This window comes from Brucella sp. NBRC 14130 (assembly GCF_040371715.1).
GTDB classification, from domain to species: Bacteria; Pseudomonadota; Alphaproteobacteria; order Rhizobiales; family Rhizobiaceae; genus Brucella; species Brucella intermedia.
In genome coordinates, this window is sequence record NZ_BAABTE010000006.1 from 391951 (window position 1) to 447751 (window position 55801).

The following is a 55801-nucleotide window of genomic DNA, read 5'->3' on the forward strand; positions in this document are numbered from 1 at the left end:
GGCTCGAAGTCACGATGGCGACCATCGTGGCGACGCCCGAAAAGGAGACCCCCTGAACCAGAGGCAACTGGCAGCCGAAGAAGGGGATGCCGATGGTTTGCAGGACGGTTGCAACGCCGCCGGCAAAAAGCGACGCAGTGATCAGCAGACCGATCTCGGCCGGGCTGAGGCCTGCCGCCTGTCCGATGATCAGCGGAACCGCCACGATGCCTCCATACATGGTCAGCACATGCTGGAAACCGTAAGCCAGATTGGCCGTGACAGATAGTTTTTCATCTTCGGGACGCGAAAGCGTATCCGCCCCGGACTGGTGCGTATTCAATGATACTCCCTCCCAGCAGGCGCGAACGCATCGCCAGCCTGCTCTCTCCGTTCTCCCTGCGCTGGATCGTCATGGCATCATGTCATTCGACGCCATACCGACGATGCAATGCGCGATGTCTCCTCCAAAGACATGTCGCAGGAGTATAACCGGAGCCGTTCGGATGACTGTGCTTCTTTTGGTTGAAATTGTTTTCGATGCGAGAGCGCTAATGCCGAGGGGGCTTTCAGCTGTCGGCTTTGCTGCGGGCGTCCCGCATTGCGTCGCGAAGCACCGCAAAGACGTATGGTTCCAGCGACTGCGCGACGTTGAAGCGCAGGAAGGCGCCTGCCGTGCGCGACGGACTGAAGACGTCGCCGGGTGCCAGAAGCACACCTTTTTCCAGAGCATGCCGGGCAACCTGCCCGGAGTCCAGCCCATGCGGCAATTTTGCCCAAAGGAACATGCCGCCCTGTGGTTCGGTCCAGAGCGTGAGGCCCTCGGCTTTCAGGCGGCTGGCCGTCAGCGTCATGGCGTCGGCCAGCTTGGCGCGCAGGCTGTCGACATGGCGGCGATAGGTGCCGTCGGTCAGGAGTGCATGCACGATCTGCGGTGACAGTGCATTGCCGCCGAAGCTTGTCGCGAGCTTCAGGTCGGTGAGACCGTCGATCCAGTCGCGACGCCCGGCGATATAGCCGACGCGGGCGGCAGCCGACAGTGTCTTGGAGAAGCTGCCGATATGCAGGACGCGATCGAACCCGTCGAGCTCGGCGAGCAGCGGCGCAGGCGAAGGATGAAAGTCGCCGAAGATATTGTCTTCAACCAGCGTGATGCCGTGCGCTTCGGCGAGCTTCAGCAGCCGGTGCGCCGTGGCCGGTGTCATTGAGCCGCCGGTTGGATTATGCAGCCCTGCATTGGATATATAGAGTTTTGGCGCATGTTCGTTCGCAGCGCTCGCAAAGGCTTCGAGGTCGGGACCGGTAGGGGTATAGGGGACGCCGACGATCTTGACGCGGTGCGTCAGAAGCGCGGCCTGGAAGTTGAAATAACAGGGATCATCGACCAGAACCGTATCTCCCGGCTGCAGAAGGTAGCGGCAGATGAGATCGAGCGCCTGCGTGCCGGAATCGGCCAGCAATATTTCTCCACTCGAAACGTCGATCCCCTGTTCGCCAAGCCGATGTGCCAGATGCTGGCGCATGGGCCGGAAGCCCAGCGGTTCGCCGTAGGTCGCGAGATTGCTAGTTTCATCCCGGGCGACCATGCGCATCGCGCGCCGGATCGCATCCTGCGGAAGCCACGCATCGGGCAGCCAGCCACATCCCGGCTTCAGGGTAGCTTCGTTTGCCTCCAGCGATTGGCGCATGACCCAGAACGGATCGATCTGGCGTTCCTTGTGCGGTGTATGGGCGGCGAGGGAAAACGGCTGGCGCGCGCGCTCCGAAACATAGAATCCGGCACCGCGCCGCGACTGGAGGATCCCTTCCGCCACCAGCCGGTCATAAGCTTCGACGACGGTGGATTTCGACACGTTCATGGTTTCGGCGAGGCGACGGATGGAAGGCAGCCGGGCGCCGGGTGCGAGGCTCATCGCGGTAATGCGTCCGCGAATAATGCCCATCACCCTTTCGACGAGCGGGATTTTGTCGACGGCGGCGTCTTCCTTGCCGCGCTCGATTTCGCCGCTCGCATAAGCGGCTTCTACAGCTTCGAGGCTGCGCAGCAGGCCCGTCGAAATCATCTGTACTATTCCTTGTACCAGTACAGTTTGTCAGAATTGTCCGGAAACTGTCCCTGATTAATCCGGCAGTTTCACGGCATTGTCTCGCGAATCCTTATACGATTTTAGAGAAAGCCGAAAAGACACAATGCGTAAAAATGTTGGGAGTAAAACTGCGGGATGGATCAACGGATTTCTGGGTGTATTGATTTTCTCCGGGTCGCTGCCGGCAACGCGATTGGCCGTTATCGATATTGATCCTACCTTCCTGACAATGGCGCGAGCATCCATTGCCGGTGCGCTGGGACTGGCGCTTCTGCTGGCCTTTCGGGAACCTTTTCCCCGCCGCAACGACGTGATTTCGCTGGTCGTGGTGGCGCTCGGCGTGGTTGTCGGCTTTCCGCTTCTCACGGGGTTGGCACTCCAGCACATGACCTCCGCCCATGCGATTGTCTTTATCGGATTGCTGCCGCTCGCTACCGCAATCTTCGCTGTCCTGCGCGGAGGGGAGCGTCCGCGTCCGATGTTCTGGCTGTTTTCCGTGGTCGGGAGCCTCATCGTCGCGTCCTATGCCTATGGGCAGGGGAGCCAGTCTACCCTTCTGGGTGACGTGCTGATGCTCGGTGCCGTTATCGTCTGCGGGCTGGGCTATGCGGAAGGCGCGCAGCTTTCGCGCAGGCTCGGCGGCTGGCAGGTGATCTGCTGGGCGCTGGTGTTCTCGCTGCCGGTCATGCTGCCGCTGAGCGTCATGACGCGTCCGGAGACATGGGTCGGCATCGGCACGCCAGCCTGGATAAGCCTCGGCTATGTCTCGCTGTTCTCGATGCTGATCGGCTTTTTCTTCTGGTATCGCGGTCTCGCGCAGGGCGGAGCCGCCAGTGTCGGCCAGTTGCAGCTTCTCCAGCCCTTCTTTGGGCTTATGCTGGCCGCCGGTATTGCTGGTGAACCCGTCAGCATGGGGATGGTGGCGACGGCTGCTGTGGTGGTGGTCTGCGTGGCGGGTGCGAAGCGTTTTGCTTAACAAAAGCTCCAGACGGTCGTGCGCTTGACCTCCGCATCTTCAAGGGCGCGGGTGACAGGCACGGTATAGACGGCAAGCTGTTGCAGCTTTTCCTTGGGCAGATAGGCGCGGCCCGGATCACCCACGATGATGCGGGCACCGCGTTGGCTAAGCTTCGAAAACCAGGGAATAAGCCGCTCGGCGAGCGGCTTTTCATAAAAGACATCGCCTGCCAGAACCACATCCCAGCCGCCATCCTGCCCGATGAGGTCATTCAGAGTGGGGGAAACCGTCACGCCATTGGCCGATGCATTGATCTCAATGGCGGGAAGCGCGAAGGGATCGATATCGGATGCCAGCACGCTTGCAGCGCCCGCCTGCATGGCAGCGATGGCGACAAGGCCGGAACCCGACGCGAAATCGAGGATGGTCTTGCCTTTGACTGTTTCGGGATGATCGAGGATATAGCGCGCCACACCCTGACCGCCCGCCCATGCGAAAGCCCAGAAGGGCGGCGGCAGGCCGATTGTGGCAAGCTCTTCCTCCGTCTTGTGCCAGAGGTCATGGGCTTCGTCGGCGAGATGCAGGCGAATTTCCGGCACATGCGGCGGCGGTTGCAGACTGGTATTGGCCAGAATGAAATCGCGCGCGGTTCTATGTGCCGGATCGAGCATCAGAACATGCTTTTCCAAAGCGGGTTCCGGTTGGAAGATGAGACGCTCATGCCAGAGCATCCTCTCGGTCCAGTCCGCCCATGCGGCAGACTTCAATCCATTCGTCTTCCGTCACCGGTTGCACCGAAAGGCGCATTGAGGTGACTAGCGCCATTTTCTCAAGCTTTGGATTGGCCTTCACATCTTTCAGCGTTACCGGCTTCGGCATGTCGCGGACAGCCCTGATATCCACGCATTCCCAGCGCGGATCGTCCGTTGTGCTGTCGTGATGCGCCAGCGCACAGACCTCAACGATGCCGACGACTTCCAGCCCTTCATTGGAATGATAGAAGAAGCCCTTGTCGCCCAGTTTCATGGCGCGCATGTTGTTGCGCGCCAGATAATTGCGCACACCATCCCATTGCTCGCCTTTTTCGCCACGGGCTTTCTGCATTTCCCATGACCATTTGAAGGGTTCGGATTTGAACAGCCAGTAAGCCATCAGTCATAAGCCTCAAGCGTTGGCCGGATTGTTGATCGCCCAGTTCCACGGGCGCACGGTCACGTTCTCGAACAGGCCTGCCAATGCATAGGGATCATTGGCGGCGATCTTTTCCGCTGCGTCCCTGTCGGCAGCTTCCACAACGACCAGACTGCCGTTCGGCTTGCCGTCTTCCCCAAGGAAGGGGCCTGCGAACTTCAGCCCGTCACCAAGAGCCTTGAGATAATCGAGATGCGCCGGGCGCGTATCGAGGCGCACTTGCAGATGGTCCGGTTTGTCGTTGCACAGAAGAGCAAAAAGCATTGTCAATCATCCTTTCCGTTCGAGCATGGTCTTGTCCGAAAACCGTTTCACACTTTTCGGGATGCGCCCTAGAGCATGTCTCCCCGAAAGTGGGAACCGGTTTCGGGTCAAAGACATGCGTTAAAACAAATAGATAGAGTATTTCCAGTGATTCAATCAAAACAGGAAATGCTCTAGTTGTTTAGTCCTCGGTCTTGAGTGGTCGGTTGAGCAGAGCCGTCACGGCTTCGTCAATGGTGATGGTCCCGTCCAGCAGTGCGCCCGTCGCATCGATGATGGGGGCGGAGATGGCGTGTTTGCGGCATAATTCGGCGGCAATCGGCGCGGTGGCCACGCCTTCGGCGAGCGGGCGATTGGTGAGGTCTTCTCCGCGGCCAAGTGCCAGTCCGTAGGAATAGTTGCGCGACTGCGACGAGGAACAGGTCAGCATCAGATCGCCAAGGCCGGAAAGGCCCATGATCGTTTCAGGCTTAGCCCCCATGGCCTGCCCGATGCGGCGCAGTTCCGCGAAACCCCGCGTGACGAGTGCGGCCTGCGCGCTTGCGCCAAACCCGCGCCCGACGGCGGCACCGGCGGCAATGGCAAGGACATTTTTCAAGGCACCGCCAATTTCGACGCCTTTAAGGTCGGTCGTCGAATAGCAACGGAAAGCCGGGCCGGATAGAAGCGCTGCAAGCTGATCGGCGGTTGCCGCATCCTCGCAGGCAACCGTCACGGCGGTTGGAAGCCCTCGGGCAACATCCGTCGCAAAGCTTGGACCGGAGAGTGCGGCAATCCGGTGGTTCGGCAGAACCTCGGCCACCACTTCCGACATCAGCCGCCCGGTGGCGCGTTCTATCCCCTTGGCGCAAAGCACGACGGGCGCGGTTTGCGGAATGAGGCTGCTCAACTGTGAAAGCCCGGTGCGCATGGCCTGGGCTGGAATGACCGCCAGAACGGCATCCGCACTATCTACGACCGCGGTAACATCCGTGCTTGCTTGAATAGCGACAGGAAGCGCGATTTCGCCCAGATAGCGCGGATTGCGCTGGGTCCGGTTGATAACCCCGACCGTCTCTTCGTCGCGGGCATAAAGCCATGTGTCGTGGCCGCTGCTGCTTGCCATGGCCGCAAGGGCCGTGCCCCAGGCGCCGCCGCCCAGAATGGCGATCTTGCTGGTTTTTCCGCTCATGCCCAGATCGCTCATGCCTTAGCTCCGCGTCGTCCGGTGCCGATCAGCGGAGCTGATTTCTCATCAAGCGGCCAGCGTGAGCGCGGCGCGAGATCAAGCCTATCGGGCGCTTCGGTTGCTGCCCGCTCGGCACCAGCCCAGGCGATCATCGCGGCATTGTCGGTGCACAGATCGAGCGGCGGCGCGACGAAGCTGAAACCATGCCGGGCACAAAGGCTTTCCAGCGCGGCTCGCAACGTCTTGTTGGCTGCAACCCCGCCAGCGACCACGAGCGCCGGTGTTTCACAATCGGGAAATTCATTTCTGAAACGTTCCAGCGATCGGCCCACCCGGTCGGACAGCGTGTCGGCAACCGCAGCCTGAAAAGAGGCGCAAATATCGGCCACGTCCTGATCCGACAACGGCACCAGCTCGGTCGCCGTCTGACGCACGGCAGTCTTGAGGCCGGAGAAGGAAAAATCGAGCCGTGCTTCGCCTTTCAACGGTCGTGGCAGTGCGAATCGCTTCGGATCGCCCTGAAGCGCCATGCGTTCAACTGCCGGGCCGCCGGGATAGGGTAGGCCCAGAAGCTTTGCCGTCTTGTCGAAAGCTTCGCCGAGTGCGTCATCAATCGTGGTGCCAAGGCGTTCATAATCGCCAATGCCGCGTACCAGAACCATCTGCGTGTGACCGCCGGAAACGAGCAGCAGCAGATAGGGGAAAGGCAGACCATCGGTGAGACGCGCCGTCAGGGCGTGGCCTTCCAGATGGTTGACGGCATAAAACGGCTTCTGCGCCGCCATGGCCAGCGCCTTGGCAGTCATCAGTCCGACGATCAGCCCGCCGATCAGTCCCGGTCCCGCCGTGGCTGCCACTACATCGACATCGGCAAGCTTCATGCCGGCATCGTCCAGCGCCCGGGAAACCAGCCGATCCAGCGCTTCGACATGGGCACGTGCAGCAATCTCCGGCACCACGCCGCCATAGGGCTCGTGCTCGGCGATCTGGCTCAAAACCACGTTGGACAGAATCCGTCCTTCGCCCCGGTCGTCGCGTTCAACGATCGCGGCGGCTGTTTCGTCGCAACTTGTTTCTATTCCAAGAATGCGCATTTGCGGTTAGACCCTGCCTGTCTCATAATTCATTGAAAAATCCGGTACCATGGACGACGCAATATGCAAACAGCATCCTTGAAGAATGGCACGTTGAAGATAGGCACGCGGGGCAGCAAGCTTGCTCTCGCCCAGGCTTACGAGACGCGTCGCCGCCTGATGGAGGCACATGGTCTTCCGGAAGAAGCCATAGAAATCGTTCCCATGTCGACGGCGGGCGACCGCATTCAGGATCGCGCGCTTTCCGAAATCGGCGGCAAGGGGCTTTTCACCGAAGAAATCGAGCAGGCGCTGACGGACGGGCGAATCGATCTCGCCGTCCATTCGACCAAGGATATGCCGACGGTCCTGCCGGATGGTCTTCATCTTTCCGTTTTCCTCGAGCGCGAAGATCCGCGCGATGCTTTTATCGGCCGCACGGCCTCTCGGCTTCTTGACCTGCCGCAAGGTGCGACGGTTGGATCGTCATCATTGCGTCGTCAGGCCCTGATCCGTCGCCTTCGGCCCGACATACAAGTGGTGATCTTTCGCGGCAATGTCGATACCCGTTTGCGCAAGCTGGAAACCGGCGAAGTCGACGGGACGTTTCTTGCCTGCGCTGGGTTACGGCGTCTGGGCCTTGGTGGCGTCATTACCGATCTGGTCGATCCGGAAAGCTTTCCGCCCGCACCGGGACAGGGTGCCATCGGAATCGAGACCCGTATCGGGGATACACGCATCGATGCGCTGCTGGCGCCTCTCGCACATCGCGAAACAGGCATAGCCCTTGCCTGTGAACGGGCGTTTCTGGCTGCCCTTGACGGGTCCTGCCGCACGCCGATAGCGGGTCTTGCAACCGTGGACGGCGATAGGGTTTCATTCCACGGCATGATCCTGAAGCCGGACGGGTCTGAGGCGCATGAGATAAGGGCTGAGGGTCCGGTATCGAATGCCGCCGCACTGGGTAGGGAAGCCGCGGAGCGGATACGCGCCAAGGCGGGTCCGCAATTCTTTGAAGGCTGGGAGTAGACTTGACGGGGCGGGCGCACGCCATTTCGCTGGGCCGTGTTCTGGTGACGCGGCCACAGCCAGCTGGCTCTGAGACCGCCGCAAGACTGGTGTCTGGGGGCTATGAACCGGTTCTGCTTCCGCTGAGCCGGACCATTGCGCTTTCCTTCGCTTTCCCCGAAGGCTCATTTGCGGCTTTGACAGTGACGAGCGCCAATGCCTTTCGCCATCTGGATATGGAACGGCTGAATCCGTTTCTTGGCTTGCCGCTCTTTGCTGTGGGACAGGGAACGGCACAGGCCGCACGGAAGGCCGGTTTCGGCCACGTTATCGACGGCGGCGGCGATGCGGTTCGGCTTGCGGCGACCATGCAGCGCGAACTTCCCGAACAAGCCCGTATCCTTTATCTCGCCGGAAGGGTGCGCCAGCCGGTTTTTGAAGACGAAATGAAGGCTGCGAAACTTGATATGCATGCCGTCGATGTCTACGACACCGAGGCGATCGCTTATACGAGCGCGGCACTTCGAAATGCGCTGGGCGACACGCCTTTTGCCGCAGTCATGCTCTATTCCGGTGTTGCAGCGACGAGCCTCGGGCCTGCGATGCGCGAAATCGAACCGCCTTTTGACGAGAAAACACGATTTCTATGCATTTCCGCCCGTGTAGCCGGCCGATTGCCGCCAGTCTGGCGGGCAAAGGCGCTTGTTGCGGACCATCCCGATGAAGAGGGACTTTTCCGGCTGTTTGCCAAACTTTGACTCATTTTGGCGCAACCTTCCTTCATCTGGCGATTTTATCTGCTAGAGTTTGAGTCAACCAATCGGCACTTTCGAGAGGATCCATGGCGAAACCCGGCACTCCGCGACATTCCAAATCGGCCCGTAATCCCGTGACGATCAATCTCGATCCCTCGGATGTGAAGCGGGTTGACGAACCAGCGAAGGCAACGCCAGACGCGGAGCCGGTGGGAAATTTTTCGAAATCCGAGAGCCCGAAGCCGGAAGCTGCAAAGCCCGTCCCACCCAAGGCGGAATCGTCAACCGCCGAAAAGACCGTGAAGACGGAAAAGCCTGAGAGTGTGGCATATGCGAAACCGCCCTTTACGTCGGGTGTGAAACCAGAACCCCAGCAGCCTGCACAAAAGAACGGCGCGGGGACCTCACACCTCCTTGCCGGTATTGCAGGCGGCGTGATCGGGCTTGGCGGTCTGCTGGCCCTGCAATGGGGCAATGTTATCCCCTCTCCGGGGGCGAAAGTGACGGCGGAACAGCTGGCGCATATGGAACAGCAGATCGCCGATCTGCGGAGCAATCCGGCACCGGCGCCACTTGACGATGCAAGCCGCGCGCAGCTTGCAGCTCTGGAAAAGAACGTGCAGGCAGCCGAAATCAAGGCGGAAGCGGTTGCAGGTTCCTTCGCCGATCTCCAGCAGCAGATAGCGGCCTTGCCGAAGGAAACTGGCCAGCAAGCCGCAGCCGATACGTCTGCTTTGACCGAGCGGCTCGATGCGCTGGAAACCAAGCTTTCAGCAGCGCAAAACAGGGCCGATGAGGCGACAGCCGGAGTTACGGGAAATACCGGCACGATTTCATCGCTCGAATCGAAACTGACCTCCTTGCAGGAAAAGGTCACTCAGGCTTCCCGGCAACCCGATGCGACGGTGCTGATAGCAGCCAACGCGTTGAAAATGGCGATCGATCGCGGCGGTTCGTTCAAGGCGGAACTCGACACTTATGCGTCGATTGCACTGGATGAAGCCTCCATCGAACAGTTGCGTGCCCACGCCGACAAGGGCGTCCCGACTGTTGCAGACCTGAATGCGTGGTTCGGTGCCGTCGCAAACCGGATTGTAGCAACAGAGAACAAGCTGCCTCCAGACGCCGGGATTTGGGACCAGCTTGTCGCCAGCGCCAGAGGATTGGTCAGCGTGCGCCCTGTTGCTGGCAATGTCAGCGGCACCGGCGTCGGCCCGATCACTGCCCGCATGGAGGCTGCCCTTCAGGCTGGGGATCTGGAGCGCGCGCTCACCGAGTGGGAACAGTTGCCTGCCGATGCCAAGGCGACTTCGCAGGAATTTGCCGATCAGATGCGGGCGCGGCGTGATGCCGATGCGCTTGTGCAGCGACTTGTTGCCGACAGCTTGAAACCCAAGGCGTCCGCAGATGAAACCGGCGGGGCTCCGGCCTCTTCCGGCCAATAGGAGACGAGCCGATGCTGCGGGTCCTGTTCTATCTCGTAATCGTTGCTGCCCTTGGCTTCGGCTTTGCCTGGCTTGCGGACCGTCCGGGCGAACTCGATGTCACTTTCGCGGGCAACCACTACAATGTGCCGCTGATTACCGCCGTTGCGGGGATCGTTGCCATCGTCGCGGTAATCCTCACCCTGTGGTGGCTGGTCAAGAGCATCCTACAGTCCCCTTACACGCTGCGCCGTCATTTTCGGGCGCGCAAGCGCGACCGGGGCTATCAAGCGCTTTCGACTGGACTGATCGCCGCCGGTGCAGGCGATGCGGAAGCCGCGCGCCGCATGACGAAGCAGGCAGGCCAGTTGTTGAGTTCCGATCAGGAGCCGCTGATAAAGCTTCTGGAAGCACAGACCGCCATGCTCGAAGGGCGCACGGAAGATGCCCGCAAGGGTTTCGAGGCGATGGTGGACGATCCCGAGACCCGGCTGCTCGGCTTGCGTGGACTTTATATCGAAGCCCAGCGCGTGGGCGCTCGCGATGCCGCCCGCCATTATGCCGCCGAAGCCGCCGCCCAGGCCCCGCAACTCGAATGGGCTTCGTCGGCCGTGATGGGCCAGCTTTGTGCCGAGGGCGACTGGGATGCCGCCCTGAAGCTTGTCGATGCACGCAAGCAGGCGCTCAGCCACGGCAAGGACGTGGTGAAGAAGGAGCGCGCCGCGCTTTTGACTGCCAAGGCAATGGCGGTCGTCGATGTCGACCATGCGCAGGCACGGACGCTTGCGCTGGAGGCGAACAAGCTCGCGCCCGATCTAGTGCCCGCCGCCGTGGTTGCTGCGCGTTCGCTATTTTCCGATGGTGATATCCGGAAAGGCTCGAAAATTCTGGAAGCGGCATGGAAACGCTTTCCGCATCCTGACATTGCCTCGACCTATGTCTATGCCCGATCCGGGGATACGGCTCAGGATCGCCTGAAGCGTGCCAAGCATCTCGTATCGTTGCGCTCCAACAATGCCGAGGGCAGTCTTGCTCTGGCGCGTGCGGCTTACGAGGCGGGCGATTATCGGTCTGCCCGGGACAATGCCGAGCAGGTTCTGCGTGCGTCGCCGCGCGAAAGCGCCTATCTGCTGCTTGCTGACATCGAAGAAGCTGAAACCGGTGATCAGGGCAAGGTTCGTGAATGGCTGGCGCGCGCCGTCAAGGCACCGCGCGATCCCGCCTGGACTGCCGATGGTTATGTTTCCGAACAATGGTCGCCGGTATCGCCTGTTACCGGACGGCTGAACAGTTTCGAGTGGAAGGTTCCTGTGGTCGAACTGGCCCCAGTCATCGAGGCGGAGAAACCCGAAATCAAGGGACCGGTGGAAAACAAACCGGTCAATCAGATCGTTCTGGCAGAGCCTGGGGAAAAGGCCGACGTGACGGCAGCCGCAGTGCGTGCCGGAAACAAGCCGATCGTTCGCGATGTCGAGGAGGTTGTGGTCATCGTGCCAGCAGCCGAGCCGGTCAAGGCGCCCTCCGTGCCTCCGGCGCCCAAGCTCGACGAGATGACGCCGCCTGTGCCTGTTGATGTTACCGGTGCAAGTGATTCAGAGGATGGGCAGCATCACGCGCATATCGTGGTGGATGATCCGGGCGTCGATGAAGGCCAAACTGCTCAAAAGGCGCAGAGCGGATTGCGGCTATTCTGATTCTGCCCCGCTGATCGTTGCCGAAAAACAACGCAGCGCAACTCTTGGACGCTAAACGGTTGTATAGGCCGTTTTAGCGCCTTGCGCGACGTATCCAGCCCGTTACCTTCAATCTTGGTGATGAAATATGCCAACGCCGCCGATACGGCCGGCAAGCTCTAATGTGGCAGCGAGGTTGAATGTTCGATCGTCTTCTGGATTTTCTAAAAGAACTTCCGGCCAGCGGTTTTCGTGACCGGAATGAAAAATTTTCCAATGACGACCCGCGACTGGCTGCCGCCGCCCTGCTTTATCACATCATGGATGCTGACGGTGAAACGCGTGAAAGCGAGCGCAAGAAGCTCTCTTCAATGTTGTCGCTGAAATATGGTCTGAAGGGCGACAGTCTGAAGCGGCTGATCCGTGCAGCCGAAAAAGCCGATCAGGAAGCAATCGATCTGTCGGATTTCACGTCTGTCCTCAAGCGGCAGCTCGACTATCAGGCTCGTCTCGACCTGATCGGCCTGATGTGGGAAATGGTTTATGCCGACGGCAAGGTGAGCGAAGTCGAGGCAGACGTGATGTGGCGGGTGGCCGAACTGGTCGGCATCCGGCAAGATGACCGGAATGCCATAGAGGATCGCATGGACAAGGCGAACCGGAGCACCTCCGCCTCCTGAAACTCCCGATATTCCAAATGATCAGGTCCGGCCTTGCAGGTGCCGGGCCTTACGCAGTTGCGGGAACATTGCAGCCCAGGCGATGGCAACGGCGATCGATCCCAGTCCGCCGATGACAACGGCGGGAACGGCGCCGATTGCCGCGGCCATCAGACCGGCGCGGAATTCACCCAGTTCGTTCGATGCGCCGACGAAGACCATATTGACCGCATTGACGCGACCGCGCACGTGATCGGGCGTCCACAACTGCATCAGCGTTTCCCGGATATAGACGCTGATCATGTCAGCGGCGCCCGCAAGCGCAAGGGCAACGACCGACAGCCATGTCAGTGTAGAAACGCCGAAAACAATATTGAAGAAGCCGAAGAGGCCGACAAAGACGAACATCACGCGGCCGGCATGATCGCGGATCGGGTGTCCGGCCAGCCAGATGGCGGTCAGAACAGCGCCAATACCGGGAGCGGAGCGCAGCAATCCAAGCCCCCATGGCCCCAGATCGAGGATATCGCGCGCATAAATCGGCAGCAGTGCCACTGTCCCGCCGAGGAGAACGGCGAAGAGATCAAGGGAAATCGCGCCGAGGACAATCTTTTCCTTCCAGATGTAGCGGAACCCGGCCAGCATGCTCGTCAGCGACCGTTGTTCGGCGAGCGTGTGCTGCGTCGGCTTCGGGATGGAGAAGATCAGGACCGAACCGATGAGCAGAAGGACAGTTGCGACCGAGTAGGCCGCCACCGGCGAAATGCCGTAAAGCAGGCCACCTGCGACCGGACCGACGATGGTAGCCACCTGCCATGCGGATGAGTTCCATGAAACGGCGTTGGCGAAATCCTCCGTCGGCACGAGGTTGACCACGAGCGAAGCTGAGGATGGTCCGAGAAACGCCCGCGCCACGCCAAAAAGTGTCAGTGCCGCAAAGACGGTAAGGGGTTCAAAGAGACCTGCGAGCGTCAGACCGAGCAGCAATGCCGTCACGATGCTTTCCAGGATGAGCGAAAGACCCATGATGAAGCGTCTGCCGAAACGGTCGGCGGCGGCGCCGGTCACCAGAACTAGCAGCAGCGACGGCAGAAACTGCACCAGCCCGACCATGCCCAGATTGAAGGCGTCGCGGGTCAGATCATAGATCTGCCAACCCACAGACACACTTACGATCTGGACCGCAAAAGCGCTCAGGAAACGGGCGCCCCAATATTTTTTGAAGGCAGAATGCCGGAACGCTGCGTAACGATCAGCAGAAGAAGCGTCGGTTGTGGGGGACATTGCTCATAACATCTGAAGCATTTCCAGCAAAAGTGCGAAGCGATCTTGTGTTGGACAATGCGGGACAACAAGAAGATAGACGTTACTTACAGCATCCTTCCCATGATCGGAACCACTTTTGTGAACTATTTTGTAAGGCAGGAACTGGAAAATTGCGGTGCGGCCTGAAAGCAGAAAAGGTCGGTTTGAACCGGCCTTTCCTTGTTGTTGAGGGTTGTCGTTTCGGATCAATCCTTGCCGAGCAGGCCCTTCCAGATGATCGCGCCAATGGCAGCGCCGATGAGCGGTGCAACCCAGAACAGCCAAAGCTGACCGAGTGCTGCCGTTTCGGCAAACAGAGCGACACCCGTCGAACGAGCCGGGTTGACGGATGTATTGGTGACCGGGATCGAAATCAGGTGAATCAGGGTCAAGCCCAGGCCGATGGCAATCGGAGCAAAGCCAGCCGGTGCCAGCGACGAGGTGGAACCCAGAATGATGATGAGGAAGAAGGCAGTCAGAACGATTTCAATAAGCAGTGCTGCCATCATGCTGTAGCCGCCGGGCGAAAGCTCGGCATAACCGTTCGAAGCAAATCCTCCGGCGGTGAAGCCGTCCTTGCCGGAAGCGATCAGGAAGAGTACGGCCGCAGCCGCGATGGCGCCCAGAACCTGCGCAACCCAGTAAGGGATAAGGTCTTTGGCCGGAAGACGGCCCGCCACCATGAGTCCCAACGAGACGGCGGGATTGAAATGGCCGCCGGAAATGCCGCCAACGGCATAGGCCATGGTAAGCACCGTCAGACCGAAGGCGAAGGCTACGCCAAGAAAGCCAATGCCCAGTTCAGGAAAGGCCGCAGCGAGGACTGCGCTGCCGCAGCCTCCGAAAACGAGCCAGAATGTGCCGAAAAATTCAGCCGATAATTTGTTCAGCATGGAAATCCCCAGGGTTGGTGTAGTGAAACTGCTGCATGCGAATCATTTAGCAAGAAGCATATAATCCCCTTTTTCTTTCAACAATAATGTTTAACTTGAACTTCGGCGTTTGTTTCCTGTGGATTTGTCCTGTCGTTCCAGTAAACAGGAGGGCTATTCTTCTTATATTCGAATTTGCTTTTATATCTGTTCTAAACCGGGTTTCCCCGGACATTCAACCGTGCTCGACCGGACTTTTTTAAAGCCGTCAAACCCGTCCGGCTATATTGCGGAAGGGGGGCGCGGCACGTTATAAGCATTGAGGTCGAACGGGCGACGCTCTCCAGCGCAGAAGCGATTGGAGGGTGGTTTCGCGGGGCAGATTGGAGTTGTCAGCCTTGAACACTCATCGTGGGACGAAAGCGCAAAGGCTCGTTTCAGGGGCGGCCAAAGTCGTTCCGATCGTTGCGGTCCTGTCCGGCTGCACGGCGACGGCATGGACGGAAAAAGTGAAAATCGACAGTACCCCCATGCCGACTGAATGTGCAGGCTGGCAGAAGATCGATCTCAAACAGCGCACGACATTGGTCCTCCTGCGTGAAGATCCGCGCCTTGTGGTCGAGATCGACTCGCACAATCTCAAGGGCCGCAATCTCGGCTGCTGGCAGTAGCAAACAAGTCAGATCGGGGTTGTATGGACCGCGCCTGCTAAGCCCGGTCCGCCAGCCGAACGTCGACTTTTTCGATGGTGCCACGCAGGGCTGGCAGCATCGTCTCGAAGTCGATAGATTCGGCGGGTTTCAGCATCGTTTCTCCCAAAGCCAGACGGCGTTCGCGTTTGCTGCCGTCGCTATAGGTAATCATGACGATCAGCGGGGGAGCAGGGCGTTCTTCCGATGTTGTGTTCTGGATGCGGCCCCCGACGCTGAGAATATCGCTGTTCTCACGCATATTGGTTTTGAGATCGGTCAGCTGAAGTGCCGAAACCAGCGGCAGCATCGGTTGCCCGCCGGAAGCGGGCTTGTCGGCAAGCAGCGTATATCCGCCTGCAATCCAGAAAGCGGTTGTCGCGCAGAGAGCGACGAGAACCCAATATCCCAACCCCGGCCATTCGCTGGCCGGACGGGTTTCCGACAGGAACTGCCGCGAAGCGGGCGGCTTTTGTGCGATGACGGGGAAGGGGAATTTTCGGCGAGGCGAAACCGGGACGATGGTTTCGAATTCGGCATCCTCGACGGGACCGCGACCGGCGGCAAACCACGCCGCGGGATGGCTTTCACGCGAAGGCGTACGCGACGTCTGCGCTGTTGATGGTCGTTTCGCCATCATGACGACATCTTCCTTTGCGTTTTCGCCCCTTCGACCGGTGTCATACACTGGCTCATAATGGTTAATGCTTCATGGCCGATGCAACGGTCACGCATTTTTTTAAGGCTCGTTCGGGCTGAATTAACGCAACATTAACCATAGAGGATAAAGGTCGATCCGATATCGATGTCATCCGTGCGTCCTTCAGCGCGCGGACAATTGAAGAGAAACAGCCCGGTGATACGTTTCGAGAATGTCGGCCTGCGATATGGAATGGGTCCTGAAATCCTGCGCGATGTCAGTTTCCATATTCCGCCGCGTTCATTCCAGTTCCTGACCGGCCCTTCCGGGGCGGGAAAAACATCGCTCATGCGCCTTCTCTTCATGGCGCTGAAGCCGACGCGCGGCCTTATCAATATTTTCGGCAAGGATGTTGCGCGGCTCAATCATGCGGAAGTTCCGCTTTTGCGCCGCCGCATCGGTATCGTGTTTCAGGATTTTCGCCTGCTCGACCACATGACGACCTATGAGAATGTGGCGCTTCCGCTGCGCGTGCGCGGGAAGGAAGAAGCGACCTACCGACATGAGGTGGAAGAGCTTCTGCACTGGGTTGGGCTGGGCGATCGCATGAATGTCCTTCCGCCGGTCCTTTCAGGCGGCGAGAAGCAACGCGCCGCAATTGCCCGGGCCCTGATCGACCAGCCGGAACTGCTTCTCGCGGACGAACCGACCGGCAATGTCGATCCGCCGCTTGCAAAGCGTCTTCTGCGCCTTTTTACCGAGCTGAACCGATCGGGTACCGCTGTCATTATAGCGACCCACGATCTTTCCCTGATGGATCAGGTTGATGCGCGGCGCATGATCCTCGAACATGGGCGGCTCGACATCTATGATTGATGCAAAGAACGCCTTGCAACGCAAGCTGGATGATGTCCGGGTCCGTCTGGAAGACCTCAAGGACATGCTGCTTGTGCGTATCGGCAAGCGCCGGAAGCGGCAGGGGCCAAGTCCCATCGTTCCAGATGGCAGCGTTACCGGCACCGCCCTCGTCATTGTGATCGCCATCATGACCTTTCTGGCATGTCTGACGATGGGGGGTGTGACGCTCGTTCGCGCTTCGGCTGCAGCCTGGCAGAGCCAGATCGCACGCGAAGCTACGATCCAGATCCGGCCTGTCGACGGACAGGACATGGAGAAGGCGCTGACCCAGGCGAGCGAGATCGCACGCGGTTTTGCTGGCGTCAAAGGCGCGAGCATTATCGATAAGGATGCGACTGCACGGCTGCTCGAACCATGGCTCGGCAGTGGTCTCAACATCGATGAACTGCCTGTGCCGCGCCTTGTCGTCGTTACCATCGATGAAAATGCACCGCCTGACTTTGAAACCATGCGCGCTGAAATCACGCGCGCCATTCCGGCTGCAACCTTCGACGACCATCGCACCTGGGTCGACAGGCTTGTCTCCATGGCGCATACGACGGTATTCGTCGGGACCGGTGTTCTCTCGCTCGTGATCGCGGCGACGGTACTGACCGTGATCTTCGCCACGCGCGGCGCAATGTCGGGCAACGGCCACATTATCGAAGTGCTGCATTTCATCGGTGCGGAATCGAAATTCGTGGCGCGCGAGTTCGAATGGCATTTCTTCCGCACTGCCTTGAAGGGTGCGCTGTGCGGCGGTGCAGCCGCGATGCTGGTTTTTCTGGTCTTTTCCTGGTGGGCGTCGAGCCATATGGCAACGCCTGAAGGTGATCAGGTGGCTGCCATGTTCGGCAATTTCGCTATCGGGCGCAGCGGCTATATCGGTGCTGCCGTCATCATCATTCTGGTCAGTTTCCTGACCATGCTGACCAGCCGCCTGACGGTGATCCGCCAGCTTGCAACCATGGACGGTCCGGGAGTGCGCTCCGAATGAAGACCTTTTCCGCCACGGGCGCTTTCAGGACGAGATTTTCGTCCGCTTCTCCGACTTCTCGCCGCAATGCTGGCTATGATGGAAGGAGAGATAGTACGCGAATCCCGCAAGCGCTATCGAGCGGGCACCGGTCGAGTGACGATGCAGTGGCACAGAGGCAGACAGCAAACAGGCTCTCTACAGGCAATGTGGTCTGGCGCCGCCGCCGGAACGACGTTTCCCTCCAATCCTTTGCACTTGCATCCGGCAATTTCCTATGGTCTGTCATGATGCGCATGTTCAGACGTTTTCAGCCGGTTTCCATCGTTCTGTTTGTCATTCTTCTGGCGTTTCTCGTCGGCTTCGTTGCGTTCGGTGAAAAGGTCACCAGCATGCAGCCTCCGGCCATTGATGAGCCTGCCGATGCGATCATCGTTTTGACCGGTGGCCAGTCCAGAATTCAGGCTGCGGTCAATCTTCTGAAAGACAAGCGCGGAAAGCGGCTTCTGATCAGCGGCGTTCATCCATCGACCAACGAAAAGGTGCTGCAGCGCGCGACACATGCCGACCAGAGCCTGTTCGACTGCTGCGTCGATCTCGACCGGTCGGCGCTCAACACCATCGGCAATGCAGCGGAAAGTGAACGCTGGATTCGTACAAACAATTATCGCCGGGTGATCCTGGTCACCAATAATTATCATATTCCGCGCAGCACGCTGGAGATGTCCTATCTCATGAAGGATGTGGAATTCATTCCCTATCCGGTGGTGAACGGGGAACGTCGCGAACACAGCTGGGTTGCCGAAGGCGACACGTTGCGCGTGCTGTTCATCGAATATGTGAAGTATCTGGGCGCCGTAGTGCGTGTGGGTGCAAGCGAGTTGTTTGGGACGCAGCCCCAGCAAAGCGCGACGGCGGCAAACTGATCTCGCCCACGGAATACGATTTCCTGATGGAAATGGCCGATCTTCCTGATATATCGGTGCCGTCACTTTCTGAAGAAAGTCCAGAATTCGCGCGTGATCGTTTGCCGGAACCCGGAAACGAAAATGCTTTAGCCAGGGTCTCCGCCGACTGATGCTTCTCTACCTGCGCTCAATCCTGTTCAATGCGGCGTTTTATATCTGCACACTTGTTCAGATGATCGTCTATACGCCCTTTTATTTCCTGTTGCCCCGCAAAAAGGCCTGGATCGTGCCGAAGCTGTGGGCACGGGTCAATCTCTGGCTTCAAAAGCATATCGTCGGTACGGACTGTGTCGTCGAGGGATTGGAGAACATTCCCGAAGGCGCCTATATCTGCGCGCCGAAGCATCAATCTGCCTGGGATACTTATGCTTTCCTGCCTTATCTCGATGATCCGGTGCTGATCCTGAAGCGGGAACTGATGCGGATTCCGCTTTTTGGCTGGTATATCGCCAAGATGCAGATGATTCCGGTTGATCGGGGCTCCCGCGTCAAGGCGCTGCACTCCATCACCAAGGGGGCGGAAAAGGCGATTGCGGACGGCCGCCAGATCCTCATTTATCCCGAGGGAACGCGCCGGGCGCCGGGCGCTCCGCCGCAATACAAATACGGCATCGTTCATCTTTATGAGGCGCTCAATATTCCGGTTGTTCCGATTGCGCATAATGCGGGCCTCTACTGGCCACGCCGCAAGTTCCTGCGTTATCCCGGAACCGTTCGGGCCCGTATCCTGCCGCCCATTCCGCCGGGTTTACCGAAAGAGGAATTCCTCAAGAGGTTGATCGAAACGACGGAAACCGCCTGCGACGAGTTTCTGCTCGCCGCCAGCCGCGATCCAAATCCTCCCCCGATGCCGCCTACCGCCGCTCAACGACTGAACGAACTCGGCGTTTAACTTCACACCATGTTAACGGCCTGATCACGTTCAATTGCGTTGCGAGAACGACAATTCGCCGCGTTTTCTAGAACTTTCGTTTTTCTTGCGTGCAACCTTGAAACCCGTTATCAGAGCCCGACACGAAAGGACACATCATGAATATTGATGCCATCTCCATCGGCTCCAATCCTCCTGAAGACGTCAACGTCATCATTGAAGTGCCTGTCGGCGGCCAGCCGATCAAGTACGAGATGGACAAGAAGGCCGGCGCCCTCATCGTCGACCGCTTCCTCTACACGCCAATGACCTATCCGGGCAATTACGGCTTCGTGCCGCATACGCTTTCGGAAGATGGCGATCCGATCGACGTTCTCGTCTGCAACACCCGCCCGCTGGTTCCCGGCTGCGTGATCAATGTTCGCCCGATTGGCGTTCTGGTCATGGAAGACAATTCCGGCAAGGACGAGAAGATCATTGCCGTGCCGTCGCCGCACCTGACGCGCCGCTATGAGAAGATTCACGACTATACCGATATGCCGGAGATCACTCTGAAGCAGATCGCGCACTTCTTCGAACACTACAAGGATCTGGAACCCGGCAAGTGGGTGAAGATCGGTGACTGGGGTGACGAAGATTACGCACGCAAGTTCATCGTCGAAGCTATCGAACGCGCCAAGAACAAGTAAGCGGTAGCTTCTCGATCCGTCTAAACAAAAGCGCCCGGCAATGTCCGGGCGCTTTTGTATTTGTACTGATCGTCCGTTCGTGCCAGCTTCCGGCTCCCACTTTTCGGGAGGCCTTTTTAAAGGAAAAGCGGCAGCAGCGTCGTCCACATGAACTGGCGGATGAAGAAGATGATCAGCAGCAGGATGATCGGTGAAATATCGATGCCGCCCAGATTGGGCAGAAGATTGCGGATCGGCCGCAAGACGGGTTCCGTTACTTTATAGAGAAACTCCCCGATCGACGCCACGAACCGGTTGCCGGAATTGACGACATTGAACGCATAGAGCCATGAGAAAATGGCGCTCGCAATAATGATATAGGTATAGATATCAAGCGCCAGATCAATGGTGCGGAACAATGCGATCATGGGGGCCTCCTTGGCAATTGGCGGAGATGTAGCGGTTGCGTGGGTCAAGAACAAGGGCTGAGAACCTGAGCGCGGGAATTTTTGAGGAGCGTTGTGCCGGCTCACAGCTGCTTAAATCGTCGAATTCTGGTTGATATTGCGGTGGATTAGATCGTTGACGTGTTCCAGCCAGTGGTCGCGCACGCGCATATTGCGCAGATGCTGGAGCGTATTGGCGACATAATCCACATTGGCACCTGAATCGCCCCGGGCGGACGCGACGATTGCCGCCGCGTTCTCGGCTGAAAGAGAACCGGCATATTGGACGTGACGGCGGTCCGCTACATAGGTGACCGCATCGACACTGCGACCGTCGGCGAGACGCAGACGGAGATGCTTCTCGTGATAAACGTGGTTCGACATTTCACGTTCACGCAGATAGGTCATCACTTCGCCTGTCATGTCGCCGGGCACGCGAAAGGCGATGCCGAGGCACGAGCCGCCGGCATCCAACCCCAGCACCAAGCCGGGATGGTCCGGTGTTCCGCGGTGGACATGCGAATAGATGCAAAGGCTGCGCCTGTAGCCATAAAGACGTGCACGGACCGTCTCCACATGCGCAAAGCCGGGTCGCCACATCAGCGATCCATAGCCGAAAACCCAGAAATCGTTCATTTGCCTGTCATCGAGAGCCGTGGCCATGGGGGTGCGAATAAGAGCCTGTACCAGAAGTCGCCAGGCCGGTCTGCAAATCGCCTGCCGCTTTTGATTCAACCTCTAATGATTAGAGCGCATCACGAAAAGTGTGAAATGATTTTCGGAAAAGATGCCCGTCAAAACAGATAGGAAGAGCGTGAACCTCATTCAGTCAGATTGAAACGCACTCTGACGCGTGTCGATTTCCACCAGTAATCATCGGATATCCCTCGATTTTTCTTCCTCTTCCCTTCACAAGGCACAATCCTGCCATAATATGGCCACCAGTCGAGAGGAGCACAATGTAGACGAGATTTCGGATCCGGTCCGAATCCGGCGCGGGCTCCTCGAAACAACTGACTGATAAATAAGGCTTTTGAAATGGCGCATACTGGAATGAACGCACCGAAAGCCAGAAAGCGTCCTATAACGCTCCTCGTCATTCTTGTTGTCCTGGTTGCTGGCTATACGGCGGGCTGGTTCTATATCGCAAACAAGCTTGAAGCACGAGCCAAGGCTGACATGGCCAGGCTTGCCGCTCAGGGTGTCGGCGTGAAATGCGAAGACCTGCGCATGGGCGGCTATCCGCTGCGCGTCAATGTCATCTGCGACAGTATTTCATGGCAGCGCCCCTCCGAAGGCATGTCGTTCCGCGCCGGGCGGTTTACTTCCGGCTCTCCTGTCTATGCACCGCGTTCCCTGTCGAATGACCTGACGGGCCCCGCCTTCATCGAATTTCCGGGGCTGGCGCCGCTGGAAGTGAACTGGAGCAAATTTACCTCCAACACCCGGCTGGCGCGTCCTTTCCCGACCGAAATCGAACTGGCCGCGCGCGAAGTCGCGGTTGGTCTCCGCACGGAAACCACGACGACAGAACCGCTCAGCACGCTCGAGCAGATGGATTTCCGCATGAGCGAAGCGGATGGCGCCCTGAAGCTCAATGGCCGCTTTGCCGGATTGAAGCTCGCCAAGGCGGCCATAGGCAATGCCACCAGCCCTGAAGTCGATGGCGTGGCAGATATCGATGTGTCCGATGCCGCAACCCTGCTGGCGAGGAGCGACGCACCGTTTCATCAACGGCTGCGCGGGCATTCCGGCACTGTCAATCAGGCTTTCCTGTCCATGCCCAATGGAGCCATGGTTTCCGTTGCGGGACCGTTTTCCATCGATGCGGACGGGCTGATCAATGCGGATGTGAAACTGACGCTGGTCAACCCGCAATCGCTGGCACAGGCGGGACAGACGGTGTTTCCCGAGCAGGGCGGCAATATAGCCACCGTGCTGTTTGCTCTCTCGGCCATGCCGAAAGACGAAAACGGCAATCCCGTGATGGAAATTACCGTTCGCAAGGGCAAGGTCAGCGCCGGATTCATTCCACTTGGGCGGTTGCCCGCTCTTTAGGGGAGCAGGGGAATAAGGCAGTAAGGGAGTAGGGCAGTTGTGCTGCCCTATGCGCGCGTCGCAGCCTGACGGCCAAAGTCCGGCGCATCAACTTCCTGTCCGGCATCAATGATGCCGCGCCGCACGGCGCGTGTGCGCGTGAAAAGGTCGAACAGTGCTTCACCGTCGCCCCAGCGGATCGAACGTTGCAGCGAGGCAAGGTCTTCCGAAAAACGCCCGAGCATTTCGAGGATCGCGTCCTTGTTGTGCAGGCACACGTCGCGCCACATTGTCGGGTCGGAAGCGGCCAGACGCGTGAAATCGCGGAAACCGGAAGCGGAATATTTGATGACTTCCGATTTCGTCACCTGTTCCAGATCGCTGGCCGTACCGACGATATTGTAGGCGATGATATGCGGCAGATGCGAGACGATGGCCAGCACCAGATCGTGGTGCTGCGGGTCCATGCGATCAAGGCGCGAGCCGCAGGCGCTCCAGAAGTCGCTCAGCTTTTCCAGCGCCGCTTCATCCGTATCGGGCAGGGGCGTCAGAATGCACCAGCGATTAGTGAAAAGTTCTGCAAAGCCCGCGTCAGGGCCGGAATATTCCGTTCCCGCCAGCGGGTGGCCGGGGATGAAGTGCACGGTGTCGGGCAATTCAGGCTGCATCTGGGCAATCACGGACGCCTTGGTGGAGCCAACGTCGGTTACGATGGCGCCGGGTTTGAGATTTGCAGCGATCTGGCGCGCGACGGTGCCTGACGAGCCGACCGGCACAGACACGATGACGAGATCGGCATCCTTGACGGCCTCAGCGCTATCGGTGGCGTAGCTGTCGCCGAGCCCCAGTTCCTCGGCGCGCTTCAGCGTTTCGCTGCTGCGCGTGGCGATGGCGATGTGATCGGCAAGCTTCTCGCGTCGAATGACGCGCGCGAGCGACGAACCGATAAGTCCGATGCCGACCAGGGCGATCTTGTTGAAATGGACCGTTGACATTGTTCTACTTCAAAAACTCGGTCAGGGCGGCGACGACGCCGCGATTGGCTTCTTCCGGTCCAACCGTAATGCGCAATGCATTCGGGAAGCCGTAACCGCCGACGCGACGCAGGATATAACCGCGTCTGGAAAGCCATTCGTCAGCCTTGTCCGCCGAATGCGCAGCATCTTCGGGAAAGTGGATCAGCAGGAAATTCGTGACCGAAGGCGTTACCCGAAGTCCGAGCTTGGTAAATTCCTCGGTCAGCCAGCCAAGCCATTCCTCATTATAGGCGATCGACTTGTCGACATGGGCGCGGTCCCGGATAGCGGCAGCGCCTGCTGCAATGGCAGCCGAGTTCATGTTGAACGGTCCGCGAATGCGATTGACGGCGTCGATGACGTGCAAGGGCGCATACATCCAGCCGATACGCAGGCCCGGCAGCCCATGGATTTTCGAGAAGGTGCGCGTCATGACGACATTCTCGTTGGAAGAAACGAGTTCAAGGCCTGCTTCATAGTCGTTGCGGCGCACATATTCGGCATAGGCCGCATCGAGAACAAGAAGCACATGCTTCGGCAGTCCGGCATGAAGGCGACGGACTTCCTCGAAAGGAAGATAGGTCCCGGTCGGATTGCCCGGATTGGCGATGAAGACGATCTTCGTGCGCGGCGACAGGCCAGCCAGAATGGCGTCCACATCGATCCGCTCGTTCTTCTCCTTGACGGTGACCGGCGTTGCACCCGCACCCAGCGTCTGGATCTTGTAAACCGCAAATCCGTGTTCGGTGATGATGGTTTCATCGCCCGGAGCAAGATAGGTCTGGCAGAGCAGGCCAAGCAGTTCGTCTGAGCCGTTGCCGCACATGATATTCGCTAAATTGAGCGCCTGCGTTTCGGCAATCGCCTGCCGCAGAGCCAGCGCCTGCCCGTCGGGATAAAGCTCCAGTTTTTCGCCAGCGCGTCGATAGGCTTCCACGGCATGGGGGCTCGGACCGATCGGCGTTTCGTTGGATGAGAGCTTATAGACCTTGGCGACCCCTTCCACATGTTCCTTGCCGGGTACGTAGGCTGCGATGTCGAGCAGGCCTGCCTTGGGCTGGGGACGGGTAAGGTTCTGCGTATCGGTCATGATTTTGGCTCCGCCAAAAGGTCAATGTTAAAGGTCTGATGGGGCATATCCCGCCATTGCGTCCAAGTCGAGAAAAACCTTGGCCGATAGTACTTGTCGGCCGCAGCAACTGTACGTTTTTGCGGGGCTTGGTGCGTAAATGTCCTAGTTTGCGTTAGAATCCGAAATTCGGCGCCACACTAGTTTTTACGATCTGTCTTGCCGGTTCCTGCCGGTACTTTCCGCAACCCGCCGACAGGTGTTCCTTGCGGCGCAAGAACCGGAACGAAAACACGGCGCGACGAGCGCTGGGCAACGGGCAGCCCCTGATAAAGCCGCTTCTGTGCTTCCACCACCAGAACGCCGGAAAAGACCGGCCACAGCCGCCGCCCCATGCCTTCGAGCGCGAGACAGGGCCGCATCATCCATCGCCGCGTGGCAGGAGGGAAGTGCAGGGCGTCACTCACAGTGCTGACGGTGAAACTCGCCTCGCGCAGCAAGGTCGTCAGCTGAGTACGGCTATAGGGCCGCCCGCTGCCGAAGGGCGTGTGCTCGAAGCGGGCCCAGAGACCCCTCCGGTTCGGCACCACGATAACGAGCCGCCCATTGGGCGCGAGAACGCGCCACATCTCCTTCAGCGTTTCTGTCGGGTTCTCCGCATATTCCAGCGCATGCACCATGAGCACACGATCAATCGAGGAATCGGGCAGCGGCAGTTCCTCGTCGAAAACGAGCGCTGTCGCCGGCTTTTCCACAGACGGCCAGGCGACGGCGCCCTGACCGGCAGGCATGAAGGCAAAGGTCCGCTCCGTATCGGCGCTGAAACGGTCGAGATAGGGCAGGCTGTAGCCCATGCCGACAAGCCGCTCTCCCGGCACGCGATCCCACAGTCCGGCAAGCGCCATACGGATGGCGCGTTCCGCGAGATGGCCCAGAGTGGTATCGTAAAATGATCGCAGTTCGATGATGTCCGGATGCATGGATGCCACGCTATATGAAATCTCGACGTTGGGAAATGGAGAAGCCGGAGCATCTTCAAGTGGTGGGGTGCAATTTCCTCAAACCATGGTATAGAGCGGCCTTTCCGGCGCCTTTATGCGCCGCCCAAGTCTGCGCGTAAGCGAACGATCAGGAGAAGCAGCAGATGCCCGAAGTCGGCGGCAAGACAATCGAAGTTCTCTTTAGTCCGGATGAGATTGCAGGCCGCAATCTAGAGCTTGCCAAGGCCATCGCTGAACGCAAGTTCCACAATCTGCTGACGATTTCGATCCTGAAAGGGTCCTTCATCTTTGCAGCCGACCTCATCCGCGCAATGCATGATGCGGGTGTGGAACCCGATGTGGAATTCATCACCGTTTCGAGCTACGGCAAGGGGACGACAAGCACGGAAGTTCGTCTGCTGCGCGATATCGACAGTGACGTGCGCGACCGCGATGTGCTTCTGATCGACGATATACTGGAATCGGGCAATACGCTGAAGTTCGTCCGCGAACTGATGCTGGAACGCGGAGCCCGCAGCGTCAGTATCGCCGTTCTTCTCGACAAGAGCGTGCGCCGCAAGGTCGATCTCGACGCCGATTTCGTGGCTTTCGAATGCCCGGATTATTTTGTCGTCGGCTATGGCATGGACGTGGGGCACGCCTTCCGCCAGTTACCTTATGTCGGTCGGGTGATGGAATAGAGCCTGTTTCTCAATCGAACTTCAACAGGCGCTGCAGATATTCCTTTTCCATCTGCGGCGTCAGCGCGTTGCCGAGCTTGCGGCGGATTTCATCGAGAATTTCACGCGCGCGTTGAATATCGATTTCGCCGGGAATTTTGACGTCATCGTTAAGACTGTCCCCGGTACCCTGCTGCCGTCCGAGTGGATCGCGGCCCCTGCTGCCGTTGGCTCCGCTTTGCCCCTGTCCGTCCTGACCCATGGCCTGCTGCATCTTCTGCATCATGTCGCGCCCGCCGCGACGCAGCGCGTCAAGCGCACTGCCCTGCTGGTCGTTTGCTTCCGCGCCTTCGCTGCGGCCCAGCGCGTCCGTTGCATTGCCCATTGATTTTCCGGCATCCGAAAAATCCTTGCCGGGTTCGATGCCCATGCCCTTCAGATCGTCCATCAGCTTCTGCAGATCGGACTGGAGGTCCTTCTGCTGCTGTTGCAGCTTGCGCATGGCTTCCGCCATATCGGGCGGAACATCGCCCTTTCCACCCTGGCCTTGTCCGTTTTCGGTTTCACCGCCCATGGAACCGTCATCACCCGGGAACATGTTGTCGCCGAATTCGCCTTCACCGTCGCTGCCGCCGAACTGACGCTGCATCTTCTGATCGAGGTCGAAGGTCTCGTTCATGGTCTTTTGCTGGCGCTGCATCAATTCGCCAAGCTTGTTCATCTGCTGCTGCATCTGGCCCTGCTGGCCTTGCCCCTGACCTTGCTGACCCTGCTGCGCCTGCCCCATCTGCAGGTTGTTCATCAGGTTCTGCAATTGCGACAGCAGCTCTTGCGCCTGATCACGTGAGCCCTGACGCGCCAGATTTTCAATCTGGTCCATCATGCGCTGAAGATCTTTTTCCGTGAGCATTCGCGCATTGGGGTCGGGTCCGGCCCGGCGGGCATTCGGATTCTGCTGCTGGCGCTGGGCGAACTCCCGCAGGAAGTCCTGCATCGCCTTGCGCAGCTCTGCTGACAGCTTTTCGATTTCCTCCTGCGAGGCGCCGTTTTGCAGAGCGTTCTTCAGGGCTTCCTGTGCTTGCCGCAGGCGTTTTTCGGCGGCGGACAGATTGCCGTCCTCGATACCGAGTGCCACCTGCCACATATAATCCGCCGCATCACGCAAGTCGTCATCGCTTCTGGCAAGCCGCAGACGTGTGCCGATCGTGACCAGTCCCAGATAATGGGCGGCATTCTTGATGGTTTCTTCCGGACGGAGAGTTATTGCCGACAGCATGTCGAGCACATGGTCGCGCTGCGTCGCGTCAAGCGCCAGAATACGGCGCTGCTCCGCGACAGCACGGGCAAGCGGATTGCTGAAAGGGCGCTCCGGCAAGGTGATGACCTTGGTTTCACTGCGGCCCGTTTGCCCTGCCGCATCGGTTACAACCAGCGTGAGCGCAACCTTTTCGCCGGCCCATGGGTGCTCGGTCAGGTCCTTCGAAGTGGTGGCGTCCTTCACGCCACGGCGCGGCAAAGCAAGCGGCAGTTCCGGCGCGTCGTAAAGCGGCGCGGCTTCCTCATCCTCATCGTTGCTGAGCGGGACGATCTCACCTTCGGCCTTAACCGGCGCATAGTCGTCATCGATCTGGTAGGAGAGCTGCAATGTGCCATTCAACGCTCGCCCCGGCTCTTTTGTGAAGCGGATCGTCGGCGGGTTGTCCGGAGTAACGGAAAACTTCCAGCGGGCATCGGTGCCGGAAAGCGCCAGAGTCTCGTCCTGCTGCAGGTCATAGCGGAAGTTGCGGCTGCCATCGACGACAGCCTGTTCTGCAGGGGCCTTCTGGTCTTCACTGGCGTTTACCGGCTGCACGTCGCGGCGCTCGCCTTTCGCATCGGTCACGGTAAGCCGTTCAGAGCCGCCGCCAATCACCCGGACCGAAAGAATGCTGCCTTGCGGCACGTTGATTGCGGCCTCGCCTTCGTTCGTGGCGGTCAGGAACACGGGAGCGCGGCCGGTGTAGCGTGGTGGCGTCACCCATGCATCGATGCGCGCAACGGCAGTGCCATTGCCCGGACGGATATGAAAGGCATCGGCAATGCGGCCGCTGTTCGGACTGAAACTATAAGCGAAAGCAGTTACGAAAAGGAGGGCGACCGCCGCTCGAACGCCAAGAGGGTCGTGTTCGGGAACCCGCGTATAAGGCAAGCCGGATTGCAGGTTTTTCAGCCGGTCCGCCATGCGGCGCTGGTGTTCGCGCCATAAGGCCACCGCAAACGGATCGTTTTCTCCGGTTGCCATATGCCCCGTCTGCACGGCGAGCGGTTCGTGAACGAGGCCGTTGATCGCCTCGATACGGCTTGTAATGTCGCTGTCGGTCGGGGCTCGAAAGCGGAACGGCAGGTAGATCGATACGAGGCCGGCAAACCCGAAAAGCGCCAGAACGCCAAAATGCAGCCAACGCGGCATCATGCCGAACAGGCCAAACCAGCCGAGGCTGAGAAACAGGCCGACCAGAAGTATCAGCGGCAGGATGAGCGGCCAGAACCGCTCGACGCTGATTGAGAGAAAGGCGCGCAGACGTAAACGGCGGAGGCTGGCACCGTCGCCCGAAAACAGCCGCAGAAAAGCATCTCGCGCAGGGCGCGGCCTGTCTTTCCTGTCGTTGCTACGGTCCGTCATCTGGGCTTTCTGGCGTGTATCACGTTTTCATCTTGCAACAGGATAACACGCATCATGGCAAAGGCGAGGCTTTGCCATGATAATTGTATTCGCGGGATTATAACCACTCGGGCACGGAATCGAGTGCGAGCAGTTCTTCATAAGTTCGGCGCGGGCGCACGACGTGATAGCGGTCGCCATCCACCAGCACTTCAGGAATGAGCAGGCGGCTGTTGTAAGTGCTGGAGAGCACGGCGCCATAAGCGCCCGTGGTGCAGACGGCAATCAGGTCGCCGGGCGCCGGTTTGGCCACTTCCCGGTCGAGGCCCAGATAATCGCCGGTTTCACAGACCGGGCCAACGAAATCGGCGCGGATACGGGGCGCATCGTCTTTCGGCAGGGCAACCGGCTTGATGTCGTGGAACGCATCATAAAGTGTGGGACGAATCAAATCGTTCATCGCCGCATCGACGATGACGAAGTTCTTGGCATCGCCTTCCTTCACGAAGATCACTTCCGTCACCAGAAGTCCTGCATTGCCGACAATCAGGCGGCCCGGTTCGAACACGGTCTTGAGACCGAGCGGCTTGATATGCCTGGCGACGATTTCAGCATAAGCCACGGGCAAAGGTGGCGGCGTATTGTCGGTGCGATAAGGAATGCCCAATCCGCCGCCAACGTCGACGTGGCGGATATTGTGGCCGTCGGCCTGCAATTCCTTGACCAGTTGCGCCATCAGTGCAAACGCATCGTCGAATGGTTCCAGGTCGATGATCTGGCTGCCGATATGCATATCGATGCCGACCACGTCGAGACCGGGCAGGCTTGCTGCACGGGCATAGGCTTCCCGCGCCTTGACGCGGGGAATGCCGAACTTGTTCTCGGACTTGCCGGTCGAAATCTTGGCGTGGGTCTTGGCATCCACATCAGGGTTGATACGCAGCGATACGGATGCGACCTTGCCTGCCTTGACTGCGCGGGCCGAAAGAATTTCGAGTTCCGGTTCGGATTCCACATTGAAGCAATAAATGCCAGCTTCCAACGCAAAGTCCATTTCGTGCGGCGTCTTGCCTACGCCGGAAAACACGATCTTGTTTGCCGGGATGCCTGCCGCAAGCGCACGGCGAATCTCGCCCTCCGAAACGGTGTCAGCACCGGCCCCCAGCTTGGCCAGCGTTTTCAGGACGGCCTGGTTGGAATTGGCTTTCAGCGCATAGGTAACGAGCGTTTCCATACCGGCGAAGGCTTCGCTGAACACGCGGAAATGGCGCTCCACGGTCGCGCGGGAATAGACGTAAAACGGCGTACCGACGGCCTGTGCGATTTCAGGCAGGCTGATATTCTCGGCGTGAAGGACGCCGTTGCGATATTCGAAATGGTTCACAGAAAAGGCCCTACAGCGGAAACTTACAACAGCTTGTCGAGGATGATCGGCTTGTCTTCTTTCGGTTTCGGCTTGGTGTGACCCTGTTCGTCGGTCACGACGGCAGATGGCGGCGGCTCAAGCGGGCCCTTGCGGCCGCAAGCGGCAAGCGTGGCGCTAAGCGCGGCGATCAGAAGCACGGAAGAAATGGCGGAGCGGCCTGTCATCAGCTTTGGTTCCCGAAATAAAATCTGTTGGCGCTAGCTGTAACGCAAAATTTCCAAGAGTGGAATCATCCGTTGACTGGATGATTCCACATGACGTCATGTTGATCGACTGTCAGGCCCTGGTAATGCGCTTCTTCCAGTAACGGATCTGGCGGCGCACTTCCTGCGGGGCCGTGCCGCCGAAGGACTGGCGGCTCTTTACCGACTTTTCGACTGTCAGGTAGCCGAAAACGGCATCGGTGATACCCGGATGGATCGATTGCAGTTCCTCCAGCGACAGCTTCGACAGATCGACCTTGCGGCTTTCAGCCAGAGCGACGGCGCGTCCGGTCACGTGATGGGCCTCGCGGAAGGGAAGTCCCAGTTCGCGCACCAGCCAGTCGGCGAGATCGGTCGCAGTGGAATAGCCGGAACCTGCCGCCTTCTTCATCGAGGCCACATTGATTGACAGGTCCCGCACCATACCGGCCATGGCTGCAATGGCGAGTTCCAGATTTTCGGCGGCGTCGAAGACCTGTTCCTTGTCTTCCTGCATGTCCTTGGAATAGGCGAGCGGCAGCCCCTTCATGATGGTCAGAAGTGCAACCAGCGATCCGTTGATGCGGCCCGTCTTGGCGCGAACCAGTTCGGCGGCATCCGGGTTCTTCTTCTGCGGCATGATGGACGAGCCGGTCGAAAAGGCGTCCGAAAGGCGCACGAAATTGAACTGCGGTGTGGACCAGATGACGATCTCTTCGGCGAGCCGTGACAGATGGCCTGCGCAGATCGCGGCAAGCGACAGGAATTCCAGCGCGTAGTCACGATCGGAAACGCTGTCGAGCGAATTGCGGGTCGGCTCACGAAAGCCGAGCGCCTTGGCGGTCATATGACGGTCGATCGGGAAGCCCGTGCCTGCAAGGGCTGCTGCGCCCAAAGGCGATTCGTCCATGCGCTCTATGGCATCGCGCACACGCGACAGGTCGCGGCCGAACATTTCCACATAGGCCATGCAATGATGACCGAAGGTAACGGGCTGCGCGGTCTGGAGATGGGTGAAACCCGGCATCACGGTGGCGGCGTGTTCTTCGGCGCGCTCCAGAAACGCTTCGATCAGGTTCTTGAGCGCGGCGGCGGTCTTTTCCAGTTCCTGCTTGACCCAGAGGCGGAAATCGACGGCCACCTGATCGTTGCGCGAGCGGGCGGTGTGGAGACGTCCGGCGGAAGGGCCGATCAGTTCGGCAAGCCGCGCTTCGATATTCATGTGAATGTCTTCGAGCTTGCGCGAGAATGTGAACTTGCCTTCCTCGATTTCCTTGAGAATGGTTTTCAGGCCATCTTCGATTTGTCTATGGTCCTCCGCCGCAATAATGCCCGTCTTTGCCAGCATGGCTGCATGGGCAAGCGAGCCCTGAATATCCTGCGCATAGAGCTTGCGGTCGAAGCCGATCGATGCATTGATCTCTTCCATGATCGCATCCGGGCCTGAGGCAAAACGGCCGCCCCACATCTGGTTGCTTGATTTTTGTTCGCTCATGCTCATATGCCCCGAGTGACGATTTGGCGGAATATTGGAAAGAAGTAACGCGACATGGCAGAAGACAACGAAAAGGCGAATTCCGAACAGCAGACGAAATCGGGAAATCGCAAGATCGTCCTTCTTGCCGCCCTTGCCGGTGTCATTGCCGGTATCGTGGCGGTATACGTGATGGAGCGGCCTTCTGGCAATGTCGTTGACCAGAATGTTTCAGCGAATGTTGCAGCCGAAAGCGACGAAGCATCGGCGCAGTGCGCTCTTAAAGCTGATGCGCTGAAGGCGCTGGATGCAGCTGCGACCGGCGGCGTGGCAGCCATGCGCGCTGCCGAAAAGCCGATTTCCGTCTCGCATATCGCCTTTAGCGGCCCGGACGGCAAACAGATGACGCTCGGCGACTACAAGGGCAAGACGCTGCTGGTCAATCTTTGGGCGACGTGGTGCGCTCCCTGCCGTGAGGAAATGCCCGCTCTCGACAAGTTGCAGGGCGAGAAAGGCGGTAGCGATTTCGACGTTGTCGCCATCAACATCGATACCGGCTCCGACGACAAGCCCAAGGGCTTTCTCAATGAAATCGGCATCAACAACCTGACCTTGCACCGGGATGCTTCCATGTCGAGCTTCAACGAATTGAAGCGCAAGAACCTGGCTTTTGGCCTTCCCGTAACCCTGCTCGTAGACAAGGATGGCTGTCAGATTGCATCCATGAACGGCCCTGCGCCGTGGGACAGCCCGGAAGCCAAAAAACTCATCGAAGCGGCTAAAAATCTTTAGTCTCGACAAAAGCGAAATGCGGTGGCTTTCTTTCCTGTGAGGGAAGGAGACCATCCATGACCTTTGAAGTCTGGCTCGCATTTTCCGCCGCATCCATCGTGCTTCTGGTAATACCGGGCCCGACCGTATTGCTCGTCGTATCCTACGCTCTGGGACAGGGGTGGAAGGCGGCTTTTCCGATGGCGGTCGGTGTCGCGCTTGGCGACTTTACAGCGATGACGCTTTCCATGCTTGGCGTGGGCGCGCTGCTGGCGGCATCGGCAACCGTGTTCACCGCAGTCAAATGGGCGGGTGCGGCCTATCTGGTCTGGCTCGGCATAAAGCTGTTCCGGGCTGGTGGTGCCCTTCATGCAAGCGCCCGGCATGACAAGGTGCATCCGGTGCGGATGCTGGTTCATGCATGGCTGGTGACGGCGCTCAACCCGAAGAGCATTACATTTTTTGTGGCTTTTCTTCCGCAGTTCCTGAGCCCGCATCGGGATTTCCTGACCCAGATGCTGGTTTTCGAAAGCACGTTCCTCGTGCTCGCTTTCCTCAATGCCTTTGCTTATGCGCTTCTGGCAACCCGCGCGCGCGGCTTCTTTTCGAGCGAACGGGCGCTGCGCATCTTCAATCGTGCGGGCGGAACTTTGCTGATCGGCGCGGGTGTCGCCACTGCCTCGATGCGGTCAGCCTGAGACAAAACCGGCTCGTTTCAGCCGAACGATGGCAAGGTCCAGCGCCGAAAGAAATGCAGAGCGATCTTTTGGTGAAAAGGGGGCAGGGCCGCCGGTGACTTCGCCTGCGGAACGCAAGCTGTCCATCAGATTGCGCGTCGCCAGCGTGTTGCCGATGGTGTTCTGGGTGTGAATGCGCCCGTTCGGTGCAATTACCGAGGCACCTTTTTCGAGCGAGCGGCTGGCCAGAGGAATGTCGGCGGTAATCACGATGGCGCCCGGACGGGAATTTTCGGCGATCCAGTCGTCGGCAGCGTCCAGCTTGTCCGATACGATGACGCGTTCCACGCGCTCCGCATCGCGCGGGATGGCAATGAAACTGTTGGCCACCAGCATGACGGGAAGATTGTGCCGTTCCGCCACACGATAGATTTCAGCCTTCACCGGGCAGGCGTCTGCATCGACAAAAATGTGGATCTTTTCGGGTTGCGTGTTCATGCTGCTTCATAAAATGGGAGCGGCTGTTTGGCAAATTCAACGCTGCGATCAGTTTTATGCGATAGGGGATCGGCGAAAAACGGTATAAGGCGGGCCGCAAAAGTGAGAGTTCCGCCATGGCCGCCCGTTTCTTCCCCATCATGTTCGTCCTGCTTTGGGCCACCGGTTTCATCGGCGCGGGGCTTTCCATGCCTTATGCCGAACCGTTCACCTTCATGGCGGTGCGTTTTTCCATTGCAGCCCTCATCATGACGCTCTGGGCGCTGGCAAGCCGGAGCATCTGGCCCAAGGGAGATGTTCTTCTTCATGCGGCGATTGCCGGTTGTCTCATCCACGGCGTTTATCTCTCCGCCTTGTTCTGGGCAGTTCACCACGGTCTGCCTGCGGGAATGTCGGGTCTTGTGGCAGGCCTTCAGCCGATGCTGACCACGCTGATTGCGGCCATTCTTCTGGGCGAACGAGCGAGCGGACGGCAATGGGCCGGGCTTCTCATCGGCTTCATCGGCGTGGCGATGGTTGTATGGCCGAAATTTTCGGCGGGCAGCGGCGTCGATCCCAAAAGCCTTGCGGCGGCTTTCGTGGCCGTGCTGGCGATTAGCACCGGCACGGTCTGGCAGAAACGTTTCGGCACGGCGGGAGATCTCAAGGCCGGGACAGCCGTTCAATACATCGCTGCGGCCATTCTCACCGCTGTGTGTGCGTTTGCCTTCGAGACGCGTGTCATGATCTGGTCGCCATCGCTGATCTTTGCGCTGGTCTGGCTGACGCTTGCCATTTCCATCGGGGCGATTCTGGCACTTCTGGTCATGATACGCGAAGGCGCAATGTCGAAAGTTGCCTCGCTGTTTTATCTCGTCCCCGGCACGGCCGCGATCATGGCCTATCTGATTTTCGGCGAAACGCTGTCGGCGATCCAGATTGCGGGTATGGTGGTGACGACGCTCGGCGTTGCGCTGACGACTTTACGCCGGACATGATGCCGAAAAGTGGGGACTGGTTTTCGGACTGGATCGTGCGCTGATTTTTACGAGTTAAGCTCGGGCTGTTGCTCGCGCTTGCGGAAAATCATGATGGCGGCGTTTATTTCCGCGCCGATGATGAAAATTGCCGACAGCATGTAGAGAAAGACGATCGCCACCATGATCGAGGCCAGACCGGCATAGGTCGTCACGTAATTGGCAAAGGTTTCCAGATATTTGGCAAAGGCCATCGCAGCGGCAAGCCAGGCGATGAGCGTGATCAGTATGCCCGGCAGGATGTCGCCGAGGCTGCGTCGCCCGGCGGGAAGCCAGATGTGTACCATGAACAGCGCCAGAACCAGAACCGCCACCGCTACCGTATAGCGCCAGAAGGCGATGGTGCCTGTGAACGGCGCTATGTCGGGAAACCATTGTTCGGCAATACGCACGGCAAGCGGCGCCAGAACCAGCAGGAAGCTGATGGCCATCAGGCTCAGCGTGCCGACCAGAACGAAGCCGAGACTTTGCAGGCGGCAGAAAATGATCGAACGCTGGTCTGTCACGCGATAGGCGCGGTTAAGCGCGATGCGCAGCGCCTCAACGCCGTTGGAGGCAAAATAGGCGGCCGCGATGACGCTGAGGGTCAGAAGCCCGCTGCGTTGGACGGTCAGCACGTTCATCACCTCGTTGGCGATGGGAGCGGCGATGTTCGACGGCCACATGTCGAAGATGACATGCACCGCCGTATCGGCAAATTCCTTGGTGCCGAGAAAGCTCGCGAGCGTCGTGGCGAAGATGAGGAACGGAAACAGCGCCATCAGTCCGGAAAGCGCAATATGGCTGGCGAAAGCCCAGCCGTCGTCCGAACTGAAATGACCAATGACGTCCCAGGTGATCTGACGGAGAAAACGTCTGATTTTTCGCATCCGCAGATTTGTCCCCAAAGTCGCGATTGGCGTCTGAAACGCGTTCAGCCGATGTTTCAAGGCCTTAAATCTAGCATCGGTCCGCGGATTGCAAGGGCAGGCCCCGTTTTAAACCGGGCACGAATCAAGCAATCTTGGCAAAACGGCAGCGGGAAACGAACATATGGCTCCGGCACGATCCGGTCAGAACCAACAGCGCAGCATCATCATTACCGGTTGCTCCTCCGGGATTGGCGCCTATTGCGCGGAAGCGCTGAAGAGCCAAGGCTGGCGCGTCTTTGCGACCGCCCGCAAGGATGCGGATATCGAAGCGCTCCGGGCAAAGGGCATTGAGACGCATTACCTCGATTATACGCAGCCGCAGTCGATCGCGAACCTGGTCGACGAGGTGCTGCGCCAAACTGACGGCACACTTGATGCGCTGTTCAACAATGGCGCATATGCACAGCCCGGCGCGATAGAGGACTTGCCGGTCGAAGCCTTGCGCCAGCAATTCGAAGCTAATTTCTTCGGCTGGCATGATTTGACCCGGCGCGTGATTCCCGTCATGCGCCGGCAAGGACACGGGCGCATCGTTCATTGCTCATCGATTCTGGGACTGGTGCCCATGAAATGGCGCGGCGCTTATGTGGCGTCCAAATTTGCGCTTGAAGGGCTGATGCTTGCGCAACGCATGGAGCTGGAAGGTTCCGGTATCGATGTGTCGCTGATCGAGCCTGGTCCGATTGCGTCGCGCTTCACCTACAATGCCGCCAGCCATGCGGAAGCCAATATCGACATGGAGGCGTCTGTTCATCGCGAGCTTTACCAGCGCCAGATGGCGAAATTGAAAAGTGGCGGCACAAAATCCAAGAACAAGCTTGGACCGGAAGCCGTCTATGCTGTACTGCTTCATGCATTGGAGGCGCCGCGTCCCCGCCCGCATTACGTGGTGACGAGACCGGCGAAACTTGGTTCACTGGCGCGGCGTCTGATGCCTGCACGCTGGCTTTACCGGATGCTTTCCGACCAATCATGAGGTTCGGAACAGTGCGCATGGGAAGGAAATGAAATGGACGTTCTGTTCAAGGGCGCGGCAATGGTGGCCATGTTTGCAGTGGCTGTCGTTCTGATCATCGGCCTGCGCAACATGATGCGCGGCGGCGACGCCAATTTTTCCAACAAGATGATGCAGCTGCGTGTTTTCCTGCAGTTCATTGCCATAGTCCTGATCGTCGGGGCGATCTATTACGCCCGCGTGAAAAACGGTCAATAAGGCATGGTCAAGCTCAACAAAATCTATACCCGTACAGGCGACAAGGGCACAACAGGACTTGCCAGCGGGCCGCGCCGGCTGAAGTCGGACCTGCGCGTCGAAGCCTATGGCACTGTGGATGAAACCAATGCCTGCATCGGCATGGCACGCCTCCATACAGGCGGTGAAAACAATCCTCATGCACAGATCGATGCCATGCTGGCACGCATCCAGAACGATCTTTTCGACCTTGGCGCCGATCTGTCGACGCCGGATGACGGGAAACCGCTCGCCTACGAACCGCTACGCATCGTCGCTTCGCAGGTCGCGCGTCTGGAAGCCGACATTGATTTCCTCAATGCCGATCTGCAGCCGCTCCGCTCATTCATTCTCCCCGGTGGGTCGGCTGCATCTGCCGCATTGCACCTTGCCCGCACGATCTCACGCCGGGCCGAACGGCTGATGGTTGCGCTTGCCCGTGTCGAAGGTGAAGTCGTCTCGGCGGAGGCTTTGCAATATATCAACCGCGTTTCCGATTTCCTGTTCGTGGCGTCGCGAACCGTCAATGATAATGGCGCGCAGGATGTTCTCTGGGTGCCGGGCGCGAACCGCTAGTCTAAACCCCCCGTTTGTTGCCCCAGATCAGCACGTGGAGCTGGGGCAGGACGTGCGCTTCGTACCAGCCATCCGCGATCACCTTTTCCACCAGCCATTCCATCCGCCGCATGATGCCGTCGATGTCTATTGCAGCGTCATTCGCTTCGGGCGGTGGCGGAGTGTGATTACCCGGCTGGAGATAGACTGGCAGGTGAGGATGCCGATTAGCCGCTTCTTTGGCGAAGGCGTAATCGGCGACATCAAAGATCACGAATTTCAGCACCGTTCGCGGCGTATTGCCCGCAACCTCGATACATGCGGCCAGCGCATCGAAATCGGTATCCATAGTGCTGGATGGCGGCTTCGGGCTCAATACCAGCGTGTCGAGGGCTGAAAACCAGCCTTGTGCAACCGACCCTTGCGTTTCCAGCGCAAAGCGATAGCCGTCTTTCCTGCCATGCTCGATCAACGGTCCGAGTGGCTGGATGGCCGGATTGCCCCCCGAAAGTGACACTGTGAGGGGCTTATTTCGGGAAAGTGCCGTCACTTTATCCCAAATGGCCTCGACGCTCATTGGCTTCCATTCATGGCGAAAACGGCTCTCGACGGCATGCAGGCTGTCGCACCATGCGCAGCGATAATCGCAGCCGCCGGTTCGCACGAAAACCGTCGGCTCGCCGATCAGCACACCTTCGCCCTGTATCGTGGGTCCGAAAATTTCCGCGATCCGTATCCGCGTCACGGTCGGTACTCGGCCCATGTCTTGGGCGTTTCGCTGACCCGCACGGCGGATATTTCCGGCCAGCGCGCATGGCACCACTCAAAAAAGTGCCGGGCGAGGGTTTCAGCCGTGCTCTGATCATGGCCCAGAACGTCGTTCAGATGGCGATGGTCAAAACAATCATCGATATAGCGCTTGAACGGCGCCAGCTCATGATAGTCGCGAACAAAGCCGTGCTCGTTGAGATCGGAAGCCGAGAGTTCGACCTCAACGATATAGTTGTGCCCGTGCAGGCGGGCGTATTGATGGTCTTCCGGCAGGCCGGTCAGCTGATGCGATGCGGAGAAATGAAATTCCTTGGTAATGCGAAACATCAGACGCTCCGCTTCTCGATTGCCGCACGCCAGAAATCGGCATCCACATAGAAGGTCGGGTCTTCGATACCGGCGAGATGAAAGGCTTCCCGTCGCTCGACACAGGTGCCACAGCGTCCACAATGATGTTCGCCACCCTTGTAGCAGGACCACGTTGCGGCAAAGGGCGTGCCATATTTTGCGCCATCGATAACGATGTCGGCTTTGGAAACGTGCACATAAGGCGCGAGCAGTTTTATGTCGGCATAGCCGTCCAGTGCATGGTCCTGCATGGTCTGGAAAGCATCAATAAAATCGGGGCGGCAATCGGGATAGATGAAATGATCACCGCCATGGACGGCGAGCGCCACAGCGTCGGCCTTTTGTGCGGCGGCCACACCAAAGGCAATCGCCAGCATGATTGCATTGCGGTTCGGCACGATGGTGATCTTCATCGTTTCTTCGGCGTAATGCCCGTCGGGCACATCGACATCGTCGGTGAGGGCAGAGCCGGTAAGGCTCGCGCCGATAGTCCGTATGTCGATGATCTGATGGGAAACGCCGAGCCTTTCGGCACAGGCTCTGGCCGAATCCAGTTCCTTCCTATGGCGTTGGCCATAGTCGAAGGAGAGGAGGGCTGTGAGTTGATGTTCGGCTGCTATTCTATAAGCAAGCGAAACAGAATCGAGTCCGCCGGAGCAGACGACGAGCGTTTTCATAAGTCAGGGTTCCTTGTTTTGACCGGGTAGGCTGCGACCGGATTGCGAGGCGTTACCTAAAGCATGCTGCATCGCTTGTAAACGACACGAAAAAGGGGAGGCGTCGGGTTGCTCGGATTCGGAATGACCTGTTGTCAGAATAAATTGATTTTAATCGATATAGCGGCCTGTGCCTGATTGACGTGCACGTCAACCGTCTTTAGGTTTCGTGCCGGTTCCCGGCGGAGAGGCAGCGCATTTGCGTCACTACCCAGTTTTGCGCCGGTGCCGCTTTCATGTCGGATTTTGACATGCGGGTGGGAGTTCACGGCGGCATAGTCGTGCTGCAGAAGTCATTGAAGAGGTAATCGCGGATGAAAGTCCTTGTCGCAGTGAAACGGGTTGTCGATTACAACGTGAAGATCCGTGTAAAGGGAGACGGTTCGGGGGTTGAGCTTTCGAACGTGAAGATGTCGATGAACCCTTTTGACGAGATTGCGGTTGAAGAGGCGATCCGTCTGAAGGAAGCGGGCAAGGTGACGGAGATCGTCGCGGTTTCGGTTGGCCCGGCACAGGCGCAGGAAACGCTGCGTACGGCACTTGCCATGGGTGCGGATCGCGCGATCCTGGTCAAGACCGACGAGACGGTCGAGCCGCTTGGCGTTGCCAAGGTCTTGAAGGGCGTGGTCGAAGCGGAAAAGCCGGACCTCGTCTTCCTCGGCAAACAGGCAATCGACGATGATTCCAACCAGACCGGCCAGATGCTGTCGGCGCTCTTGAGCTGGAGCCAGGCAACCTTTGCCTCTAAAGTGGAGCTGGGCGATGGTTCGGCCAAGGTAACGCGTGAAGTGGACGGCGGTCTCCAGACCATCGATGTGAAGCTTCCGGCGATCGTCACGGTCGATCTTCGCTTGAACCAGCCGCGCTATGCGTCGCTGCCCAACATCATGAAGGCCAAGAAGAAGCCGCTAGACGAAAAGTCGCCTGCCGATTTCGGCGCCGATATTGCGCCGCGTCTGAAGGTTCTGAAGACGGAAGAGCCGGGCGGCCGCAAGGCTGGCGTCAAGGTCGGCTCTGTCGCAGAGCTGGTTGAGAAGCTGAAAGCCGACGGCATCATCTAAGAAATCGGAAGGGACGAGACAAATGGCTATTCTTCTTATTGCCGAACACGACAATGCAACCCTTTCCGACCAGACGGCCAAGGCGCTGACGGCTGCCGCCCAAATTGGCGGCGACGTGGATGTGCTGGTTGCTGGCAAAGGTGCAAAACCTGCAGCTGATGCGGCCGCAAAGCTCAATGGCGTGCGCAAGGTTCTGCTTGCTGAAAGCGATGCGCTGGAAAACCGTCTGGCCGAGCCGACGGCAGCGCTCATCGTGGAACTGGCTGCCAATTACGACACGATCATTGCGCCTGCGACGACTTCGGCCAAGAACATCCTGCCGCGCGTGGCAGCCCTTCTCGATGTGATGCAGCTTTCCGAAATCATGGAAGTCGTATCGGCTGATACGTTCAAGCGTCCGATCTATGCGGGCAATGCGATCCAGACAGTGCAGTCGACCGACGCGAAGAAGGTCATCACGGTGCGCACGGCTTCCTTCTCGGCAACGGGCGAAGGCGGTTCGGCTGCGGTTGAAAGCGTCAATGCGGCTGCCGATCCGGCGCTGTCGAGCTTCGTCGGCAATGCGCTTTCGGAATCGGATCGTCCGGAACTGACCTCGGCGAAGATCATCATCTCGGGTGGTCGTGCGCTTGGTTCTGCTGAAAAGTTCCAGGAAGTGATCCTGCCGGTTGCCGACAAGCTGGGTGCCGCAGTCGGCGCCAGCCGTGCAGCAGTCGATGCCGGCTATGCGCCGAACGACTGGCAGGTTGGCCAGACGGGCAAAGTGGTTGCACCGGACCTTTACATCGCGGTCGGTATCTCCGGCGCGATCCAGCATCTGGCAGGCATGAAGGACTCACGCGTCATCGTCGCCATCAACAAGGACGAGGAAGCGCCGATCTTCCAGGTCGCCGATTATGGCCTCGTCGGTGATCTTTTTACCGTCCTGCCGGAACTGCAGAAAGCGCTTTAATCGACCAGAAAGCGGCGGGCCAGTCCCGCCGCTTTCTGTTTGGGGGTTTGGGCAGGGAAGTGCTGATTTTGCTTTCGCTGAATGAGGGCTGTATCTGTCTCAGGCAGAATTGGTATACTGAAGCATTTCCAGCAAAAGTGCGAAGCGGTTTTGCGTTGGATAATGCGTAGAGACAGAGCATTTCCAGCAAAAGTGCGAAGCGGTTTTGCGTCGGATTATGCGTAAGAACAAAAGTTAGAGCATATGCTCTCGGCCTCGGCTCTGTTGTGGAGCGGCTGAATGAAGGAGTTATGATCGTGGCAATCAAGACGGTAGGGGTGGTCGGCGCAGGACAGATGGGCAGCGGCATTGCTCACGTATGCGCGCTGGCCGGGTTCGATGTGCTTCTTCACGATGCGGCAGCGGACCGGCTGGAAAAGGGCATCGCCACCATCAATGGCAACATGGCGCGCCAGGTCGCATCGGGCAAATTGCTGGAAGATCAGCGCGCAGCCGCGATGAAGCTCATCCGTCCGGCAAATTCCATGGAGGATCTGGCGGGCGTCGATCTGGCCATTGAGGCGGCAACGGAAGACGAAACCGTCAAGCGCAAGATCTTCGCGCAGCTTTGTTCGGTTCTGAATCCTGAAGCGATCCTTGCCACAAACACGTCGTCGATCTCGATCACGCGCCTTGCATCCACAACCGATCGCCCGGAGCGTTTCATCGGCATTCATTTCATGAATCCCGTTCCGGTGATGAAGCTTGTCGAACTGGTGCGCGGCATTGCAACGGATGAGGAAACTTTCCGCAAGTCGAATGATTTCGTGACGGCGCTTGGCAAGACGATAACCGTTGCCGAAGATTTCCCGGCTTTTATCGTCAACCGTATCCTGTTGCCGATGATCAACGAGGCCATCTACACGCTTTATGAAGGTGTGGGCAGCGTCGAAGCCATCGATACGGCCATGAAGCTTGGCGCCAACCATCCGATGGGACCGCTGCAACTCGCCGATTTCATCGGCCTCGACACCTGTCTCTCCATCATGCAGGTTCTGCACGACGGGCTGGCGGATTCCAAGTACCGGCCATGTCCGCTTCTGGTCAAATATGTCGAAGCTGGTTGGCTCGGACGCAAGGCAGGCCGTGGCTTTTACGATTATCGCGGCGAGCATCCGGTTCCGACGCGCTAAGGCGAACAACTGTTTTCATGGAAGAGGCCGGATCGAACCGGCCTTTTTCAATTGTGGCGACAATTCGGGAGGCTGTGGAAAAGCTTCAACATCCTTACCATTAACTTACCCTTAACCATATGAGTTCAGGGCTTATTCATCTTTGATTGTTAAAGTTTTCATTAAGATGTTCGGAAATGAAAAACGTTTCATCGTCCCGGTTGGACGAAGGGCATCCATTCCGAATAGCGTGTTTTTGACGAAGGTTAAGACGATGAGCATTCTTGTTCAGCTGCGTGACAGCGTTAATGTCATCCGTGAGTTCGTCGCACCGAGCTACAGGCCCGAGCGCCACTATATGCGCGGGCCAGGTCCTGCTTGCGCTGCGCGTACGCATCATTGACATGAGCGCATGAGCTTCCGTTTGCCCGGCAAGCGGATCGGCATTGAAAAAAGTAAAGCCAGAACGGTTGTCCGCTCTGGCTTTTGTTTTTGGCTACAGAACGAGATGCGGCTTATTCCAAGCCTTCGAACAGCGCCGTTGAAAGATAGCGTTCGGCAAAGGACGGAATGATGATGACGATGTTCTTGCCGGCATTTTCAGGCCGCTTGCCGATTTCGACGGCGGCCGTCAGCGCGGCGCCGGAAGAAATGCCGACAGGAATGCCTTCAAGGCGGGCCAGCAGGCGTGCATTGGCAAAAGCGTCCTCATTGGAAACCTGAACGATCTCATCATAGATGCTGGTGTCTAGCGTTTTCGGCGCGAAACCTGCGCCGATGCCCTGAATCTTGTGCGGGCCCGGGGTGCCGCCGGAAAGCACGGGTGAATCCTTCGGCTCGACTGCGATCACCTTGAACGATGGCTTGCGCCCCTTGATGACCTGACCGACGCCGGTAATCGTGCCGCCGGTTCCGATACCCGAAATCAGGATATCCGCTTCACCATTGGTGTCGTTCCAGATTTCTTCCGCCGTGGTAAGGCGGTGGATTTCGGGGTTCGCGGGATTTTCGAACTGCTGGGGAATGATTGCGTTCGGATTGCCTTCAGCAATCGCTGCCGCCTCGGCAATGGCGCCCTTCATGCCTTTGGCACCTTCGGTGAGCACCAGTTCCGCACCGAGCAGCTTGAGGAGCTTGCGGCGCTCCACCGACATGGTTTCCGGCATGGTGAGAATAAGGCGATAGCCCTTGGCTGCCGCCGCAAAGGCAAGCGCAATGCCGGTATTGCCGGATGTCGGCTCGACGAAGACCGTCTTGCCAGGCACGGCCCTGCCGTCGCGTTCAAGCGCTTCGATCAGCGCCAGGCCGATGCGGTCCTTTACGCTCGCCAGCGGGTTGAAGAACTCAAGCTTGGCCAGAAGGTTCGCCTTCACGCCCTTTTCCTCGGCAAACTTGTCGATGCGCACCAGAGGCGTATTGCCGATTGTGTCGAGGATTGAATCGTAAATGCGGCCACGGCCTGCGGTTTTACCGGCGTGCGGTTCGTTCAGGGGCTTGTTCATGGCGTGATCTCCCTTTTTGTCACGCGAAGTTTAAGAGGAAACTGCGCAAAAGCATAGTTGAGCATGTGCGCGTGAGGGGGCAAGTTTGGAAGTTTATTCTGTATAATCGGGAAAATTAGGAGTAAATTCCATCATAATTGGGAGAGCGCGTATTAGCCTTGAATAATGCTCGATTGATCCGCGTCAATGCACCCCGACAGGGACGCGCGCATCTTCGGGTCTCAGGCAGCCAGGAGAGCACGAATGTACAAGAACATATTGATCGCAACCGATGGATCGGAACTTGCCGAAAAAGGCGTTGACCAGGGCGTGGCGCTTGCGAAGGAAACAGGTGCGAAGGTGATCTTCGTTTCCGTGACGGAGCTTTTGCCTTCCTACGGCATTGTCGTCGCAGCGGAATGGGCGTCGAGCCCGGCGGCGTTTCAGGAATATCGCGAGGCTATCACCAAAGCGGCGACGGAAATCCTGTCGAAAGCCAAGGTGAAGGCGACGGAACTTGGCGTCAGCGCTGAAGCTGTGCATATCGAGAATCAATCACCGGCGCAGGGCATCGTGGAGGCCGCGAAAGCCAGGGATGCCGATTTGATCGTCATTGCATCGCATGGCCGCCGCGGCGTGAACAAATTGCTGCTGGGAAGTCAGGCGGCGGAGGTTCTGTCACTCAGCACCGTGCCGGTATTGGTCATCAAGTAATCGAGGCATTTCCACCGGACAGGCATCTTCCGGCATTGCAGCGATTTCACCGAACCGCGAAACAACGCAAGAAGATTCCCGAAAACCTCTGTTAAGCTTCTCCTGTCCCAATGCGGACAGGAGGATTTTCTCAAGGAGGTATTCATGACTGCGCCACGGCCTTCAAAGACCATGTTGGGCAATCATCCGCTGCATCCTGAAACGCAGATGCTCAATTATGGCTATGATCCGGAACTCTCCGAGGGAGCGGTGAAGCCGCCGGTATTCCTGACCTCGACTTTCGTCTTCAAGACCGCCGAGGACGGGCGCGATTTCTTCGATTTCGTTTCCGGCCGCAAGGAGCCGCCTGCCGGTGTCGGCGCCGGTCTCGTCTATTCCCGTTTCAATCATCCCAATAGTGAGATCGTTGAAGATCGCCTCGCGGTCTATGAAGGCACCGAAAGCTGCGCGCTGTTTTCATCCGGCATGTCGGCAATTGCCACGACGCTTTTTGCCTTCGTGCGGCCCGGCGATGTCATTTTGCATTCGCAACCGCTTTACGGTGGCACGGAAACGCTCCTTGCCAGGACGTTTCTCAATTTCGGCGTCGAAGCCGTCGCTTTTGCCGATGGTGTGCATGAGGCCTCGATAGAAGAGGCAGCCGAAGAAGCCGTTAGCAAGGGCCGTGTTTCGGTGATCCTCATTGAAACGCCAGCAAACCCTACCAACAGTATTGTCGATATTGCCGCCATCCGGCGCGTTGCGGAAAAAATCGAACAAAGGCAGGGGCATCGCCCGATCATCGCCTGCGACAACACCCTGCTCGGGCCCGTCTATCAGAAGCCGCTCGATCACGGCGCCGATCTTTCGGTCTATTCGTTGACCAAATATGTCGGCGGACACTCCGATCTGATCGCCGGCGCGGTGCTGGGGGCCAAGACTGTTGTAAGACAGGTAAAGGCTCTGCGCGGCGCCATCGGTACGCAGCTTGATCCGCATTCATGCTGGATGCTGGGGCGCTCGCTTGAAACGCTTGGACTTCGCATGGAGCGCGCCAACAGCAACGCCCATGCGATCGCGGAATTTCTGCGCGATCATCCGAAGGTGGAGAAGCTACACTATCTTCCATTCGAGGATGAGAATTCGGATGTTGGAGCACTGTTCAAGCGTCAATGTACGGGTGCCGGGTCGACGTTCTCGTTCGATATAAAGGGCGGGCAGGCGGCGGCATTCCGCTTCCTGAATGCGCTACAGATATTGAAGCTGGCAGTCAGTCTCGGCGGCACGGAATCGCTTGCGAGCCATCCTGCGGCGATGACCCATTCCGGCGTGCCGATTGATGTGCGGGAGCGCATCGGCGTGCTGGAATCGACGATCCGGCTTTCCATCGGCATCGAGCATCCCGACGATCTTATCGCCGACCTCGCCCAAGCGCTCGAAGCGGCGTGATTCATGATGCGACGGAAAGCAGCGACCGGTTTGTTGCTGCTTTCCTCGGCAGTTAGTCCAAGGAACGCGCGTTTTCGTACGCTTCGAACAGAGAGGAGACGACAACGCCGTTTATCCGCATACCGGTCACGTCTGCATCGGTTATATTCGTATGTGCCAAAGTCACGCCGCTCATAGCCAAGCCGCTCATGTTGGCATTCATAATTGTTGCACCGGTCAGATTGATATTATGAAGGCGCGCCCCTGCCAGATTGACATCGTCGAAATCAGCGTCGCTCAAATTGGTATCGATGAACTTTGACTTGGTCAAAACGGCAAAAAACTTTGAGCCGGACAAATCCACGCCATCGAAATTCGAGCCCGACATATCCGCACGTTCATAATGCGCATTCTGCAACTGTGGTCCCTGAAAGGGGTGGGTGTCATCCATGGTGGCGGTTCCTCCTGCGCGAGTATCCCAGAAGTGTTAAACGGCACCATCGTTGTCGATATGGAGAGAATAAGCAAACTAAAGTTGCCAGAGCGTCCTCTGACAATCTTCTCGATCCCCACTGCTGTGCGCTCAGGCTCGCTATGGAAACCGGTTTCGGATATTAGTTTGTAAGATGGTGCGGGTGGTCGGAATCGAACCGACACTCCTTTCGGAACCGGATTTTGAGTCCGGCGCGTCTACCAGTTCCACCACACCCGCACGTTGCTGCCGAAGCAGTTTGATATGGTCCAAAGGGACAGCGAGTTGGGATATACCGGCTAAACGAAACAAGGTCAATTGCTCAAAAGTGCAGCTTTCACCGCTCTTGAGGCCAATGGCTATCAAGGCATGGAAGTGGCGACACATCACCCTTCCGGCCGCCTGTCAGCACGGCCGCGCTCGCTCAAAACTTCGTTCCCGCGGCGTTATACGTAACAGGCCTTATGGGTTCGGCGCGGCTGCGAGACAGCCGGCCTGTTTATCTGCGCAGGCTCGCTTCGACCAGATTCCAGAAGACCAGCAGGGCGATGAAGCCCAGCAGGACGTAATCCAGCGTGCTGATATAGTGAAAATATTCCATGGCGCATCTCCTTCCCCGGGAGGGCGCGATAGCGTTTGAGCAAGACGGAAGCTTATAATTATCCGGGCTTCAAGCACTTGTTCAAAGTGCCGGATTGCACCGGTGCGGACCTCCTCTTCCGCCTGTCCATGCGCTCTCCCAAAACGAAGTGTATCACGCTTTGCCGTATGGCTCAACTCATTGGTCTGGCTGGCATAATTGACAGTGTTCGTGCGATCTCGGGCATTCTAGTTCGAAGCCGCGACATTGGCTTTCCGGCAACTGGCAAAGCGGTCGAGCGCCGGATCGTAGGCCGAGGTCTTCACGCCCATCATGCCGATGACCGTGTGGAACAGATTGTCATGCGAGGCGGGTGCGGCCGCATCCTGTTTTACACAGGCCGTATCGAGTTTGGTGGCATTCGCATAGTCTGGTGAGAACCACGCGACAAACGGGATATGGGTCTGGACGTCAGGAGCGATGAAATAGGGCGCTGCGTGCAGATAAAGGCCGTCTTCGCCCAGTGATTCGCCATGATCGGACATATAGATCATGGCTGGAGCAAAACGGTCTTCGCTGGCTTTCAGGACATTGATGATTTCCGACAATATGTGATCGGTATAGAAGATCGAATTGTCGTAGGCATTGACGATCTCGTCTGTGGTGCAATCGGAAAATTCGCTTGTGCGGCATTCCGGTTTGAACTTGGCGAATTCCGGCGGATAGCGGCGATAGTAGGATGGTCCGTGACTGCCGGTCATATGGAGAACAATCGTGGCATTGCCGCTGACGTCCTTCAGGTGATCGCGCAGTTGGTCGACCAGAATCTGGTCGAGACATTCGCCGCCTTCGCAATATTGCGCATTGTTCGAATTCTGCAGGTCGACCGTCGGTATGCGGTCTGAAACGCCCTTGCTTCCCGTGTTGTTTTCGTACCACGAAACCTGCACGCCGGCATGATTGAGCAAATCCATCAGATTTTCCGAGCCATGGAACTTTGAGCTCGAATATTCCTGCCGCGGAAAGGGTGAGAACATGCATGGCACGGAAACGGAAGTGTCGGTGCCGCAGCTCGTCGTATTCGTGAAGGTGACAATATCCTGCTGCTTGAGCTCGGGATTGGTTTCCCGCGGATAGCCGTAAAGGCTGAAATTCTTGGCGCGGGCTGTTTCACCCACAACGATGACCGTCAGGAGCTTCTTGCCGGCTGCTGGCGGCAGCGATTGTGTGGCGTCAAGACCCAGCGGCTGCATCACGATCTGCCTGTCGTACAGGTCATGGGCGATATATTGCACCGTGCTCTTGATCGGTGTTCCGGGCATCAATCGTTCCATGATGTCGGAGCGATGTTCGCGATACATCGAGGAAAAGCTGCCATAGTCGGAACCGATCAGCGCGATTGCGACCGCAAGGCAGGCGATGATCGAAACGGTATTGACCATAAGCTTTTGCAGCAATGGCCGGTGTTTCACGCGGACCCAGATGATGAGAAGCGAGGGAATGACGGCGTAAAGCAGCATATGCAGCAGGAAGCCAGCCGTTACCAGATGGCCCGACTCGGCTTTTGTCGTTGTAAACGTTGCCTCGACCACGTTCCGGTCGATAATCGTGCCGAAAGTATCCGTAAAATACGACCCGCCGGCGGCGACCCATACAGCGAAAAGGAGAACGGGCTTGATGACATATTTTGCGGAGAAAGCCATCAGCACTGCGATATGGATGAGGAGGATGGCCACCGCCGCGACAACCAGCTTTTGCGGATGATCGGAAAAATAGGTGATCAACCGGTGCCAGAAAGAAGTGTTGGTGAAGGCCAGGAGATAGATCGCGGTCAGGACGCAAAGCGTACCGCTGGCAATGGACGGGCGTGGAAATCGCATTCCTGAACCTTCAAATCCGACTTGGCCGCTACCGGCCGATGAACCATAATGAGGAGCTTCGCAGGGCTTCCGCAAAACTGCAATCGCAACATCTATTGCCCGGTAAATTCGGGGATCGGAGATTCAGGACAGTGATTTCTGGGCTTTTTTAAGGTTGCTTCAATCTGGCCCTATTTTCTTTCGGTGATGCTGCGGATGCGATTGCGCAGGATACGGGCCAGATTGCGGGTCCGCTGATAGAGGTGGATCTGCGATGCGGCCTGGCGGACCAGCTTGTCGGTTGCCGGATTGAGCCCGATGACCAGAGTTTCGATCGTCTCACGCGCATCGAAAAGCCGCGTCATGACCGGATGGTCAGGCACCGCGCAGGAATCGGTGCGGTTGATGTTGGGGTCGTTGAGATGGTTCTTCACGACTTCGATCATCAGAAGCACGCCGGGTGACCAGGCGTTCAGGCTCTCGTCATAGGCCGTCTTCCAGGTCCAGGCTTCCCCTGAAACCGTGAAGACGATCAGAATGGCGATGACCCGCCCGTCCAGTTCAAGCGTATGCACACGCACACAGTCACGCTCGGCCAGATTGTTCACCGCCTCGCGGGCGAAGGCGGCACGAAACCGGTCGACGGCCATGGCGGTGCCACGCTTGCCCTTCCAGCCGCTCGCCTCAAGGGTCAGGAAATGTTCGAACGCATGGCGGACTTCGTCAGGCGCGCGGGCGACGCGATAGGCAAGTTCACCCTTTTCCGCCAGCCTGCGCCACAAGCGATTATAATCTCGCCGATGGTGCGCGCCGATGGCCTGCCTGATATAGGCGTCGCCATCCAGATCGCTTTCAAGAAATGGACGCTCTTTCTGCTCAATGGCCACCAGCGGCAATTGCCGGCCTACCGCGACAGAGCGGATCAGCCTTGCCGCCGGGCCGTCGGCCCGCATTTCCGGCAGGACAAGCACGTCGGGCATCTTGAGGTGCGTGCGTGCCAGAATGTCGAACAGGTCCTCCAGCACGCCGACCGGGTCGTCCTGATCGATCAGCGGCGTGCCCTGCGGCCCGAACGGCGTCGACCAGGCACGGATGACGGGCGTTGAAAGCGGCAGTCCGGGACGCTCGATCGTGTAGGGCATGACGAAGCGCAGGCGGCTACGGATTTCGTTCTCGTCGCGCATGACCATGAAGCGCACTTCCCGATCTTCGAGGCGCGGCATGGCAGGCGCCAGAAACCGCGCATTGAAGAAGACGTTCGGTTCGACCGTGCGGTTGCTCAGGTGATCGAGCTCATCGCGCAGTTCAAAGCCTGCGGCCGCTCCATAGATCGCGAGCTTGCGCGGTATGTCGCGGCTGTGCAGGCTCTCCTCAATCTTCTTGATGGCTTCGTGCGCGACACCGCTCTCGGATAGTTCCGAAACGATGTGGGCGGCATTTCCGCCTGCCGATTCTTCGAGCAAAGGTTTCGCGGCCATTACGAAGTTCCCTCCGAGGTCTTGGCACGGTCTCGTGGAATGAGAATGAACATGGTTATGTGCAGGGTGCGTGACACGGCGGTCGAGAGAAGCGCGGCCTCCATCAGCATGGCGACGGCGGTCGAGACGGCAGCGCCCGTCAGGCCGAACTGCGGTATCAGCACCAGATTGAGAATGACATTGACGGCAAGTGTCGCGGCATAGAGGAGCGCGCAGATATTCTGCTTCCCCGACATATTGAGGAGGCTTTCCGCCGGGCCAACGCTGGCGCGCGCGATCACCCCGATGATGAGGATGAATAGAAGCGGATAGCCGGCGGTAAAAGCGGAACCGAAAAGCCGCAGAAGCGGATAGCCCATCAGCAGGATGATGATGCCGAGAAACAGCGTCGGCCAGAATGTCCAGCGAACGGATGCTTCGGCAAAGCTTGCAAACGCGGCGCGGTCGCCGCTGTGAAGCAGGTCGGAATAACGCTGTGCGACGCTGGCCTTGACGGCAAAATAAACGAAATGGGCGAGCGCCATGATCTTCGTTGCTGCAAAGTAGATCGCCACATGCTCGGGATCGAGTGCATGGCCGACCATCAGAACATCGACATTGATGAGGAGGAAGAAAAAACCCTCCACCAGAAAAATCGGCAGGGAGACTTTGATCCACTCGCCAAAATGCTGCTCCTTCGCTGCGGCGGGGATATCGTTTTTCAACGAACGGTCAACCGTCAGCAATTGGCCGATGGTCGTTATCCAGGTCGCCGCGATCGACAAAGCCAGGGCGGTGGTCGCGGTGGAGGGCAGCCCAGCCTGGTGCGCGATGACCATGAACAGGAGAATCAGGATCGGACGGACGATATAGCTTGGCGTCAGCGCCATCATGACCCAGGTGCGCGAGCGCGCAATGCCGTCCAGCATATTGCCGAGCGCAATCATCGGCAGACAGATGAAACCGAGGATGAATGGCACGAGATAATAGCTCGCAACATGGTCCTTGAGCAAAAGCAGCAGGATCGTCCCCATAAGCGCGATGAGTGTGGCGGCTGTGAAAGCAAAAACGCGTCCGGTGGCTATAATGCCCCGTACTAGGCCGAATGACTGGCGCTGCACATATTCCGGCACGAAACGGATGATGGTCGTATGCAGTCCGAAACAGGCCAGATCGCCCATGATGATCATGGCCAGCCAGACGAGAACGAAAACGCCGTATTCAAATTCGCCCATCCAGCGCGCCAGAATGACCTGAGACACAAGAGCAATGCCGGCGCTTGCCACGCGCACCGAAAAGGCGACGAGGGAAGAGCGCTGTGCGCTGGCCTGCGGTCCGCTATCCGTGAGCACGGCATCCAGCCGCTCCGTCACGGGACGAAGCCTCGCCGCGATCCTGCCGGGTAAGAACCGGCTCGCCGTTTCAGCTGCCGAAAACCGCACTATTTGCCAACCCTGTCTTTGCAGGTCTCTTCGGGCCTGCTTGTTATGCGCCGGACAAGCCGGCTTTTCACGCCTGTGCTTTGCTGCCTGCGACGCGCAGGGAAACCTTAGACAGGAGTTCTTTATAAAGAGAAAAAGAAAAAGTCTAATCTTCCGAAGGTCGGAAGACTTCAAGGAATGGTGAGTATTTTCTAAACGGTATCTATATTTGAATCATCTAAAATGAAACAAGCATAGAACTGCTCGTCAACCGCAGCGATATGCATTGCCGCTGAAACAATAAACCCCGGCAATTGGCTTGCCGGGGTTCATGAATTGGAGAAGGCGGGAAGCCTTGGCTCACATCACTCGAAAGCGCCGTGGCAGTGCTTGTATTTCTTGCCGGAGCCGCAAGGGCAGGCTTCGTTCCGGCTGACCTTGCCCCATGTGCGTGGATCGGCTGGATCGCGTTCGGCGGCAGGCACGTTGCGGTCGTAATGCTGGTGTTCCGCCCAGGCCGCTTCGTCGAAATCGTTTTCGCCGGTCGTGCCGTCGATATGACGGCCGGTCATCGGCGGCAATTCGGGCTCAGGCGGCGCTTCACGAACGATCTCGACGCGCATAAGCTGGGAGATGACTACTTCGCGCAGATTGGCAAGCATCGACTGGAACAGTTCGAACGCTTCGGTCTTGTATTCGTTCAGCGGATCGCGCTGGGCGTAACCGCGGAAACCGACAACCGAACGCAGATGGTCGAGATTGACCAGATGCTCACGCCAGAGATTATCCAGCGACTGCATGATGACCGACTTCTCGACATAGGTCATGATCTGCGGGCCGAAGCGTTCGGCCTTTTCGGCAGCAGCCTTGTCGGCGGCTTCCTTGATGCGGTTCTCGAATTCTTCTTCCGCGATGCCTTCTTCCTTGGCCCAATCCTCCACTGGCAGGTCGAGATTGAGCTTGGAGATGATGTCCTCCTTGAGACCGGCAATATCCCACTTTTCCGCATAAGCGTCTTTGGGGATGCGCAGGGCGACCATGTCCTCGATGACCTCATGGCGCATTTCGCCGACGGTCTCGGTCAAGTCTTCTTCATCCATCATTTCCAGACGCTGTTCAAAGATCACCTTGCGCTGATCGTTCATCACGTCATCGTATTTCAGAAGGTTCTTGCGGATTTCGAAGTTGCGCGCTTCGACCTTCTTCTGCGCCTTTTCAAGCGCCTTGTTGATCCAGGGATGGACGATGGCTTCGTCTTCCTTGAGGCCGAGCTTCTGCAACATGCTGTCCATGCGGTCGGAACCGAAGATGCGCATCAGGTCGTCCTGCAGCGACAGGAAGAACTTTGAGCGGCCCGGATCGCCCTGACGGCCCGAACGGCCGCGCAGCTGGTTGTCGATGCGGCGGCTTTCGTGGCGCTCGGTAGCGAGAACATAAAGCCCGCCCGCGGCCAGAGCTTTTTCCTTCAATTGCGCGATGTCGGCCTTGATTGCAGCAATTTTCGCCTCGCGCTCCGGACCTTCCGGCACGTCGGAGAGTTCCTGACGGACGCGCATTTCCAGATTGCCACCGAGCTGAATATCGGTACCGCGACCGGCCATGTTGGTGGCGATGGTGATCGTTCCCGGCACGCCGGCCTGCGCGATGATATAGGCTTCCTGCTCGTGATAGCGGGCGTTCAGGACCTGGAATTCCTTGATGCCTTCCTTGCGAAGGCGTTCTGCCAGCTGTTCCGACTTTTCGATCGAGGTCGTGCCGACGAGGATCGGTTGTCCCTTTTCGTGCGAGGCGCGGATATCGCGCACGATGGCGCGGTATTTTTCTTCGACGGTGCGATAGACTTCATCGTCTTCGTCGATACGCTGCACCGGCAGATTGGTCGGAATCTCGAGTACTTCGAGGCCGTAAATATTGCCGAATTCTTCCGCTTCCGTCGCAGCCGTGCCGGTCATGCCCGACAGCTTGTTGTACATGCGGAAGTAGTTCTGGAACGTGATCGAGGCCAGAGTCTGGTTTTCCGGCTGGATGGTCACGTGTTCCTTGGCTTCCAGTGCCTGGTGCAGACCTTCCGAATAGCGGCGGCCCGGCATCATGCGGCCGGTAAATTCGTCGATGATGACGATCTCGTCATTGCGGACGATGTAGTCCTTATCGCGCTGGAACAGCTTGTGGGCGCGGAGCGCATTGTTCAGATGGTGAACGACCGCGACATTCTCGATGTCGTAGAGGCTTTCACCCTTGAGGTGGCCCGCCGCTTCCAGAAGCTGTTCAACCTTCTCTGTACCGACTTCGGTGAAGATGGCGGTCTTCTGCTTCTCATCGATTTCAAAATCTTCCGGCTGAAGGGCTGGAATGAAAGTGTCGATGAGATTGTAGAAATCCGAACGGTCTTCCAGCGGGCCGGAAATGATGAGCGGCGTGCGCGCCTCGTCGATGAGGATCGAGTCCACTTCATCGACGATGGCGTAATTGTGCGGGCGCTGCACCATCTGGGCGCGCTCATACTTCATGTTGTCACGCAGATAGTCGAAGCCCAACTCATTGTTGGTGCCATAGGTGATGTCGCAGGCATAGGCTGCGCGGCGCTCATCGTCGTCGAGACCGTGCTTGATGACGCCGACGGTCAGGCCGAGGAAGTTATAGAGCCTGCCCATGGTTTCAGCGTCGCGGCTGGCGAGGTAGTCGTTGACCGTCACCACATGCACGCCCTTGCCCTCAAGCGCGTTGAGGTAGACCGGCAGCGTTGCCATCAGGGTCTTGCCTTCACCCGTACGCATTTCAGCGATGCCGCGCTCGTGCAGAACCATGCCGCCGATCAGCTGCACGTCGAATGGGCGCATGCCGAGCACACGCTTCGCGGCCTCACGCGCCGTCGCAAAAGCGTCGGGCAAAATGGAGTCGAGCGTTTTGCCACCAGCCAGCGCCGCGCGAAATTCCGCGGTCTTGGCCTGCAGTTGCTCATCGGTAAGATTTTCGTAATTCTTCTCGATAGCAGTAATTTGATTGGCCCGCTGGCGCAGGATTTTCACGCGGCGGTCGTTGGATGAACCGAATATCTTGCGGGCGAGGCCGCCAAAGCTGACCATCACTGGTCCTTTCCTGTCCGTTCAGCCGGAAGCGCTTCCGGCAATGTCGAATGCTTTATTCACGCGTATTGAAACAATTGCAAGAAAACTGCGCTGCGAAAGCTGCCAGATACGGCGCATTTCCGGCGCAATTCCCCCGCCCCTTACTGGACGTAAAGCCGAAGGACAGATAAGAGGGGCTTCGGGCGATGTCAACGTTGCTCTAAAGGCTGGAAAACCTTTCCTTTGTCGTAATATTGGAGGTGTCCGGGCCAAATTCCGCCGCATTCATCGGGCCCGTAAGCGGTCACGAAGGAGAGAATTCCATATGAAAGCCATTCTGAAAGCCCCTTATCGTAAGGCTCTCGCTGTCGTCGGCATGTCTCTGGCGGCCTCGGTGGCGCTGGCAAGCTACTCTGGCGCAGCATTCGCACAGGATGCCGCCCAAGGTACGGAAAAGCCTGCTGCCGCTCCCGCGGAAAAGGAAGATCCGACCAAGGTTCTGGCGACCGTCAACGGCAAGGACATCACTGTCGGTGAAGTCGACCAGGCTGCAGGCGATCTCGATCCGCAGTTCTCGCGCCTCCCTGCCGAGCAGCGCCGTCTGGCCG

Annotated in this window: 56 protein-coding genes and 1 tRNA gene (2 of these 57 running past the window's edge); 26 read left to right on the plus strand and 31 right to left on the minus strand. The window is 58.3% G+C overall.

Going from position 1 to position 55801, the window contains the following annotated elements; translation table 11 throughout:
• Positions 1–322: the start of a nucleobase:cation symporter-2 family protein gene (locus tag ABWW28_RS15465; protein ID WP_021587465.1), read on the minus strand. It extends 1160 nt beyond the left edge of the window; the window shows 322 of its 1482 coding nt (coding positions 1–322); its start codon is at positions 320–322; its stop codon lies off the left edge, out of view.
• 226 nt (positions 323–548) lie between these two features.
• The gene (locus ABWW28_RS15470) at positions 549–2042 is read right to left on the minus strand and encodes an aminotransferase-like domain-containing protein (RefSeq protein WP_021587464.1); all 1494 of its coding nucleotides are present in this window, start codon (positions 2040–2042) and stop codon (positions 549–551) included.
• 127 nt (positions 2043–2169) lie between these two features.
• On the opposite strand from ABWW28_RS15470, the gene ABWW28_RS15475 reads away from it, so the two are divergent.
• Positions 2170–3042, plus strand: a complete 873-nt coding sequence (locus ABWW28_RS15475) for a DMT family transporter (RefSeq protein WP_021587463.1) — start codon at positions 2170–2172, stop codon at positions 3040–3042.
• Here the strand turns inward: ABWW28_RS15475 and ABWW28_RS15480 are convergent.
• The 5 genes from ABWW28_RS15480 to tsaD form a co-directional block, all read right to left on the minus strand.
• Entirely contained in the window at positions 3039–3695 is a 657-nt protein-coding gene (locus ABWW28_RS15480) for a class I SAM-dependent methyltransferase (protein WP_031347099.1), read from the minus strand. The genes ABWW28_RS15475 and ABWW28_RS15480 overlap by 4 nt on opposite strands.
• 46 nt (positions 3696–3741) lie before the next feature.
• Positions 3742–4176, minus strand: coding sequence for an EVE domain-containing protein (locus ABWW28_RS15485; RefSeq protein WP_021587461.1), 435 nt, complete (start codon positions 4174–4176; stop codon positions 3742–3744).
• A gap of 12 nt (positions 4177–4188) precedes the next feature.
• Positions 4189–4479: a YciI-like protein gene (locus ABWW28_RS15490; RefSeq protein WP_021587460.1), complete on the minus strand. Its 291-nt coding sequence runs from the start codon at positions 4477–4479 to the stop codon at positions 4189–4191.
• A 181-nt stretch (positions 4480–4660) separates the two neighbouring features.
• Entirely contained in the window at positions 4661–5650 is a 990-nt protein-coding gene (locus ABWW28_RS15495) for an NAD(P)H-dependent glycerol-3-phosphate dehydrogenase (RefSeq protein ID WP_031347097.1), read from the minus strand.
• A gap of 11 nt (positions 5651–5661) precedes the next feature.
• Entirely contained in the window at positions 5662–6741 is a 1080-nt protein-coding gene (tsaD, locus tag ABWW28_RS15500) for a tRNA (adenosine(37)-N6)-threonylcarbamoyltransferase complex transferase subunit TsaD (protein ID WP_021587458.1), read from the minus strand.
• Positions 6742–6804: 63 nt separating this feature from the next.
• Here tsaD and hemC point away from each other — a divergent pair, with 63 nt between their 5' ends.
• The 5 genes from hemC to ABWW28_RS15525 all read left to right on the plus strand — a co-directional run bounded on the left by hemC (position 6805) and on the right by ABWW28_RS15525 (position 12260).
• Positions 6805–7749: a hydroxymethylbilane synthase gene (hemC, locus tag ABWW28_RS15505; RefSeq protein WP_112671760.1), complete on the plus strand. Its 945-nt coding sequence runs from the start codon at positions 6805–6807 to the stop codon at positions 7747–7749.
• 29 nt (positions 7750–7778) lie between these two features.
• The gene (locus tag ABWW28_RS15510) at positions 7779–8486 is read left to right on the plus strand and encodes a uroporphyrinogen-III synthase (RefSeq protein WP_031347095.1); all 708 of its coding nucleotides are present in this window, start codon (positions 7779–7781) and stop codon (positions 8484–8486) included.
• An 83-nt stretch (positions 8487–8569) separates the two neighbouring features.
• Positions 8570–9928 (plus strand): COG4223 family protein, encoded by a 1359-nt coding sequence (locus tag ABWW28_RS15515; RefSeq protein WP_021587455.1) that lies wholly within the window; start codon positions 8570–8572, stop codon positions 9926–9928.
• Between the two features lie 11 nt (positions 9929–9939).
• Positions 9940–11601, plus strand: a complete 1662-nt coding sequence (locus tag ABWW28_RS15520) for a heme biosynthesis protein HemY (RefSeq protein ID WP_112671758.1) — start codon at positions 9940–9942, stop codon at positions 11599–11601.
• 179 nt (positions 11602–11780) lie between these two features.
• The gene (locus ABWW28_RS15525) at positions 11781–12260 is read left to right on the plus strand and encodes a tellurite resistance TerB family protein (RefSeq protein WP_063619745.1); all 480 of its coding nucleotides are present in this window, start codon (positions 11781–11783) and stop codon (positions 12258–12260) included.
• A gap of 21 nt (positions 12261–12281) precedes the next feature.
• Here the strand turns inward: ABWW28_RS15525 and ABWW28_RS15530 are convergent, their stop codons facing one another.
• Entirely contained in the window at positions 12282–13523 is a 1242-nt protein-coding gene (locus tag ABWW28_RS15530; RefSeq protein ID WP_176588052.1) for an MFS transporter, read from the minus strand.
• Between the two features lie 227 nt (positions 13524–13750).
• Positions 13751–14437, minus strand: a complete 687-nt coding sequence (gene aqpZ / locus ABWW28_RS15535; RefSeq protein WP_021587451.1) for an aquaporin Z — start codon at positions 14435–14437, stop codon at positions 13751–13753.
• A 377-nt stretch (positions 14438–14814) separates the two neighbouring features.
• Between aqpZ and ABWW28_RS15540 the strand changes: the two genes are divergently transcribed.
• Positions 14815–15087 (plus strand): hypothetical protein, encoded by a 273-nt coding sequence (locus ABWW28_RS15540; RefSeq protein ID WP_021587450.1) that lies wholly within the window; start codon positions 14815–14817, stop codon positions 15085–15087.
• A 37-nt stretch (positions 15088–15124) separates the two neighbouring features.
• On the opposite strand, the gene ABWW28_RS15545 is transcribed toward ABWW28_RS15540, so the two are convergent.
• The gene (locus ABWW28_RS15545; RefSeq protein WP_021587449.1) at positions 15125–15745 is read right to left on the minus strand and encodes a hypothetical protein; all 621 of its coding nucleotides are present in this window, start codon (positions 15743–15745) and stop codon (positions 15125–15127) included.
• Positions 15746–15997: 252 nt separating this feature from the next.
• On the opposite strand from ABWW28_RS15545, the gene ftsE reads away from it, so the two are divergent.
• The 5 genes from ftsE to ppa all read left to right on the plus strand — a co-directional run bounded on the left by ftsE (position 15998) and on the right by ppa (position 20146).
• Positions 15998–16621, plus strand: a complete 624-nt coding sequence (gene ftsE / locus ABWW28_RS15550; RefSeq protein WP_025092146.1) for a cell division ATP-binding protein FtsE — start codon at positions 15998–16000, stop codon at positions 16619–16621.
• Positions 16614–17639: a cell division protein FtsX gene (locus ABWW28_RS15555; protein ID WP_021587446.1), complete on the plus strand. Its 1026-nt coding sequence runs from the start codon at positions 16614–16616 to the stop codon at positions 17637–17639. Before ftsE ends, ABWW28_RS15555 begins: the two co-directional genes overlap by 8 nt.
• Complete coding sequence (locus ABWW28_RS15560) at positions 17636–18544, plus strand: YdcF family protein (protein ID WP_031347090.1); 909 nt, start codon at positions 17636–17638, stop codon at positions 18542–18544. Before ABWW28_RS15555 ends, ABWW28_RS15560 begins: the two co-directional genes overlap by 4 nt.
• A 151-nt stretch (positions 18545–18695) precedes the next feature.
• A complete protein-coding gene (locus ABWW28_RS15565) occupies positions 18696–19478 on the plus strand; it encodes a lysophospholipid acyltransferase family protein (RefSeq protein ID WP_353391334.1) in 783 nt (260 codons plus the stop codon).
• Positions 19479–19615: 137 nt separating this feature from the next.
• Positions 19616–20146 carry an inorganic diphosphatase gene (gene ppa, locus ABWW28_RS15570; protein ID WP_006467934.1) on the plus strand — a complete coding sequence of 177 codons (531 nt, stop codon included), beginning with the start codon at positions 19616–19618 and terminating at the stop codon, positions 20144–20146.
• A 116-nt stretch (positions 20147–20262) separates the two neighbouring features.
• Here ppa and ABWW28_RS15575 read toward each other — a convergent pair whose 3' ends face one another.
• Both ABWW28_RS15575 and ABWW28_RS15580 read right to left on the minus strand, forming a co-directional pair.
• Positions 20263–20553: a YggT family protein gene (locus ABWW28_RS15575; protein WP_006467933.1), complete on the minus strand. Its 291-nt coding sequence runs from the start codon at positions 20551–20553 to the stop codon at positions 20263–20265.
• A 111-nt stretch (positions 20554–20664) separates the two neighbouring features.
• Positions 20665–21207 (minus strand): gamma-glutamylcyclotransferase, encoded by a 543-nt coding sequence (locus ABWW28_RS15580; protein WP_376780812.1) that lies wholly within the window; start codon positions 21205–21207, stop codon positions 20665–20667.
• A gap of 402 nt (positions 21208–21609) precedes the next feature.
• Between ABWW28_RS15580 and ABWW28_RS15585 the strand changes: the two genes are divergently transcribed.
• A complete protein-coding gene (locus ABWW28_RS15585; protein WP_031347088.1) occupies positions 21610–22629 on the plus strand; it encodes a DUF2125 domain-containing protein in 1020 nt (339 codons plus the stop codon).
• Positions 22630–22676: 47 nt separating this feature from the next.
• Here ABWW28_RS15585 and ABWW28_RS15590 read toward each other — a convergent pair whose 3' ends face one another.
• From ABWW28_RS15590 to ABWW28_RS15600, 3 genes are all read right to left on the minus strand, one after another.
• The gene (locus tag ABWW28_RS15590) at positions 22677–23603 is read right to left on the minus strand and encodes a prephenate/arogenate dehydrogenase family protein (protein ID WP_006467928.1); all 927 of its coding nucleotides are present in this window, start codon (positions 23601–23603) and stop codon (positions 22677–22679) included.
• A 4-nt stretch (positions 23604–23607) separates the two neighbouring features.
• Positions 23608–24714 carry a histidinol-phosphate transaminase gene (gene hisC, locus ABWW28_RS15595; RefSeq protein ID WP_021587441.1) on the minus strand — a complete coding sequence of 369 codons (1107 nt, stop codon included), beginning with the start codon at positions 24712–24714 and terminating at the stop codon, positions 23608–23610.
• 179 nt (positions 24715–24893) lie between these two features.
• Complete coding sequence (locus tag ABWW28_RS15600) at positions 24894–25673, minus strand: class I SAM-dependent methyltransferase (protein WP_021587440.1); 780 nt, start codon at positions 25671–25673, stop codon at positions 24894–24896.
• Positions 25674–25837: 164 nt separating this feature from the next.
• Between ABWW28_RS15600 and hpt the strand changes: the two genes are divergently transcribed.
• Complete coding sequence (gene hpt / locus ABWW28_RS15605) at positions 25838–26374, plus strand: hypoxanthine phosphoribosyltransferase (protein ID WP_021587439.1); 537 nt, start codon at positions 25838–25840, stop codon at positions 26372–26374.
• 10 nt (positions 26375–26384) lie between these two features.
• Here the strand turns inward: hpt and ABWW28_RS15610 are convergent, their stop codons facing one another.
• From ABWW28_RS15610 to argH, 4 genes are all read right to left on the minus strand, one after another.
• Positions 26385–29015: a TIGR02302 family protein gene (locus tag ABWW28_RS15610; protein ID WP_353391337.1), complete on the minus strand. Its 2631-nt coding sequence runs from the start codon at positions 29013–29015 to the stop codon at positions 26385–26387.
• 97 nt (positions 29016–29112) lie between these two features.
• A complete protein-coding gene (gene lysA / locus ABWW28_RS15615; RefSeq protein ID WP_021587437.1) occupies positions 29113–30378 on the minus strand; it encodes a diaminopimelate decarboxylase in 1266 nt (421 codons plus the stop codon).
• Positions 30379–30401: 23 nt separating this feature from the next.
• Complete coding sequence (gene lptM / locus ABWW28_RS15620; protein ID WP_021587436.1) at positions 30402–30584, minus strand: LPS translocon maturation chaperone LptM; 183 nt, start codon at positions 30582–30584, stop codon at positions 30402–30404.
• Between the two features lie 112 nt (positions 30585–30696).
• Positions 30697–32097, minus strand: coding sequence for an argininosuccinate lyase (argH, locus tag ABWW28_RS15625; protein ID WP_021587435.1), 1401 nt, complete (start codon positions 32095–32097; stop codon positions 30697–30699).
• A gap of 54 nt (positions 32098–32151) precedes the next feature.
• Between argH and tlpA the strand changes: the two genes are divergently transcribed.
• Together tlpA and ABWW28_RS15635 are read left to right on the plus strand one after the other, a co-directional pair.
• Entirely contained in the window at positions 32152–32868 is a 717-nt protein-coding gene (gene tlpA, locus ABWW28_RS15630; RefSeq protein ID WP_021587434.1) for a thiol:disulfide interchange protein TlpA, read from the plus strand.
• A gap of 56 nt (positions 32869–32924) precedes the next feature.
• Positions 32925–33545 (plus strand): LysE family translocator, encoded by a 621-nt coding sequence (locus tag ABWW28_RS15635; protein ID WP_353391339.1) that lies wholly within the window; start codon positions 32925–32927, stop codon positions 33543–33545.
• Here the strand turns inward: ABWW28_RS15635 and ABWW28_RS15640 are convergent.
• Positions 33537–34022 carry a YaiI/YqxD family protein gene (locus ABWW28_RS15640; RefSeq protein WP_021587433.1) on the minus strand — a complete coding sequence of 162 codons (486 nt, stop codon included), beginning with the start codon at positions 34020–34022 and terminating at the stop codon, positions 33537–33539. The genes ABWW28_RS15635 and ABWW28_RS15640 overlap by 9 nt on opposite strands.
• Before the next feature lie 116 nt (positions 34023–34138).
• Between ABWW28_RS15640 and ABWW28_RS15645 the strand changes: the two genes are divergently transcribed.
• Complete coding sequence (locus ABWW28_RS15645; RefSeq protein WP_021587432.1) at positions 34139–34999, plus strand: DMT family transporter; 861 nt, start codon at positions 34139–34141, stop codon at positions 34997–34999.
• 47 nt (positions 35000–35046) lie between these two features.
• Here ABWW28_RS15645 and ABWW28_RS15650 read toward each other — a convergent pair whose 3' ends face one another.
• A complete protein-coding gene (locus tag ABWW28_RS15650) occupies positions 35047–35907 on the minus strand; it encodes a YihY/virulence factor BrkB family protein (RefSeq protein ID WP_021587431.1) in 861 nt (286 codons plus the stop codon).
• Positions 35908–36070: 163 nt separating this feature from the next.
• Between ABWW28_RS15650 and ABWW28_RS15655 the strand changes: the two genes are divergently transcribed.
• The 3 genes from ABWW28_RS15655 to ABWW28_RS15665 are packed head-to-tail and all read left to right on the plus strand — an operon-like array spanning position 36071 to position 37756.
• Positions 36071–36925, plus strand: coding sequence for an SDR family oxidoreductase (locus ABWW28_RS15655; RefSeq protein ID WP_021587430.1), 855 nt, complete (start codon positions 36071–36073; stop codon positions 36923–36925).
• A gap of 33 nt (positions 36926–36958) precedes the next feature.
• The gene (locus tag ABWW28_RS15660; RefSeq protein WP_006467913.1) at positions 36959–37162 is read left to right on the plus strand and encodes a twin transmembrane helix small protein; all 204 of its coding nucleotides are present in this window, start codon (positions 36959–36961) and stop codon (positions 37160–37162) included.
• 3 nt (positions 37163–37165) lie between these two features.
• Complete coding sequence (locus ABWW28_RS15665) at positions 37166–37756, plus strand: cob(I)yrinic acid a,c-diamide adenosyltransferase (protein WP_021587429.1); 591 nt, start codon at positions 37166–37168, stop codon at positions 37754–37756.
• Between the two features lies 1 nt (position 37757).
• Here ABWW28_RS15665 and queE read toward each other — a convergent pair whose 3' ends face one another.
• Genes queE through queC form a run of 3 tightly spaced genes read right to left on the minus strand, consistent with a single transcriptional unit; the run spans position 37758 to position 39531 of the window.
• The gene (queE, locus tag ABWW28_RS15670) at positions 37758–38498 is read right to left on the minus strand and encodes a 7-carboxy-7-deazaguanine synthase QueE (protein WP_021587428.1); all 741 of its coding nucleotides are present in this window, start codon (positions 38496–38498) and stop codon (positions 37758–37760) included.
• A complete protein-coding gene (gene queD / locus ABWW28_RS15675) occupies positions 38477–38833 on the minus strand; it encodes a 6-carboxytetrahydropterin synthase QueD (protein ID WP_353391343.1) in 357 nt (118 codons plus the stop codon). The genes queE and queD overlap by 22 nt, the downstream gene beginning before the upstream one ends.
• On the minus strand, positions 38833–39531 hold the full coding sequence (gene queC / locus ABWW28_RS15680; protein ID WP_112671748.1) for a 7-cyano-7-deazaguanine synthase QueC: 699 nt from the start codon (positions 39529–39531) through the stop codon (positions 38833–38835). The genes queD and queC overlap by 1 nt, the downstream gene beginning before the upstream one ends.
• A gap of 353 nt (positions 39532–39884) precedes the next feature.
• Between queC and ABWW28_RS15685 the strand changes: the two genes are divergently transcribed.
• The 3 genes from ABWW28_RS15685 to ABWW28_RS15695 all read left to right on the plus strand — a co-directional run bounded on the left by ABWW28_RS15685 (position 39885) and on the right by ABWW28_RS15695 (position 42755).
• Positions 39885–40631, plus strand: a complete 747-nt coding sequence (locus ABWW28_RS15685; protein ID WP_063881773.1) for an electron transfer flavoprotein subunit beta/FixA family protein — start codon at positions 39885–39887, stop codon at positions 40629–40631.
• Positions 40632–40653: 22 nt separating this feature from the next.
• A complete protein-coding gene (locus ABWW28_RS15690; protein WP_006467907.1) occupies positions 40654–41583 on the plus strand; it encodes an electron transfer flavoprotein subunit alpha/FixB family protein in 930 nt (309 codons plus the stop codon).
• A gap of 296 nt (positions 41584–41879) precedes the next feature.
• Positions 41880–42755 (plus strand): 3-hydroxybutyryl-CoA dehydrogenase, encoded by an 876-nt coding sequence (locus ABWW28_RS15695; protein WP_025092165.1) that lies wholly within the window; start codon positions 41880–41882, stop codon positions 42753–42755.
• A gap of 494 nt (positions 42756–43249) precedes the next feature.
• Here the strand turns inward: ABWW28_RS15695 and cysK are convergent, their stop codons facing one another.
• On the minus strand, positions 43250–44236 hold the full coding sequence (gene cysK, locus ABWW28_RS15700) for a cysteine synthase A (RefSeq protein WP_353391346.1): 987 nt from the start codon (positions 44234–44236) through the stop codon (positions 43250–43252).
• A 243-nt stretch (positions 44237–44479) separates the two neighbouring features.
• Here cysK and ABWW28_RS15705 point away from each other — a divergent pair, with 243 nt between their 5' ends.
• Complete coding sequence (locus ABWW28_RS15705) at positions 44480–44929, plus strand: universal stress protein (RefSeq protein ID WP_006472247.1); 450 nt, start codon at positions 44480–44482, stop codon at positions 44927–44929.
• A 144-nt stretch (positions 44930–45073) separates the two neighbouring features.
• Complete coding sequence (locus ABWW28_RS15710) at positions 45074–46357, plus strand: cystathionine gamma-synthase family protein (protein WP_021586602.1); 1284 nt, start codon at positions 45074–45076, stop codon at positions 46355–46357.
• A 52-nt stretch (positions 46358–46409) separates the two neighbouring features.
• Here ABWW28_RS15710 and ABWW28_RS15715 read toward each other — a convergent pair whose 3' ends face one another.
• The 6 genes from ABWW28_RS15715 to secA all read right to left on the minus strand — a co-directional run bounded on the left by ABWW28_RS15715 (position 46410) and on the right by secA (position 55211).
• Positions 46410–46787, minus strand: coding sequence for a pentapeptide repeat-containing protein (locus tag ABWW28_RS15715; protein ID WP_176588050.1), 378 nt, complete (start codon positions 46785–46787; stop codon positions 46410–46412).
• 176 nt (positions 46788–46963) lie between these two features.
• Positions 46964–47048 (minus strand) — tRNA-Leu (locus tag ABWW28_RS15720).
• Between the two features lie 588 nt (positions 47049–47636).
• A complete protein-coding gene (locus ABWW28_RS15725) occupies positions 47637–49268 on the minus strand; it encodes a phosphoethanolamine transferase (protein WP_021586584.1) in 1632 nt (543 codons plus the stop codon).
• Positions 49269–49438: 170 nt separating this feature from the next.
• Positions 49439–50725, minus strand: coding sequence for a type IV secretion system effector crotonyl transferase BspF (gene bspF / locus ABWW28_RS15730; RefSeq protein ID WP_021586583.1), 1287 nt, complete (start codon positions 50723–50725; stop codon positions 49439–49441).
• A complete protein-coding gene (locus tag ABWW28_RS15735; RefSeq protein WP_036592808.1) occupies positions 50725–52146 on the minus strand; it encodes a lipopolysaccharide biosynthesis protein in 1422 nt (473 codons plus the stop codon). The genes bspF and ABWW28_RS15735 overlap by 1 nt, the downstream gene beginning before the upstream one ends.
• 344 nt (positions 52147–52490) lie before the next feature.
• Positions 52491–55211 carry a preprotein translocase subunit SecA gene (secA, locus tag ABWW28_RS15740; RefSeq protein WP_176588164.1) on the minus strand — a complete coding sequence of 907 codons (2721 nt, stop codon included), beginning with the start codon at positions 55209–55211 and terminating at the stop codon, positions 52491–52493.
• A gap of 307 nt (positions 55212–55518) precedes the next feature.
• On the opposite strand from secA, the gene ABWW28_RS15745 reads away from it, so the two are divergent.
• Positions 55519–55801: the 5' portion of a peptidylprolyl isomerase gene (locus ABWW28_RS15745; RefSeq protein ID WP_021586579.1), read on the plus strand. 698 nt of this gene lie beyond the right edge of the window; only the first 283 of its 981 coding nucleotides appear in the window; its start codon is at positions 55519–55521; the stop codon falls past the right edge of the window.

Bases quoted from the DNA above. Each gene is read 5' to 3' on its own strand.
- ABWW28_RS15515 (WP_021587455.1), top strand. From the start codon at position 8,570: ATGGCGAAACCCGGCACTCCGCGACATTCCAAATCGGCCCGTAATCCC.
- ABWW28_RS15480 (WP_031347099.1), bottom strand. From the start codon at position 3,695: ATGCTCGATCCGGCACATAGAACCGCGCGCGATTTCATTCTGGCCAAT.
- queD (WP_353391343.1), bottom strand. From the start codon at position 38,833: ATGTTTCGCATTACCAAGGAATTTCATTTCTCCGCATCGCATCAGCTG.
- ABWW28_RS15565 (WP_353391334.1), top strand. From the start codon at position 18,696: ATGCTTCTCTACCTGCGCTCAATCCTGTTCAATGCGGCGTTTTATATC.
- ABWW28_RS15725 (WP_021586584.1), bottom strand. From the start codon at position 49,268: ATGCGATTTCCACGCCCGTCCATTGCCAGCGGTACGCTTTGCGTCCTG.
- cysK (WP_353391346.1), bottom strand. From the start codon at position 44,236: ATGAACAAGCCCCTGAACGAACCGCACGCCGGTAAAACCGCAGGCCGT.
- hisC (WP_021587441.1), bottom strand. From the start codon at position 24,714: ATGACCGATACGCAGAACCTTACCCGTCCCCAGCCCAAGGCAGGCCTG.
- ppa (WP_006467934.1), top strand. From the start codon at position 19,616: ATGAATATTGATGCCATCTCCATCGGCTCCAATCCTCCTGAAGACGTC.
- ABWW28_RS15610 (WP_353391337.1), bottom strand. From the start codon at position 29,015: ATGACGGACCGTAGCAACGACAGGAAAGACAGGCCGCGCCCTGCGCGA.
- ABWW28_RS15470 (WP_021587464.1), bottom strand. From the start codon at position 2,042: ATGATTTCGACGGGCCTGCTGCGCAGCCTCGAAGCTGTAGAAGCCGCT.
- ABWW28_RS15495 (WP_031347097.1), bottom strand. From the start codon at position 5,650: ATGAGCGGAAAAACCAGCAAGATCGCCATTCTGGGCGGCGGCGCCTGG.
- ABWW28_RS15705 (WP_006472247.1), top strand. From the start codon at position 44,480: ATGTACAAGAACATATTGATCGCAACCGATGGATCGGAACTTGCCGAA.
- argH (WP_021587435.1), bottom strand. From the start codon at position 32,097: ATGAGCGAACAAAAATCAAGCAACCAGATGTGGGGCGGCCGTTTTGCC.
- ABWW28_RS15690 (WP_006467907.1), top strand. From the start codon at position 40,654: ATGGCTATTCTTCTTATTGCCGAACACGACAATGCAACCCTTTCCGAC.
- ABWW28_RS15590 (WP_006467928.1), bottom strand. From the start codon at position 23,603: ATGTCAACGGTCCATTTCAACAAGATCGCCCTGGTCGGCATCGGACTT.
- ABWW28_RS15475 (WP_021587463.1), top strand. From the start codon at position 2,170: ATGCGTAAAAATGTTGGGAGTAAAACTGCGGGATGGATCAACGGATTT.
- ABWW28_RS15520 (WP_112671758.1), top strand. From the start codon at position 9,940: ATGCTGCGGGTCCTGTTCTATCTCGTAATCGTTGCTGCCCTTGGCTTC.
- ABWW28_RS15710 (WP_021586602.1), top strand. From the start codon at position 45,074: ATGACTGCGCCACGGCCTTCAAAGACCATGTTGGGCAATCATCCGCTG.
- ABWW28_RS15530 (WP_176588052.1), bottom strand. From the start codon at position 13,523: ATGTCCCCCACAACCGACGCTTCTTCTGCTGATCGTTACGCAGCGTTC.
- ABWW28_RS15645 (WP_021587432.1), top strand. From the start codon at position 34,139: ATGGCCGCCCGTTTCTTCCCCATCATGTTCGTCCTGCTTTGGGCCACC.
- queE (WP_021587428.1), bottom strand. From the start codon at position 38,498: ATGGGCCGAGTACCGACCGTGACGCGGATACGGATCGCGGAAATTTTC.
- aqpZ (WP_021587451.1), bottom strand. From the start codon at position 14,437: ATGCTGAACAAATTATCGGCTGAATTTTTCGGCACATTCTGGCTCGTT.
- ABWW28_RS15655 (WP_021587430.1), top strand. From the start codon at position 36,071: ATGGCTCCGGCACGATCCGGTCAGAACCAACAGCGCAGCATCATCATT.
- bspF (WP_021586583.1), bottom strand. From the start codon at position 50,725: ATGGCCGCGAAACCTTTGCTCGAAGAATCGGCAGGCGGAAATGCCGCC.
- ABWW28_RS15640 (WP_021587433.1), bottom strand. From the start codon at position 34,022: ATGAACACGCAACCCGAAAAGATCCACATTTTTGTCGATGCAGACGCC.
- hpt (WP_021587439.1), top strand. From the start codon at position 25,838: ATGCCCGAAGTCGGCGGCAAGACAATCGAAGTTCTCTTTAGTCCGGAT.
- ABWW28_RS15575 (WP_006467933.1), bottom strand. From the start codon at position 20,553: ATGATCGCATTGTTCCGCACCATTGATCTGGCGCTTGATATCTATACC.
- queC (WP_112671748.1), bottom strand. From the start codon at position 39,531: ATGAAAACGCTCGTCGTCTGCTCCGGCGGACTCGATTCTGTTTCGCTT.
- ABWW28_RS15600 (WP_021587440.1), bottom strand. From the start codon at position 25,673: ATGCATCCGGACATCATCGAACTGCGATCATTTTACGATACCACTCTG.
- ABWW28_RS15485 (WP_021587461.1), bottom strand. From the start codon at position 4,176: ATGGCTTACTGGCTGTTCAAATCCGAACCCTTCAAATGGTCATGGGAA.
- tlpA (WP_021587434.1), top strand. From the start codon at position 32,152: ATGGCAGAAGACAACGAAAAGGCGAATTCCGAACAGCAGACGAAATCG.
- secA (WP_176588164.1), bottom strand. From the start codon at position 55,211: ATGGTCAGCTTTGGCGGCCTCGCCCGCAAGATATTCGGTTCATCCAAC.
- ABWW28_RS15490 (WP_021587460.1), bottom strand. From the start codon at position 4,479: ATGCTTTTTGCTCTTCTGTGCAACGACAAACCGGACCATCTGCAAGTG.
- ABWW28_RS15525 (WP_063619745.1), top strand. From the start codon at position 11,781: ATGTTCGATCGTCTTCTGGATTTTCTAAAAGAACTTCCGGCCAGCGGT.
- ABWW28_RS15715 (WP_176588050.1), bottom strand. From the start codon at position 46,787: ATGGATGACACCCACCCCTTTCAGGGACCACAGTTGCAGAATGCGCAT.
- ABWW28_RS15555 (WP_021587446.1), top strand. From the start codon at position 16,614: ATGATTGATGCAAAGAACGCCTTGCAACGCAAGCTGGATGATGTCCGG.
- ABWW28_RS15560 (WP_031347090.1), top strand. From the start codon at position 17,636: ATGAAGACCTTTTCCGCCACGGGCGCTTTCAGGACGAGATTTTCGTCC.
- ABWW28_RS15665 (WP_021587429.1), top strand. From the start codon at position 37,166: ATGGTCAAGCTCAACAAAATCTATACCCGTACAGGCGACAAGGGCACA.
- ABWW28_RS15545 (WP_021587449.1), bottom strand. From the start codon at position 15,745: ATGATGGCGAAACGACCATCAACAGCGCAGACGTCGCGTACGCCTTCG.
- ABWW28_RS15660 (WP_006467913.1), top strand. From the start codon at position 36,959: ATGGACGTTCTGTTCAAGGGCGCGGCAATGGTGGCCATGTTTGCAGTG.
- lptM (WP_021587436.1), bottom strand. From the start codon at position 30,584: ATGACAGGCCGCTCCGCCATTTCTTCCGTGCTTCTGATCGCCGCGCTT.
- ABWW28_RS15585 (WP_031347088.1), top strand. From the start codon at position 21,610: ATGGCGCATACTGGAATGAACGCACCGAAAGCCAGAAAGCGTCCTATA.
- ABWW28_RS15685 (WP_063881773.1), top strand. From the start codon at position 39,885: ATGAAAGTCCTTGTCGCAGTGAAACGGGTTGTCGATTACAACGTGAAG.
- ABWW28_RS15635 (WP_353391339.1), top strand. From the start codon at position 32,925: ATGACCTTTGAAGTCTGGCTCGCATTTTCCGCCGCATCCATCGTGCTT.
- tsaD (WP_021587458.1), bottom strand. From the start codon at position 6,741: ATGCGCATTCTTGGAATAGAAACAAGTTGCGACGAAACAGCCGCCGCG.
- ftsE (WP_025092146.1), top strand. From the start codon at position 15,998: ATGGGTCCTGAAATCCTGCGCGATGTCAGTTTCCATATTCCGCCGCGT.
- hemC (WP_112671760.1), top strand. From the start codon at position 6,805: ATGCAAACAGCATCCTTGAAGAATGGCACGTTGAAGATAGGCACGCGG.
- ABWW28_RS15580 (WP_376780812.1), bottom strand. From the start codon at position 21,207: ATGAACGATTTCTGGGTTTTCGGCTATGGATCGCTGATGTGGCGACCC.
- ABWW28_RS15650 (WP_021587431.1), bottom strand. From the start codon at position 35,907: ATGCGAAAAATCAGACGTTTTCTCCGTCAGATCACCTGGGACGTCATT.